The sequence below is a fragment of the Niallia sp. Marseille-Q9988 genome, assembly GCF_976954375.1.
The window spans coordinates 1-57,671 of sequence record NZ_CDRJSZ010000018.1; the positions used below are offsets into that span (position 1 = coordinate 1).

51 protein-coding genes and 2 riboswitches (1 of these 53 running past the window's edge) are annotated in these 57,671 nt (G+C 37.0%); of the genes, 40 read left to right on the forward strand and 11 right to left on the reverse strand.

Annotation, left to right across the window (positions count from 1 at the left end; all coding sequences use genetic code 11):
- Nucleotides 1-362 precede the first annotated feature (362 nt).
- Nucleotides 363-1,313 (reverse strand): L-lactate dehydrogenase, encoded by a 951-nt coding sequence (locus ACWNMZ_RS22990; RefSeq protein ID WP_251628993.1) that lies wholly within the window; start codon nt 1,311-1,313, stop codon nt 363-365.
- A gap of 376 nt (nt 1,314-1,689) precedes the next feature.
- A riboswitch (TPP riboswitch) is annotated at nt 1,690-1,789 on the forward strand.
- A 141-nt stretch (nt 1,790-1,930) separates the two neighbouring features.
- Between ACWNMZ_RS22990 and tenA the strand changes: the two genes are divergently transcribed.
- The 11 genes from tenA (at nt 1,931) to pgmB (ending at nt 15,529) form a co-directional block, all read left to right on the forward strand.
- A complete protein-coding gene (tenA, locus tag ACWNMZ_RS22995) occupies nt 1,931-2,617 on the forward strand; it encodes a thiaminase II (protein WP_031540179.1) in 687 nt (228 codons plus the stop codon).
- Entirely contained in the window at nt 2,614-3,210 is a 597-nt protein-coding gene (locus ACWNMZ_RS23000; protein WP_031540180.1) for an ECF transporter S component, read from the forward strand. Before tenA ends, ACWNMZ_RS23000 begins: the two co-directional genes overlap by 4 nt.
- Nucleotides 3,188-4,804: an ABC transporter ATP-binding protein gene (locus tag ACWNMZ_RS23005; RefSeq protein ID WP_035416772.1), complete on the forward strand. Its 1,617-nt coding sequence runs from the start codon at nt 3,188-3,190 to the stop codon at nt 4,802-4,804. The genes ACWNMZ_RS23000 and ACWNMZ_RS23005 overlap by 23 nt, the downstream gene beginning before the upstream one ends.
- On the forward strand, nt 4,770-5,504 hold the full coding sequence (locus tag ACWNMZ_RS23010; protein WP_031540182.1) for an energy-coupling factor transporter transmembrane component T family protein: 735 nt from the start codon (nt 4,770-4,772) through the stop codon (nt 5,502-5,504). Before ACWNMZ_RS23005 ends, ACWNMZ_RS23010 begins: the two co-directional genes overlap by 35 nt.
- 274 nt (nt 5,505-5,778) lie before the next feature.
- Nucleotides 5,779-7,212, forward strand: coding sequence for a PTS system trehalose-specific EIIBC component (gene treP, locus ACWNMZ_RS23015; protein ID WP_031540183.1), 1,434 nt, complete (start codon nt 5,779-5,781; stop codon nt 7,210-7,212).
- A 649-nt stretch (nt 7,213-7,861) separates the two neighbouring features.
- On the forward strand, nt 7,862-9,121 hold the full coding sequence (locus ACWNMZ_RS23020) for an extracellular solute-binding protein (RefSeq protein WP_449598909.1): 1,260 nt from the start codon (nt 7,862-7,864) through the stop codon (nt 9,119-9,121).
- Between the two features lie 227 nt (nt 9,122-9,348).
- On the forward strand, nt 9,349-10,650 hold the full coding sequence (locus ACWNMZ_RS23025; protein ID WP_349205191.1) for a sugar ABC transporter permease: 1,302 nt from the start codon (nt 9,349-9,351) through the stop codon (nt 10,648-10,650).
- A 1-nt stretch (nt 10,651) separates the two neighbouring features.
- Entirely contained in the window at nt 10,652-11,488 is an 837-nt protein-coding gene (locus ACWNMZ_RS23030; RefSeq protein ID WP_449598910.1) for a sugar ABC transporter permease, read from the forward strand.
- 111 nt (nt 11,489-11,599) lie between these two features.
- Nucleotides 11,600-12,472, forward strand: coding sequence for a DUF1189 family protein (locus tag ACWNMZ_RS23035; RefSeq protein WP_449598911.1), 873 nt, complete (start codon nt 11,600-11,602; stop codon nt 12,470-12,472).
- Nucleotides 12,473-12,484: 12 nt separating this feature from the next.
- Entirely contained in the window at nt 12,485-14,761 is a 2,277-nt protein-coding gene (locus ACWNMZ_RS23040; RefSeq protein WP_449598912.1) for a glycoside hydrolase family 65 protein, read from the forward strand.
- A gap of 108 nt (nt 14,762-14,869) precedes the next feature.
- A complete protein-coding gene (pgmB, locus tag ACWNMZ_RS23045) occupies nt 14,870-15,529 on the forward strand; it encodes a beta-phosphoglucomutase (protein ID WP_449598913.1) in 660 nt (219 codons plus the stop codon).
- A gap of 470 nt (nt 15,530-15,999) precedes the next feature.
- On the opposite strand, the gene ACWNMZ_RS23050 is transcribed toward pgmB, so the two are convergent.
- Nucleotides 16,000-17,769, reverse strand: a complete 1,770-nt coding sequence (locus ACWNMZ_RS23050) for a glycoside hydrolase family 13 protein (RefSeq protein WP_449598914.1) — start codon at nt 17,767-17,769, stop codon at nt 16,000-16,002.
- A 413-nt stretch (nt 17,770-18,182) separates the two neighbouring features.
- Between ACWNMZ_RS23050 and ACWNMZ_RS23055 the strand changes: the two genes are divergently transcribed.
- Nucleotides 18,183-19,139 carry a LacI family DNA-binding transcriptional regulator gene (locus tag ACWNMZ_RS23055; protein ID WP_031537663.1) on the forward strand — a complete coding sequence of 319 codons (957 nt, stop codon included), beginning with the start codon at nt 18,183-18,185 and terminating at the stop codon, nt 19,137-19,139.
- A 60-nt stretch (nt 19,140-19,199) separates the two neighbouring features.
- Here the strand turns inward: ACWNMZ_RS23055 and hxlB are convergent, their stop codons facing one another.
- The 7 genes from hxlB to ACWNMZ_RS23090 form a co-directional block, all read right to left on the reverse strand.
- Entirely contained in the window at nt 19,200-19,748 is a 549-nt protein-coding gene (gene hxlB, locus ACWNMZ_RS23060) for a 6-phospho-3-hexuloisomerase (protein ID WP_031537664.1), read from the reverse strand.
- Nucleotides 19,741-20,388 carry a 3-hexulose-6-phosphate synthase gene (gene hxlA / locus ACWNMZ_RS23065; RefSeq protein ID WP_031537665.1) on the reverse strand — a complete coding sequence of 216 codons (648 nt, stop codon included), beginning with the start codon at nt 20,386-20,388 and terminating at the stop codon, nt 19,741-19,743. Before hxlA ends, hxlB begins: the two co-directional genes overlap by 8 nt.
- Before the next feature lie 143 nt (nt 20,389-20,531).
- Nucleotides 20,532-21,536, reverse strand: coding sequence for a LacI family DNA-binding transcriptional regulator (locus ACWNMZ_RS23070; protein WP_031537667.1), 1,005 nt, complete (start codon nt 21,534-21,536; stop codon nt 20,532-20,534).
- Nucleotides 21,537-21,629: 93 nt separating this feature from the next.
- Nucleotides 21,630-22,919, reverse strand: coding sequence for an MFS transporter (locus ACWNMZ_RS23075; RefSeq protein ID WP_031537668.1), 1,290 nt, complete (start codon nt 22,917-22,919; stop codon nt 21,630-21,632).
- Nucleotides 22,916-23,881, reverse strand: a complete 966-nt coding sequence (locus ACWNMZ_RS23080; protein ID WP_031537670.1) for a sugar kinase — start codon at nt 23,879-23,881, stop codon at nt 22,916-22,918. Before ACWNMZ_RS23080 ends, ACWNMZ_RS23075 begins: the two co-directional genes overlap by 4 nt.
- The gene (locus ACWNMZ_RS23085; protein ID WP_449598915.1) at nt 23,868-24,653 is read right to left on the reverse strand and encodes a hypothetical protein; all 786 of its coding nucleotides are present in this window, start codon (nt 24,651-24,653) and stop codon (nt 23,868-23,870) included. Before ACWNMZ_RS23085 ends, ACWNMZ_RS23080 begins: the two co-directional genes overlap by 14 nt.
- A gap of 208 nt (nt 24,654-24,861) precedes the next feature.
- Nucleotides 24,862-26,226, reverse strand: coding sequence for an MATE family efflux transporter (locus ACWNMZ_RS23090; RefSeq protein WP_031537672.1), 1,365 nt, complete (start codon nt 26,224-26,226; stop codon nt 24,862-24,864).
- A 347-nt stretch (nt 26,227-26,573) separates the two neighbouring features.
- Here ACWNMZ_RS23090 and ACWNMZ_RS23095 point away from each other — a divergent pair, with 347 nt between their 5' ends.
- The 15 genes from ACWNMZ_RS23095 (at nt 26,574) to ACWNMZ_RS23165 (ending at nt 42,526) form a co-directional block, all read left to right on the forward strand.
- On the forward strand, nt 26,574-27,773 hold the full coding sequence (locus tag ACWNMZ_RS23095) for an MFS transporter (protein ID WP_449598916.1): 1,200 nt from the start codon (nt 26,574-26,576) through the stop codon (nt 27,771-27,773).
- Between the two features lie 590 nt (nt 27,774-28,363).
- Nucleotides 28,364-29,383, forward strand: coding sequence for a PTS transporter subunit IIC (locus ACWNMZ_RS23100; RefSeq protein WP_449598917.1), 1,020 nt, complete (start codon nt 28,364-28,366; stop codon nt 29,381-29,383).
- Nucleotides 29,384-29,486: 103 nt separating this feature from the next.
- Nucleotides 29,487-31,010: a PucR family transcriptional regulator gene (locus tag ACWNMZ_RS23105; protein ID WP_449598918.1), complete on the forward strand. Its 1,524-nt coding sequence runs from the start codon at nt 29,487-29,489 to the stop codon at nt 31,008-31,010.
- Between the two features lie 131 nt (nt 31,011-31,141).
- On the forward strand, nt 31,142-31,792 hold the full coding sequence (locus ACWNMZ_RS23110; RefSeq protein ID WP_449598919.1) for an aspartate/glutamate racemase family protein: 651 nt from the start codon (nt 31,142-31,144) through the stop codon (nt 31,790-31,792).
- A gap of 54 nt (nt 31,793-31,846) precedes the next feature.
- Entirely contained in the window at nt 31,847-32,749 is a 903-nt protein-coding gene (locus ACWNMZ_RS23115) for a DMT family transporter (RefSeq protein ID WP_449598920.1), read from the forward strand.
- Between the two features lie 62 nt (nt 32,750-32,811).
- Nucleotides 32,812-34,437, forward strand: a complete 1,626-nt coding sequence (locus ACWNMZ_RS23120) for an OPT/YSL family transporter (RefSeq protein ID WP_449598921.1) — start codon at nt 32,812-32,814, stop codon at nt 34,435-34,437.
- Between the two features lie 17 nt (nt 34,438-34,454).
- Nucleotides 34,455-35,504 carry a DUF917 domain-containing protein gene (locus ACWNMZ_RS23125; RefSeq protein ID WP_449598933.1) on the forward strand — a complete coding sequence of 350 codons (1,050 nt, stop codon included), beginning with the start codon at nt 34,455-34,457 and terminating at the stop codon, nt 35,502-35,504.
- 18 nt (nt 35,505-35,522) lie between these two features.
- Complete coding sequence (locus ACWNMZ_RS23130; protein ID WP_449598922.1) at nt 35,523-36,473, forward strand: DUF1177 domain-containing protein; 951 nt, start codon at nt 35,523-35,525, stop codon at nt 36,471-36,473.
- Between the two features lie 128 nt (nt 36,474-36,601).
- Entirely contained in the window at nt 36,602-37,270 is a 669-nt protein-coding gene (locus tag ACWNMZ_RS23135; RefSeq protein WP_449598923.1) for an AroM family protein, read from the forward strand.
- A gap of 15 nt (nt 37,271-37,285) precedes the next feature.
- Entirely contained in the window at nt 37,286-38,233 is a 948-nt protein-coding gene (locus ACWNMZ_RS23140; protein WP_449598924.1) for an aminopeptidase, read from the forward strand.
- Between the two features lie 21 nt (nt 38,234-38,254).
- A complete protein-coding gene (locus ACWNMZ_RS23145; protein WP_449598925.1) occupies nt 38,255-39,112 on the forward strand; it encodes an NADPH-dependent oxidoreductase in 858 nt (285 codons plus the stop codon).
- A gap of 20 nt (nt 39,113-39,132) precedes the next feature.
- The gene (locus tag ACWNMZ_RS23150) at nt 39,133-39,660 is read left to right on the forward strand and encodes a nitroreductase family protein (protein ID WP_449598934.1); all 528 of its coding nucleotides are present in this window, start codon (nt 39,133-39,135) and stop codon (nt 39,658-39,660) included.
- Nucleotides 39,632-39,946 (forward strand): DUF6092 family protein, encoded by a 315-nt coding sequence (locus ACWNMZ_RS23155; protein ID WP_449598926.1) that lies wholly within the window; start codon nt 39,632-39,634, stop codon nt 39,944-39,946. The genes ACWNMZ_RS23150 and ACWNMZ_RS23155 overlap by 29 nt, the downstream gene beginning before the upstream one ends.
- Nucleotides 39,947-40,458: 512 nt before the next feature.
- Complete coding sequence (locus ACWNMZ_RS23160; protein ID WP_449598927.1) at nt 40,459-41,817, forward strand: FAD-dependent oxidoreductase; 1,359 nt, start codon at nt 40,459-40,461, stop codon at nt 41,815-41,817.
- Nucleotides 41,818-41,923: 106 nt separating this feature from the next.
- Nucleotides 41,924-42,526, forward strand: a complete 603-nt coding sequence (locus tag ACWNMZ_RS23165) for a DNA-3-methyladenine glycosylase (protein WP_449598935.1) — start codon at nt 41,924-41,926, stop codon at nt 42,524-42,526.
- Nucleotides 42,527-42,582: 56 nt separating this feature from the next.
- Here ACWNMZ_RS23165 and ACWNMZ_RS23170 read toward each other — a convergent pair whose 3' ends face one another.
- Complete coding sequence (locus ACWNMZ_RS23170; protein WP_449598928.1) at nt 42,583-43,554, reverse strand: bile acid:sodium symporter family protein; 972 nt, start codon at nt 43,552-43,554, stop codon at nt 42,583-42,585.
- A gap of 272 nt (nt 43,555-43,826) precedes the next feature.
- Here ACWNMZ_RS23170 and ACWNMZ_RS23175 point away from each other — a divergent pair, with 272 nt between their 5' ends.
- The 4 genes from ACWNMZ_RS23175 (at nt 43,827) to thiW (ending at nt 47,492) form a co-directional block, all read left to right on the forward strand.
- Nucleotides 43,827-44,594, forward strand: a complete 768-nt coding sequence (locus ACWNMZ_RS23175) for an ABC transporter ATP-binding protein (RefSeq protein WP_349205098.1) — start codon at nt 43,827-43,829, stop codon at nt 44,592-44,594.
- A gap of 16 nt (nt 44,595-44,610) precedes the next feature.
- A complete protein-coding gene (locus tag ACWNMZ_RS23180) occupies nt 44,611-45,420 on the forward strand; it encodes an ABC transporter permease (protein ID WP_031537682.1) in 810 nt (269 codons plus the stop codon).
- Between the two features lie 163 nt (nt 45,421-45,583).
- A complete protein-coding gene (locus ACWNMZ_RS23185; RefSeq protein WP_109768776.1) occupies nt 45,584-46,606 on the forward strand; it encodes an ABC transporter substrate-binding protein in 1,023 nt (340 codons plus the stop codon).
- Nucleotides 46,607-46,725: 119 nt separating this feature from the next.
- Nucleotides 46,726-46,835: riboswitch (TPP riboswitch) on the forward strand.
- A 159-nt stretch (nt 46,836-46,994) separates the two neighbouring features.
- The gene (gene thiW, locus ACWNMZ_RS23190; protein WP_048717435.1) at nt 46,995-47,492 is read left to right on the forward strand and encodes an energy coupling factor transporter S component ThiW; all 498 of its coding nucleotides are present in this window, start codon (nt 46,995-46,997) and stop codon (nt 47,490-47,492) included.
- A gap of 477 nt (nt 47,493-47,969) precedes the next feature.
- Here thiW and ACWNMZ_RS23195 read toward each other — a convergent pair whose 3' ends face one another.
- Nucleotides 47,970-48,695: a GntR family transcriptional regulator gene (locus ACWNMZ_RS23195; RefSeq protein ID WP_048717433.1), complete on the reverse strand. Its 726-nt coding sequence runs from the start codon at nt 48,693-48,695 to the stop codon at nt 47,970-47,972.
- A gap of 269 nt (nt 48,696-48,964) precedes the next feature.
- On the opposite strand from ACWNMZ_RS23195, the gene ACWNMZ_RS23200 reads away from it, so the two are divergent.
- The 9 genes from ACWNMZ_RS23200 to ACWNMZ_RS23240 all read left to right on the forward strand — a co-directional run.
- Nucleotides 48,965-49,273 (forward strand): PTS sugar transporter subunit IIB, encoded by a 309-nt coding sequence (locus ACWNMZ_RS23200; protein WP_048717431.1) that lies wholly within the window; start codon nt 48,965-48,967, stop codon nt 49,271-49,273.
- 4 nt (nt 49,274-49,277) lie between these two features.
- Nucleotides 49,278-50,636 carry a PTS sugar transporter subunit IIC gene (locus tag ACWNMZ_RS23205; protein ID WP_048717429.1) on the forward strand — a complete coding sequence of 453 codons (1,359 nt, stop codon included), beginning with the start codon at nt 49,278-49,280 and terminating at the stop codon, nt 50,634-50,636.
- Nucleotides 50,637-50,655: 19 nt separating this feature from the next.
- Complete coding sequence (locus ACWNMZ_RS23210) at nt 50,656-51,000, forward strand: PTS lactose/cellobiose transporter subunit IIA (protein WP_048717427.1); 345 nt, start codon at nt 50,656-50,658, stop codon at nt 50,998-51,000.
- Nucleotides 50,997-52,328 (forward strand): 6-phospho-beta-glucosidase, encoded by a 1,332-nt coding sequence (locus ACWNMZ_RS23215; RefSeq protein ID WP_048717424.1) that lies wholly within the window; start codon nt 50,997-50,999, stop codon nt 52,326-52,328. Before ACWNMZ_RS23210 ends, ACWNMZ_RS23215 begins: the two co-directional genes overlap by 4 nt.
- Before the next feature lie 60 nt (nt 52,329-52,388).
- Nucleotides 52,389-53,090, forward strand: coding sequence for a chitin disaccharide deacetylase (chbG, locus tag ACWNMZ_RS23220; RefSeq protein ID WP_031537685.1), 702 nt, complete (start codon nt 52,389-52,391; stop codon nt 53,088-53,090).
- 315 nt (nt 53,091-53,405) lie between these two features.
- Nucleotides 53,406-54,647: a PucR family transcriptional regulator gene (locus tag ACWNMZ_RS23225; protein WP_449598929.1), complete on the forward strand. Its 1,242-nt coding sequence runs from the start codon at nt 53,406-53,408 to the stop codon at nt 54,645-54,647.
- Nucleotides 54,648-54,810: 163 nt separating this feature from the next.
- Nucleotides 54,811-55,947, forward strand: coding sequence for an alanine dehydrogenase (ald, locus tag ACWNMZ_RS23230; protein WP_031537689.1), 1,137 nt, complete (start codon nt 54,811-54,813; stop codon nt 55,945-55,947).
- A 255-nt stretch (nt 55,948-56,202) separates the two neighbouring features.
- Complete coding sequence (locus ACWNMZ_RS23235; RefSeq protein ID WP_031537690.1) at nt 56,203-57,144, forward strand: ABC transporter ATP-binding protein; 942 nt, start codon at nt 56,203-56,205, stop codon at nt 57,142-57,144.
- Nucleotides 57,141-57,671, forward strand: the 5' portion of a protein-coding gene (locus ACWNMZ_RS23240) for an ABC transporter permease (RefSeq protein ID WP_048717420.1). It continues 456 nt past the right edge of the window; 531 of the gene's 987 nt are visible here — the first part of the coding sequence; it begins with the start codon at nt 57,141-57,143; its stop codon lies beyond the right edge, outside the window. Before ACWNMZ_RS23235 ends, ACWNMZ_RS23240 begins: the two co-directional genes overlap by 4 nt.

Here is a 57,671-nt window from a genome sequence, read left to right on the forward strand (position 1 = left end):
GAGGCTGGGACAAATCTAAATAACTAATCTTTAAAGACGAACAATCTCTAATTTAGCTCTTAAATAAAGCTACTTTTTCATATTAGTTATTTATGGTTTCAAATATATTCAAGTGTAAAAACTAAGTAGTTCCATTGCGCTACAGACTGTCGCTTTCCGCGGGGAGGAAGCTGAGCCTCCTCGCTGCGCTGCGGGGTCTCAGCCTTTCCTCTATTTCCCGCAGGAGTCGATCGTCCTCCGCTCCATTTCACTTCATTTTTAAACCTTTTTCTAAAATATAAATACGAACGTTCATGTAAACTTGCCGCATAATCGTTCGTATTTATTGTTAGCTGAAATGTTTATGTCCCAGCCTCTCTAACTTAATTTAAAGCAGAGTTCATTGTTTGTTTAAGTACTTCCACAGAGTGGTTAAATTGTTCTGCTTCTTTTTCATTTAGTTTTAGTTCAAGAACCTCACGGATTCCTTGACGATTAATAATAGCAGGAACACCAATATAGATATCTTTATGGCCATACTCACCATCTAGGTATGCAGATACTGGTAAAATAGAATTTTCATTTCCAAGAATCGCTTTGGTAATACGGACAAGGGACATTCCGATTCCATAATAAGTTGCACCTTTACGCTCAATAATATGATAAGCAGCATCTCGAACATTTATGAAAAGTTCATCTAGATCTTTTTGAGAGTATTTATCATTTTTAGCTAGTTTTGTTTCAATGCTTTCTAATCCAATAGTTGTACTGCTCCATACTGGCAACTCCGTATCTCCGTGCTCACCGATAATAGCAGCATGAATGTTGCGTGTATCTACATCGAAATACTCCCCTAGCATATAACGGAAACGGGCAGAATCTAATGTAGTCCCAGAACCGATTACTCGCTCTTTAGGAAGACCAGACTCTTTCCAAACGACATAAGTAAGAATATCAACTGGGTTTGTGGCAATTAAATAAATGCCATCAAATCCGCTAGCAGTAATTTCTTTCACAATGCTTTTGAAGATGCTTGTGTTTTTGGCAACTAAATCTAAACGAGTTTCTCCTGGCTTTTGAGGTAGACCTGCAGTGATAACAATTAAATCAGCATCTCCACAGTCAGAATAGTCGCCTGCCCATACTTTCGTTGGAGCTGGAGCAAATGGGATCCCATGATTTAAATCCATTGCTTCCCCTTCAGCTCTTTTTTTATTTACATCAATTAAAACAAGTTCTTCTGTGACACCTTGGTTAATTAATGAATAAGCATAGCTACATCCTACAGCACCTGTACCAATTAAAACGACACGATTTATATTTTGTTGTTTCATCTTTTGCAACTCCCTTTTTCAAATTTAATAGATTAATAGTATTTAAAGCTATTTCATTACAAATGGAGAACAAGATTCGTTAAACAATTACTTTGTAGCTACTTTTCTCCATAGTATCTTATAAATCTTTCTTTTGTAAAATGTTATTACTGTTTATATAGTGATTATATACTTAAATTATGTGAAAAACATCACATGAATATGTCTATTTTGTGAAAGTTCTTCAATAATAGGAAATCCCAGCCACATATTAGAAGTTACTTTAAAAATATACCCTTTTAACAAATGAGGTAAGCAGAATAATTAAAAAAGAATGAAGGGAAAATGATTGACAAAAATTAGAGGTTTTAGGTAATGTATTAAGTAATTGAATAGGAAAATCCACTGGGGGAGCCTTTTTGGCTGAGACAAGAATACTTGGACCCTTTGAACCTGATCTAGTTCATACTAGCGTAGGAAAGTGGAGTCGGCAAAAGAATAGTACGGTTATTTTATTCATGATAAAGCCACTCCATTTTTTGGAGTGGCTTTTTTGCATTGCAAAGTTGCTCCATGTTTTCCTTTTCATTAAAAATCTTAATGTAGGTCTTCTAGGACCAAAAGAAGGAGGAAATCAAGTGAGTTTTTCACAAGAATTACGCAAGCAAGCTGAACCAATCTTTCAGGCAATTTTTGAACATCCATTTGTTCAAGGGATTGGCAAGGGGGATTTAAAGAAAGAACAGCTCATTCATTATGTGAAACAAGACTTTGAATATTTAAATGCCTTTATGAAGATTTACGGATTGGCGATTTCAAAAAGCACGAACAGAAAGGATATAGAGCTATTTAATAACCAAATTTCCTTTGTGCTACATAGTGAAACACATCCGCATAATAATTTTTGTGAAGTAGCAGGTGTTAAATACGAGGACCTACAAGGGTTTCCGGTAGCTCCTTCTGCTCACCATTATATCCGACATATGCTAACGGTTGCCCATCAAGGCGGCATAGCGGATATTATAGCAGCTCTTTTGCCTTGTCCATGGACTTATGTAGAAATCGGGAAAAGGCTTTTAGAAAAGGTAAATCCAGATAGTACCCATCCTTTTTATGACTGGATCCATTTCTATGGTGATGGTCCTATGACTGTCACAACACCTCTTTGTCAGCGATTAGATGAACTTGCTGAAACGCTTAATGAAGAACAGAAAGGCAAGCTAATGGAGTATTTTCTATTAAGCTGTCAACTAGAATATAAGTTTTGGGATATGGCTTATCATCTAGAAGAGTGGCCAGTGAAAACCTTTGAGGTGATTGTATGAACTGGAAAATTAAAGAGGTAGTCTTATTAGTTGTAATTGCCGTAGCATGTGGGGTTCTTTATATGGGATGGTCCACTTTATGGCTCCCAATTTCCGCACTTGTCGGGCCAGTTGGAGCTAACTTTATGTTCGGAATATGGGTTATTGCGAGTCCAATCGTTGCCTATATTATACAGAAACCAGGTGCGGCCTTAATAGCAGAAGTAGTTGCAGCATCAGTAGAGCTTTTAATTGGCAGCCATTTTGGTTTATCCGCATTATTAATAGGCGTATTTCAAGGAATTGGAGCGGAAATAGCTTTTGCAGTCTTCCGCTATAAAAAATACCATGTTTCAGTCTTAATGCTGTCAGGGGCACTCGCAGCTTGTGGAAGCATGTTATATAGCATTATTGCGAATGGTTTTTCCTATTATACGACGACGACACTCATTCTAACCTTTATTATACAGGTAATTAGTGGTCTTCTTTTAGGAGGATTATTAGCCAAAGCAATTGTGGAGGGGCTTGGTAAAACAGGTGTCCTGAATGGATATGCTATTTGTAGATCGAATCGGAAGAAGGAGAATAATGATGAGTTCATTGTTAGGATGTAATCATCTATCTGTGCGCTTTTTTGAGGACAAGGAGCCTGTCCTCAAAAAAGTTACACTGCATATTAATCAAGGAGAAAAGGTATTAATTCTCGGTCCGAGTGGCAGTGGGAAATCTACTATTATATCTGTTTTAGCTGGCATTATTCCGGAACATATAGAAGCATATGTGTCAGGAGAAGTAATTAGAAGGAAAAGGGCAGGTGTCCTTTTCCAAAATCCTGATACACAGTTTTGTATGCAGCATGTAGATGAAGAAATTGCCTTTAGTTTGGAAAATAGAAAAGTGCCTAGGGAACAAATGGATGGGATAATCTTTGAGGTGCTTGAAACAGTAGGATTAATGATAGAGCCACATACCCCTATTGCAAACCTTTCAGGAGGAATGAAGCAACGGTTAGCGCTAGCTTGTCTATTAGCATTAGAGCCAGAAGTACTCTTTTTGGATGAACCCACTGCGCAGCTTGATCCTTCTGGCAGAAAAGAAGTTTTTGAAGTGATAAAAAATACAGCAGCTAGAACTGGTCAAACGATGGTGATGGTCGAACATGTTTTAGATGGATGTATAGAATGGATGGATCGTGTTATTCTCTTGAATAAAAATGGGCAGATAATTGCTGATGGGAAACCTGAAATGGTCCTTAGACAGTACAAAGAGGAGATGCGAGAAGCTGGAATTTGGATTCCCCAAGTCTACCCTTGTAAGTGGGAGGAATTCATTCAAAATGAAAGTCATCCAAGGAGATTAGAACTAATCAATAAGTATGAAAGCCAAAATGGCATAGAAAAGTCTGGAGGGCTTGACGATCCGCTTCTTGAAGTGAAGCATTTAGAAGCTGCTTATAATAAAGAAACCATTCTAGAAAACATAGATTTAACCGTGAATAAAGGAGAATGGATTGCGGTAATTGGGAACAATGGGGCAGGTAAAAGTACTTTCTTAAAGATCCTTGCTCATTTGAAAAAGAGCAAAAAGGGAGATATTCACTTTCATGGAAAGGCCTTGAAAAAGTGGAGAGAAAGAGACTTATATCAGCACTTAGGCTTTGTATTCCAAAATCCGGAGCTTCAATTTATTAATCAAACGGTCTTTGATGAAATTTCGTTTTCTGGTATGCAGTATCAATGGAAGGAAGCGGATATTAATCAGCGAACTATAGAGCTTTTGAAGGAATTTGGTTTAGAGCCATTTCAAAATCAGCATCCTTTTAGCCTTAGCTTTGGACAGAAAAGAAGATTGAGTGTAGCGACCATGCTGTTATTAGATCAAGATATTCTTTTATTAGATGAACCTACCTTTGGGCAAGATGCGAAATCTTCTCATGATTTATTACAGGTTCTTGAAAAAAGAAAGAAGGAAGGAACTTCTATTATAATGGTTACACATGATATGGATATTGTCGATCAATATGCAGATAAGGTTGTAGTCCTACATCAGAAGAATATTGCTTTTTCTGACCATCCATATCTTCTTTTTTCCAATCAAGAGCTTTGTAAAGAGCTAGCTGTTGTACCTCCTCTTCATTATCAATTAATCGCAGATTTAAAGGAGGCTGGAGACAATCAAAAGCAACGAGTCTTACCTATCACATCTTAATCCAGCGATAAAATTAATGACACATATTTTGTTAATGGTTATCTTAATGACGATTCAAAGCGCATTTTCTACATTAGCAATCTGGATATATGTGATGTTACTTGGTTTAATGCTAGGAGGATGGAAGGGGAAATTTCTTGTTAAAGTGCTTCTTCCTTATTCCGTCTTTTTTGTACTTACATTTTGGATGTTGGCAGCATTTGGAAAAGGAGAAACAGTTGTTTGGAAGTGGGCATGGTTTCAAGTAACAGAAGAAAGTATAAGAAGTGGCTTCCTTATTTCTATGCGCATGCTTGCCTTCGTTACAATTGGCCTGCTTTTTACTACAACGACTAATTTATATGAATTAATGATGAGTCTTATCCATCAATGGAAATTGTCTCCGAAATGGGCATATGGAATGCTGGCAGGATTTCGCTGTATTCCCATGTTTCAATCTGATTTAGCACAATTGAAAGAAGCACATCGGGTTCGAGGGTATAAACATAGCGGAACATGGAAAGCCTTCTTCCGTTATGCGGTTCCTTTGTTGACACAAGCTATACGTCGTTCAGAGCAAATGGCAATGGCGATGGAGGTAAGAGGATTTACAGGGGAAAGGGATCGAACGTATTTTCAAAAAACGTTTATCACTTTATATGATTATCTTTATATTAGTGTGATGTTAATTGTGGGAATTTCTCTGGCACTATTACTGTGAGTTATAAATAAGCAGATCTATACATTTATTTATTACAATAGCATTTTATCTTTTTGTAGGGAATAAATTGTAGAGGTCTGTTTTTTTTTGCGCACTAGTTTCCTATCTTTTTCTGTTTCAAAATATTTATTTTTTATTATATTGACACCTCCTGTATATACAACTATAATGAAAACGTAATCAAAAACTTGTATATACAGGTTTTAGGTATGCAATAGGAATTATAAATGATTGATAAATACATGGGAGAAAAGGAAAAAAGGAGGAAAGAATGATGGGGAAATACACAGAACAGGCAAAAGAACTTCTTGAACACGTTGGTGGAAGCGAAAACATTTCTGTTGTGACACATTGTGCAACAAGAATGCGCTTTGTTTTAAACGATTCATCTAAGGCTGATATAGACAGCATTGAAAAAATAAAGCTTGTAAAGGGAACATTTACGCAAGCAGGGCAGTTTCAGGTCATTATCGGAAATGAAGTCTCATCTTTTTACAATGAATTTATTGCTATTGCAGGAGTGAGTGATACATCAAAGGATGAGGCAAAAGTAGCGGCAAAACAAAACATGAACTTTCTGCAAAGAATGATAGCCCATTTAGCGGATATTTTTACCCCTCTAATCCCAGCTATCGTAGTTGGGGGATTAATTCTTGGTTTCCGAAACGTAATTGGAGAAATCAAATTAGTAGAAGACGGAACAAAAACTTTAGTAGAGGTTTCACAATTTTGGGCGGGAACAAATAGTTTCTTATGGTTAATAGGGGAAGCAATATTTCACTTCCTGCCTGTAGGGATTACGTGGGCAGTGGCAAGAAAAATGGGAGCTACTCCAATTCTTGGGATTGTATTAGGGATTACATTAGTATCCCCGCAATTATTAAATGCTTATTCGGTAGCTTCTGCAGAAGAAATTCCATTTTGGGATTTTGGTTTTGCTCAAGTTGACATGATTGGTTATCAAGCGCAAGTGATTCCAGCTATTTTAGCGGGTTTATTACTTTCCTTCCTAGAGTTACGTTTGCGTAAAATAGTGCCAAATGCCATTTCGATGATTGTTGTACCATTCTTTGCATTAGTGCCTACTGTTTTAATTGCCCATACCGTACTAGGTCCAATCGGATGGAAGATAGGTTCAGTCATTTCAGATGTTGTATACTCTGGATTAACCTCTACTTTAGGCTGGTTATTTGCAGCAGTATTTGGTTTTGCTTATGCACCACTTGTCATTACAGGATTACATCATATGACGAATGCAATTGATTTACAATTAATGAGTGAATTTGGTGGAACAAATCTATGGCCAATGATTGCATTATCCAATATTGCACAAGGATCAGCGGTACTTGCGATGATTTATTTAAATAGAAAAGACGAAGAAGAAAAACAAGTATCCATTCCAGCAACAATCTCTTGTTACTTAGGAGTAACAGAGCCTGCCATGTTTGGTATTAATTTAAAATATGGATTCCCATTCCTTGCCGCTATGATCGGCTCCCTATTTGCTGCAATTATTTCTGTTGGATCAGGAGTAATGGCAAACTCAATAGGTGTAGGTGGAATACCAGGAATTCTGTCCATTCAACCAAAATATATGGTTACCTTCGCAATCGCGATGGTTGTTGCAATTGTAATACCAATTATTCTAACAATCATTTTCTCTAAACTTAATATGGGGAAAGTTTCGTTAAAAAGAGTAAAAGGATAAACCTTTGTTAATAAGAGCCAAAATTATTCGCTTAAAGAGGAATAGTTTTGGTTTTTTGTTTTCAAGTGAAAGTGGATGCTCTCTGCGCCTGTTAGTAGGAAAAGAAAGATGGAAAGGTAACAGAGAGCCCGTCTCTGAGCCCGAAAACAGGAAAAGAAAGGCGGAAAGGTAACAGAGAGCCCGTCTCTGAGCCCGAAAACAGGAAAAGAAAGGCGGAAAGGTAACAGAGAGCCCGTCTCTGAGCCCGAAAACAGGAAAAGAAAGGCGAAAAGGTAACAGAGAGCCCGTCTCTGAGCCCGAAAACAGGAAAAGAAAGGCGGAAAGGTAACAGAGAGCCCGTCTCTGAGCCCGAAAACAGGAAAAGAAAGGCGAAAAGGTAACAGAGATCCCCCCTCTGAGCCCGAAAGCAAAAAAACAAAGTCAAAGAAGTAACTGAGGAAGGAACCCCATCCATTCACCACTAATCCCAAATTACGGTTAAACTATAGAAAACACGCAAATTAACGTATATTTACCCAACATTAGGTAATCTATGCATTGATGTGTGTGGATGTTACATTCTGTTATCGGTAACACAGAGAAAGCGATTGCATTAAAACGGTTTCAAATTTACAATGAGAATGTGAGATAAACAAGGAGGGAAAATTTCATGAAAAGCTATAAAAAACTATTAATGTCAGGAGTAGCATTACTTACTGCATTCTCTTTAACCGCTTGCGGCGGCAATGATACGAAAGAAAGTTCAAAAGGCGGATCTACTGACGGGAAACAAACATTAACCGTGTCAGTTGATGGCGATGGGTATAAAAAATATATTGAAAGCATTAAAGGCGATTTTGAGTCTGAAAATAATGCAGAAGTAAAAGTAGTAGTAATGGCAATGACAGACCAAGCAGATGCTTTAGCATTAGATGGTCCTGCTGGAACTGGTCCAGATGTATTTATCGTTCCTTATGACCGCGTTGGTTCAATGGGTAGCCAAGGTCATTTAGCGGAAGTAACAACACAGCCAGAAGGAATTACAGATACAGAATCAAAGTTAGTAACGTTTGAAGGAAAACAATATGGTACACCATTTGTTATCGAAACGTTAGTAGGTTTTTATAACAAAGATTTAATTAGTGAAATGCCAAAAGATTTCTCAGAGGTAGAAGCATTAACAAAAGACAGCAAATATGCATTCACATCTGAATCAGGCAAGAACACTGCATTCTTAGCAAAATGGACAGACTTCTACTTTAGCTATGGATTAGTTGCAGGATATGGTGGATATGCATTCGGAAGCGAAGGAACAGATCCAACTGATATTGGTTTAAACAACGAAGGTACAATCGATGCAATTAAATATGCGAAAACTTGGTATGATCAATGGCCAAAAGGTATGCAAGACGTAACTGGTTCTGGTGACTTTATCACGGAAATGTTTACAACTGGCAAAACTGCTGTAATTATTGATGGTCCTTGGATGGCAGCTACTTTTAAAGATGCTGGCGTTAACTATGGTGTTGGTGCAATTCCTACATTACCAAACGGTGAAAAATTCGCTGCATTTGGTGGAGGAAAAGCTTGGGTAGCTTCTTCTTATGCTCAAAACCCAGAATTAGCTGCTAAATGGTTAGAGTATGTTGGTAATGCTGATAATTCAACAAAATTCTTTGAAGCAACAAACGAAATTCCTGCAAACACTATCGCACGTGAAGCAGTTCCTGCTGATAATGAATTAGCACAAGCTGTTATTGCAAACTTTGAAAACGCTTCTCCAATGCCTAATATTCAACAAATGGCTGAAGTATGGGATGGCGGACAATATCTAATGTTTGATGCTGTTTCTGGTGCAAAAACACCTGAACAATCCGCAGAAGATACAGTGAAGAATATTAAAGAATCAATTGAACAAAAGTATAAATAAGTAATAAAAAGGAAGGGAGTATTTAACTCCCTTCAGTCGAAATTTCTAATTATCAGCAGTGATAATTAGAAATTTCTTCTTTCATTACGCAATCGTTTGCATTGAAAATGCTTTCGAAACGAATTGGTTTATCAAAAAAAGTTGGTTGAGTGATGATTTCTTTTGGTAAATCAATAAATTACCATTTATGCAACAATATGCAATTTATAGAAAGGGGATAGCCCATAATGAGTCAAAATGAAACATACCATAAGCAGAAAGCATCCCTGTTATCCATTATTCCTGGATTAGGACAGTTTTATAATAAACAAGCATTTAAAGGAATAATCTTCTTTGCTCTCTTTTTAGTTTTTGTAATAGAGATGGCACTTACTGGATTTCAGGCTTTAGAGGGTTTAATAACATTAGGAAGTGTACCTCGTGATGATCACTCGTTATTCCTAATGATTAAAGGAACACTGCAATTAATCTTATCTGTTATCTTTTTATTCTTCTATATCTTGAATATCATTGATGCTCGCAAAATTGGAGCTTTAAGAGATAGAGGAGAAAAAATTAATACAAAAACAATGGATATTTTGAAAAACCTTTGGGAGCAAGGATTCCCATATATCTTTACATTCCCATCTTATATATTAATGGCTTTCATCATTATTTTTCCGGTATTAGTAACATTATTCATTGCTTTTACAAACTATGATTTTCAGCACATTCCACCATTTAAGCTAATTGATTGGATTGGATTTGAGAACTTTACAAATATTTTCTTCTTAAGTTCTTATCGTGCAACATTTATGAAAATTCTTGTATGGACATTGATTTGGACTTTTGGTGCAACCACTTTACAAATTGTTCTTGGAGTCGTTGCAGCGGTTGTATTACATCAGAAGCATGTAAAAGGAAAATCATTTTTCCGAATTCTATTCTTATTACCATGGGCAGTACCAGCATTTATTTCTATCATGGGATTCTCTAATATGTTCAATGACAGTATTGGTGCCATCAACGCCCAAGTAATTCCGTTGATTAATCACCTTCCGCTCATTGATATACCGGCAATCTCTTGGAAGACAGATGCGACTTGGACAAAAACCGCGCTAATTATGATTCAAGGATGGCTTGGCTTCCCGTATATTTTTGTCATGGTAACTGGAGTACTGCAATCTATCTCAGATGATCTATATGAAGCGGCAAACCTTGACGGAGCAACTGCTTTGCAGCAATTCCGCAACATTACATTACCGATGATTTTATTCGCTACAGCGCCAGTTATGATTACGCAATATACATTTAACTTTAACAACTTCTCTATCATCTATTTATTCAATGAAGGTGGGCCGGGAAGCATCGGCTGGAATGCAGGATCAACAGATATTCTCATTTCATGGATTTATAAATTAACAACAGGTCAAGCACCACAATATGCAGTTGCAGCAGCGGTAACACTGATCATTTCTGCAATCGTAATTGCGGTATCACTCATAACGTTTAAGAAAACAAATGCTTTTGGCAATGAGGAGATGATGTAGGATGAGCATGAGAGCATCGCGACTAATAAATAGAATATTGACGTATGGTTTTCTCGGAATCCTATCAATAGTAATCATTTACCCATTATTGGTAACAGCATCAAGTGCATTTCAAGCAACCAATATGGCGGCGTTTACGTTGAAATTGGACGCAAACTGGGGACTAGATAATTTCCAAAGACTTTTCAGCGAAACAAACTATTTAAGCTGGTATAAAAATACAATTATTATCGCTATCGCAGTAATGATTGTGCAAGTAACATTGGTAACTCTTTCTGGATATGTATTCAGTCGTTATCGCTTTGTCGGAAGAAAATATAGCTTAATTTTCTTCCTAGTTATTCAAATGGTTCCAACAATGGCAGCATTAACTGCTTATTACGTACTAGCAACAGTACTTGGAGCAATCGATTCCTATTGGCTACTATCATTAATCTATATCGGCGGTGGAATACCGATGAACGTATGGCTAATGAAAGGCTACTTTGATACAATTCCGCGTGAATTCGATGAAAGTGCACGTATTGATGGAGCAGGGCATTTAAGAATCTTTGTACAAATTAATTTACCATTAGTAAGACCAATGCTTGCAGTTCAAGCTTTATGGGCATTTATGACACCATTTAATGATTTCTTATTATCTAAGTTCTTATTACGCTCAAACGAATTATTAACATTAGCAGTTGGGCTACAAACATTAATCTCTAACCCACGTGAACAAAAGGTAGCATTATTCGCAGCGGGGGCAGTACTAGCAGCATTACCAATTGTTGTCTTGTTCTTCTTCCTGCAAAAGAACTTCGTATCTGGTTTAACTAGCGGCGGTTCAAAAGGATAAAAATAAGAAAATATTAGTTTAGAGGGGTGTCCGTTAAAACGGAGTGTGTGGTGCGGATGCCTCTAAAATAAGAAATACCGCAGAATTTTAAAGTAAGAGAGTGGGAGTACAATGAAGAAATCGGAACCATTTTTGATGCAATATTTTAAGTCTATTATTACACCGACAAATGTATTTAAGGGTAAGAATCTATTAACATGGCCAAAAATGATCTTCCTTTTTATTTTCTTAATTGCATGCATGATGATGCCAACCTCTATTCAAATGGCTAAATTAACTACCTTCCCATTTGAGTTTTTATTTCCTCGGACAGCTGAACTAATAACAGACGATTTTGTAGAAGCGTTGTCCTCTAAGCAAGTGAAAGACGGGAAATTAATGGGAGTAGAGAATCAATATGCAGAAGAAACAGATGGAAATGTTATTGCAATTGACAAAGATAATAAATATGAGATGACTGGGGAAGATCAGACATTTGGTATAAAAGGATATGCCAATGCCGTTGTTTTTAAAGAAGACTATGCAGTAATTGCAGAAGATAATGGATTCGGATTTCAATTGTATTATCCAACAAATGAGGAAAAATATCCTTTTAAAATAGAAAGCAAGGAAGATGTCCTGCAATATATCGGAACTTTATGGTATGTGCAGAACAAAGCATTTCTTCTGCCAATCCTGTTACTATTACTAGCTGGGGCATATACAGCAATGAATGTATTGCAATTTCTATTTATGTCACTTGTGTTGTGGCTGACAAAGAAATCTAATATTACCGATATACGAACCTTTAAAGAGGCAGCAACCATTGTCCTTAATGCAGCAGGACTACCAACCATTTTAGCTGTAATCTATGGATTTATTCAATTTGATGTTGCTACATTGATCATGATACAAGGACTCGGAATGGTATTAATGATTGCATTTGCATTCTTTAGAACAGGCTTTAAAGAAAAAGGATTAAAAGTAGATTCAGATAAAGCATAGGGAGAGAAGATTATGTCGAATAAGCGTCTTTTCGAAATAAACAGCTGGAAGCTAATATCAAATAAGTTGGAAAAAAAAGAAAAGCGATTGCAGGAAAGTCTAACCTCCATTGGAAACGGATATATGGGGATGCGCGGAAACTTTGAAGAAGGCTATTCAGGAGATTTCCATCAAGGTACGTACATTGCAGGTGTATGGTTCCCTGATAAAACAAGAGTTGGCTGGTGGAAAAATGGTTATCCTCAATATTTTGGTAAAGTGATTAATGCACTAAATTTCATTGGTGTAGATATTTATGTAGACGGTACCAAAGTAGATTTGTATAAAGAAAATCTGATTGATTTTCACCTAGAGCTAGATATGAAGGAAGGGATTTTAAAACGAAGCTTTATCCTTCAAAAAGGAGAAAATCAAATCCAATTTGAGTTTGAGCGTTTTTTAAGCATCGTTGCAAAAGAGGTTTGTGCAATAGATATAAAGGTAACTGCACTAAAAGGAGCACCTAAGATTGAATTGGTTCCCTATCTAGATGGAGACGTAACAAATGAAGACTCCAACTATGATGAGAAATTTTGGGGAGAAATCGGAAGAAAGGTTGAAGTCAATTCAGGTAACCTAATAATGAGAACGGTTGATAATCCTTTTGGAACGCCAAGATTCACTGTTTCAGCTTCGATGGTTAATACGATTAGTCATCTAGAAGTAACCTCTTATAATGAAAAGACAATGTATGTTGCCAATGCTTATAACAATAAGCTTAAGCAAGGGGATTCCGTCCATCTACAGAAATATGTCGCTATATCCACCTCTCGTGATTGGGAAGAGGAACAATTAGCAACTGTCTCTGACATGTTAGTAAAAAAAGCGAAAGAAAAAGGATATGCTGCTTTAAAAGAAGAACATATTGCCGCATGGGCAGCACGTTGGGAAAAGGCAGATGTTCAAATTGATGGAGACGAAGAAGCACAGCAAGGCATCCGCTTTAATATTTTTCAATTATTCTCTACTTATTATGGAGAAGATGCTCGTCTAAATGTAGGGCCAAAAGGTTTTACAGGAGAGAAATATGGTGGGGCAACCTATTGGGATACAGAAGCATATATTGTACCAATGTATTTAGCTGTTGCAGAGCCTAAAGTAACAGAACAGCTACTACGGTATCGTCACCAACAGCTTCCAGGCGCTGAACATAATGCGAAACAGCAGGGACTTAAAGGTGCATTATATCCAATGGTTACTTTTACTGGGGTTGAATGTCACAATGAATGGGAAATAACCTTTGAAGAAATTCACCGTAATGGTGCCATTGCACATGCAATTTTTAATTATACAACGTATACAGGCAATGAAACATATGCGTTAAATGAAGGGCTGGATGTGTTAGTAGGAATCAGCCGTTTCTGGGCAGACCGAGTACATTATTCGAAAAAAACAGGTCAATATATGATGCATGGTGTAACAGGACCAAATGAATATGAGAATAACGTAAATAACAATTGGTACACAAATAAAATTGCAACTTGGACATTAAGATATACATTAGAATTGCTGACAAAAGCGGCTCCACAAAGAAAGACGGATTTAAACATTGGAAAAAGGGAACTAGCAAAATGGCAGGAGATTATCGATAAGATGTATTTCCCGAAGGATGATGATTTAGGAGTCTTTGTTCAGCATGATACATTCCTAGATAAGGATCTTCGTCCAGTAGATACACTATTAAAAGAAGAAAGACCACTTAATCAGCATTGGTCTTGGGATAAAATTTTGCGTTCTTGCTTCATTAAACAAGCAGATGTATTACAAGGCATGTACTTCTTAAATCATGAATTTAGCTTAGAAGAGAAAAAGCGTAATTTTGATTTTTATGAACCGATGACGGTTCATGAATCAAGTCTATCACCTTGTGTACATTCCATCTTAGCTGCGGAAATTGGCTTAGAGGAAAAGGCATATGAAATGTATCAAAGAACGGCTAGATTAGACCTTGATAATTATAATAATGATACAGAAGATGGCCTGCATATCACAAGTATGTCTGGAAGTTGGTTAGCTATCGTCCACGGATTTGCTGGGATGCGTACAGCTACTGGAACGCTTTCCTTTGCACCATTTGTACCTAAGGGCTGGAATAGTTATACCTTTACAATCAATTATCGTAATCGATTAATTAAAGTAACAACCACTTCTGAGGATGTGAAATTAGAGCTTTTATCTGGTAAAGCATTAGAAATTCAATTATTTGGAAAAAATGTTTTGTTAGAAAAAGAGTATGTTGGGAAGAAATAAATAGTTAGAAGAAAGGGGCACTGATAAATGATTATGCTAATGCTATTTTTAAGATAGGCGTTAGTTCATAATGGATCAGGGCTCCTTTTTAAATAGGGAGGGTTTATTATGTTAAAAGGAATTATTTTTGATTTAGACGGGGTTATTACAGATACGGCAGAATACCACTATTTAGCATGGAAGAAAACAGCTGAGGCAATAGGTGTCCCTTTTGATCGGGAGTTTAATGAAGAGTTAAAGGGCGTTAGTCGAATGGACTCTTTATATAAGATATTGGAGCATGGCGGAATTCGCGGGCGATTTTCAGAAAAGCAAGTGGAAGAGCTAGCGTATGATAAAAATATTTATTATCAAGAGCTAATAAAAGAAATTACACCTAATGATTTGCTCCCAGGGATTGAAGCGTTTTTGGTAGAATGTAAGGATGCGGGTATGAAAATTGGTCTTGCATCGGCAAGCAAAAATGGGCCGGTAATCTTAGATAGATTAGGAGTCACATCCTTCTTTGATACGATAGTAGATCCTGGAAAGTTGAAGAAAGGGAAACCAGATCCTGAAATCTTTGTAAAAGCAGCAGGGCAACTGCAGTTACAAGTGAATGAATGTGTTGGAGTGGAAGATGCAGAAGCTGGTATTCTAGCAATAAAAGGTGCGAATATGTTTGCGATTGGTGTTGGTACCCCTGAACGGATGAAATTAGCAGATTGGCAAGTAGGCAGTACTGCAGAAATTACTCTTGCACGATTAAAGGAAAAGTTAGCTGAATAATAGGGGACAGGAGAATGGAGCGTATGATGCGCTCTGTTCCTTTTTTGTTTTTGGTGTGATAGTGGTTCATAAAGGGGACGGATGAAAGCCAAAAGTGGTGGAGGCATCGGGGAAAAGTGGCGTTCATAAGATGGATGAAAGCCACAGGCGGTGGGGGCATCGGGAAAAGTGGGGTTCATAAAGGGAGTGAAAACCAAAAATAGCGGAAGCAGTAGGAAAAGTGGCGTTCATAAAGGGGATGAAAACCAAAAATAGTGGAATCGGCAGGAAAAATGGTGTTCATAAAGAGGATGAAAACCAACAGCAGAGGGATCGGCAGGAAAAGTGGGGTTCATAAAGGGATTGAAAACCAAAAATAGCAGCCAAAAGCAGAAAAACCGCAATTCCATAGGAGAAAAATAAAAAACGAGACTTCCAATAGTACTCCAAAGTCTCGCTTTACGATATCTGCCTCCTAGTAAACTTATAAATTAATTAGAAGTCTTAAACTGCAAAATGGAAAACTCACCTGGAGAAAGAGTTAGTTCTTTTCCGTAACTCCAGATAATCTCTTTATCATGATAAAGATTGTGAACATTTTTATTATCGATATCTTGTACAGGAATCGTAAAAGTTTGCTCTTGATCTGTATTATTAATAGAGAAAATAATCTGCTCTTCATTATATGTTTTTTGGTACATCACAATCTTATTATTAGCTGATTCCAAAAAGACAAATGACCCTTTGTTACCGAATGCAGGATGGTTTTTACGAAGGCTAATTAATTTTTGTATATGGGCAAACATATCTAGATCCTGCTTCTCTTTTTCCCATACCATACATTTTCTACATCCTGGATCCTGTGTACCATCCATTCCTATTTCATCGCCATAGTAGATACAAGGTGTTCCCGTGAAAGACAATAGGAATAAATAGAGTAACTTTACTCTATCCTTTCGATCATTGGCAAGTGTTAATATACGAGGTGTATCATGACTATCTAATAGATTAAAGGACACTTCGTTTACACTGTTTGGGTACATATGGAGCACATTGGTAATCGTATGTTTAAACGCTGTGGAAGTAATGGAATCCTTCGCAAAGAAATTAACAGCACCTGTTGTAAAAGGATAGTTCATTACAGCATCAAACTGGTCTCCTTGTAGCCAAGGTATAGAGTCGTGCCAAATTTCGCCTAGGATATAAACATCTGGATCCAGTGCTTTTACTTCTGTTCGGAAATCTCTCCAGAATTGATGGTCTACCTCATTTGCCACATCTAGTCTCCATCCATCAATGCCAAATTCTCTTACCCAATAACGGCCAACTTCTAGTAAATATTCCTTTACTTCTGGATGGCTTGTGTTTAGCTTCGGCATAAATGGGGTAAAGGCAAATGTATCATAGTTTGGAATTGGTGCTGTTTGAATTGGAAATTCACGAATATGGAACCAATCCTTATAAGCAGACTCTTCTCCTTTTTCCATGACATCCTGCCACTGAGGGAAGAAATAGCCACTATGATTAAAGACAGCATCTAACATAATCCGAATGCCATTTTCATGCAGAACATCTACCATCTTTTGAAACGTTTGTTTATCTCCAAATTGTGGGTCGATTTCCATATAGTCGATCGTATCATATTTGTGATTGGAATATGCCTTAAAGATTGGTGTAAAATAAACCCCGTTAACTCCTAAATCAACAAGATAATCTACATGATCAATAACACCTTGGAAGTCACCACCAAAGAAATTAGTTGGCGTTGGTTCTGTGCTTCCCCACTCTAACGTATCGGCGGGATTAAGAGCCGGGTCGCCGTTAGCAAAGCGTTCTGGAAAAATTTGATACCAAACTGTATCTTGTACCCAGTCTGGAGCGTTAAAGGAATCTTCTTTATGCACAAAAGGAATACAAAAATAATAGGCAGTATCGTCCGTTGGAACTTCTTCATAAAATCCCTTTTCGGTATAAATCAGTGTTTCCCCATTAGATAAAAGTTCAAATCCGTAACGTAAGCGTCGGTATTCAGGTTTTATTTCAATAAACCAATAATCATAAAGCTCCGTGCTTCCGCTTTTTTTCATTGCTGCCTTTTCATATTGCCATGCTTGATTAACAAAAATGTAAGGGTCTCCAAAAATGAGCTGAACAGAATCTATATCCGCTTTTTTTGTTTGCAAGCGGATGTGTACGGTGTCGTCATTATAAATATAAGAAAAATTATTGCCTGGTCGATGATAAATAGCTTCTTTTAACATAAAATCTCCCTTTCTACGCGAGCGTTTGCATATTTTGAAGTTGAGTATCGAGCAAAAAACAATTATAATATAAATAGATAAAAGGAAAACGTTTGCACTCCTCTATTATCAACCCAATCGCTGTTTTTATCAAGCATATTTGTAGAAAAGTTTAGATATTTACCCAATCGTTATTTCTCCTCACTCAAAGTTAAGTGCAAGCTTTGAAGATTTCGTAGAGGATAGATGATGACTGGCCGTAAAGTGTTCGAATGGTTGAACGAATTTCTGTAGGGATGGAAGAACGAGATACTGATGGAAGTATTACTTTATGGGTAGAATTTTTGTTATAGAATAATTATGATAATAGGCAGAGTGATTAACCGCTTACAATTTGTGTGTGAATAAATTATATAAATACTGGGGGAGTTCCTTTGGCAACACTTTCAGATGTGGCAAAGAAAGCAAATGTCTCGAAAATGACTGTATCAAGAGTATTAAACCATCCAGAGCAAGTGACAGATGAATTAAAGCAGCTAGTATATCAAGCAATGCAGGAGTTAAATTATGTCCCTAATTATGCAGCAAGGGCTTTGGTTAATAATCGAACACAAGTGATAAAATTATTAATTTTAGAGGAAATGGACACGGTTGAACCTTATTATATGAATTTATTAACAGGTATGAGCCGAGAACTGGATAAGAATCATTATTCCTTGCAGCTTGTAACAAGGACGTCACTTAATATAGGAAGATGTGATGGTATTATTGTTACAGGGATGAGGGAGCCCGATTATCCTTTTATCGGAAAATTAGCAATTCCAGTCGTCTTATTTGGCGAGAATTTGCATGGATACGACTTTGTTGATGTGGATAATAAAAAAGGTACCTATGTTACGACAAAACATATTTTAGAATTAGGATATGAACAGCTTGTTTTTATTGGAATTGACGAGGAAGAGCCCTTTGAACAGCTTCGTGAGGCCGGATTTATGGAAGCACTCGCCGAAATACATGCAGAAGGGGTAATTTTAAGAGTGAAAAACAGCTCAAGAGAGGCAGAGGCAAAAGTATCCGATTTCTTAACAAAGAAAAAGGGGCAAGTTGGATTTGTTTGCGCTTCTGATCGTATTGCTACAGGTGTGATTCGTGCAATACAGAAGACTGGAAAAAGTGTGCCAGAAGATTATGTTGTAACCGGATTTGACGGTGTATTTTTAGATAGAATTTCTTCTCCTACAATCACAACAATCAAACAGCCGTTAATGGAAATGGGCGAAGCTTGTGCCCGTATGCTTCTAAAGAAAATAAATGAACGAAATAAAAATCAAGGGAAACATATTTTTGAACCGAAGCTTATTGTTCGAGGATCGACTGTTCTTGATGCCTAGAGAAAAAAAGGAAGACTGCAGAATGGATGTAGTCTTCCTTCTTTCAAAAGAGAAAATTTATTATTCCATATTACTATGGCGCTTAAAGGCTTCCTCAAATCCAATCGCATTTATCTCAGCAAAGTTTAGACAAATAGCATCAAAAACAATATGGGCACATTGATCGAACAAAGAACCAAGAGGCTGTATAGATTTCGCCTCTGTTGCCTTTCGATATTTTGTGCTTGCGGGAATACAGATTGTATCCGTCGCTTCTTCCACAAGTGGGGAGCTAGGATCAGTAGTTAAGACTAAAACGCTACAACCTAGTTTATGGGCTGTTTCAGCCGTCCATATGACCGATTTTGTTTTACCAGAACCAGAGATAGCAATTAACATATCTTCATTGGAGATAGAAGGGGTAATGGTCTCTCCCACTACGTACACAGTTGCACCTAAATGCATTAATCGCATGGCAAAGGATTTGGCCATTAAACCAGATCTACCTTCTCCGACAACAAAAATCCTCTTTTTTCCTCTGATTAAAGCAGCTGCCTCTATTAATAATTTTTCATCAACCTGTGATAGAACGAGTTGGATTTCCTGTTGAATAGCAGTAAGCTTACTCATTAATATAAACGCCTCCTCTTGCTAGTTGTTTAAATTGTCTTGCTGCTTCTGATGGGTTGACCGCTTTTGTAATAGCAGAGCCAATGATAGCTATATCGATACCATCTGCAAGAAGCTGTGGTAAAGAATCTATTGTTATTCCTCCTGCCGCTGCGATTGTGTGTGAAGAAGTTGGATATGCGGCTAGAATCTGGCTATTTTTCCATTCATTTTTCCCACTTAATTCTTGTTCATCCTTACTGATATGTAAGCAAAAAATAGCATCTTCAATCGTGAGAAGTGACTTTAGCTGTTCACTGGACGTGTTTAATAAATCAATCATCACTCTTTTTTGATAAATTTTAGCGATCTCTATGCAGGTTTCAATGGTTACTTTTGGGGCAGTTCCCATAACAGTGATAATATCTGCTCCAGCAGTGAAGCTAATCTCCGCTTCATATTTAGCATTGTCCATTGTTTTCGTGTCAGCAAGAATGGTTTTATGTGGAAATACCTTTTTCATTTCTCGAATACTTTCCATACCAAATTCTTTGATTAGAGAGGTTCCTACTTCGATCCAATCAATATCTGGTTCTACTAAACTGGTTAAGCGAATTGCTTCTGGAATTGTTAAGCGATCTAAAGCCAATTGAATTTTCATTTGAATGAACAGTCCTTTCTTTTGTTACTAAACCGATTTATCAAAAAGAAAAAAATTTTAATGATTTAGATTGTAGGGCGGGGAAGCGTAATATTCAAACAATCATGAGAACTTGAAGGAACGCTCCCCATTCCCCAATACTATTAAATCTTTTTGATCGATGATTGTCTTACAATCAACTCACATGGATAGATAATTTTTTCCTTTTGATAGGATTCCTTATTGATTTCTTTAAGAAGTACCTCGGTTGCTTTTCTTCCCATTTCAAAAGCCGGTTGTGCAATGATGGTCATGGGAGGATTGGAAAGATGGGCAAAAGGAAAATTATCAAATACAATAAGGGAAACATCTTCCGGAATACGGAAGTGATTTTCCTGTAAAAAAGCTAAAGTCTCTAAAAACACTAAATCGTTTCCGGCTAAAATTGCAGTTGGTGGATTTTCCTTCTGAAAAAGCTTAGACAATGCGGTTTTCACATTTTCTATTTCAGAGCTGATGATATAGTCCTCACAAATATCTATCGAGTATGCTTGCAAAGCTTTTTTATACCCATCCATTCTTTCCTTTCTTGTAGAAATAGTTAATGGCTGTGTCAAAATAGCGATATTTGTATGTCCATTTTCCAAAAATAGCTGGATAGCTTGAAAGCTAGAATCAACGTTTGTGGAAAGAATAAAGGGTGCTTCTATTCCCGGTATATCTCTATCCATAAATACGACTGGATAATCTTCTTCAATCATTTTTGCATAAATATCTGTGTTTTGCCCTGTTGGAAAAATAATAAGACCATCTACCTGTTTGGCACGCAATGTTTCTATATACGTTCTTTCCTTTGCAGGATTATTGTCAGCATTACAAATAATCGCCTGATAGTCATGCTCAAAGCAATAATCTTCAATGGAACGGCAGATTTCAGTTGAAAAACGATGTACAATATCCGCTACAATAATCCCGATCATGGAAGTCTTTTTTTGTTTAAGGCTACGTGCGATATAATTAGGGTGATATCCTAGTTCTTCAATTGCAAGCTTAATTTTTTCTCTTGTGTCTTCTCCCATGTACTCATAACGTTTATTGATATATTGGGAAACGGTGCTCTTGGAAACACCAGCATAACTTGCTACATCTGCCATGGTTACTTTCGCCATTTGTTTTCCTCTCTCACTACATTAATAGATTCTTGTTCTAGTATAAAACAATCTGTTCATACATGGAAAGGGAAAGAGGAAAACGCTTAAAAATTAGTCATGTAAGGCTCGCTGTGCTAATTTTGGTTTCTTTTCTAGCACATTCTTTTCCTTTTTTGTCGCAATGATTGTTAAAATAGCAGACAATAATAAGGAGATTGCCATAAAATTATAGGAAGCTCCAAAGCCGCCTGTTACATCATTTAAATAGCCAACAATATATGCTCCAGCAAAAGATCCTAGTGCACCCATACTGTTAATCAAAGCCATGGCTCCTCCAGAGACATTTCTAGGAAGTATTTCTGGAATGATGGCAAAGAACGGACCATAAGGGGCATACATTGCTCCTCCAGCGATGGAAAGGAGAATAAAGGATAGCCAGAAATTGCTTGTGCCAATTAAATAAGAGCCATAAAAGCAGATTGCTCCTATCAAGAGAAATGGATACACAAATAGCTTGCGATTTTGATATTTATCAGAGAAATAGGAAACCGCTAACATAAGAACACATGCTAACACATAAGGAATCGATGCAAGCCAACCAGTTGTTACGATACTTGCATTTGGTGCTGAATTAATAATAGTAGGAAGCCACATAACAAAGCCGTATACGCCGATGCTCCAAAGTGCATATTGAAGACTAAGAAGAATAACAGTCTTTGATTTAAATGCTTCGCGATAGTCTTTTACAGGTTTCAGTTCCTTTTGTTCTTCTGACAAGGCGTGATTAATGGCAGCCTTTTCGTCTTCGTTAAGCCATTTTGCATCTTTTGGATGATCATTTACTAGTTTCCACCATAGAAATGCCCAAATAACAGCAGGTAAGCCTTCTAAAATAAACATCCATCTCCAACCGAGGGATTCAAGAATATAGCCAGATACGATGCTCATCCATAATACAGTTGCTGGATTTCCTAGAATTAAAAAGGTATTTGCTCGAGAACGTTCTGCTTTTGTAAACCAATGACTTAAAAATACTAACATAGCAGGCATAACGGCACTTTCCACTACGCCTAAGCTAAAGCGGATAACGAATAATATTTTGACATTTGAAATAAGACCAGTTGCAGTTGCTAAGAAGCCCCAAAGAATTAGCGCCCAAAATACGAGCTTTTTCGCACTCTTATTCTCTGCGTAATGAGCCCCTGGAATTTGAAAGAAGAAATAGCCTAAAAAGAATAATGCACCAAGGAGGGAAGAGGTAGCTGCTGTAATATTTAGATCCTCAGCCAGGCCACCAGCAGCTCCAAAGCTATAATTCGCTCTGTCCAAATAAGCTAAGCTATAGGTAATAAAAACAATCGGGATAAGGCGAATCCATCTTTTTTTAGAAAGGGTATTCATATTCTTACACTCCTTTGAGATTGATTGTTTATAAAATGCACGAGTTCTTGCTTATCTGGATATCCAGTATTATCACCAAGCGATTGAACGGCTAATGCTCCAATGGCATTTCCTCGTTGAACAGACTCTTCTACAGGAAGGTTTTCTAATATACCGCTTATTACTCCAACAGCAAAACCGTCACCTGCTCCAACGGTATCGACTATTTTTTCTACCGGGTAGCCATTGATTATGGCTTCTTCTTTTGCTGATTTATAGTAGGCACCCTTTTCACCTAGTTTGATAATCACTAATTCCACTCCAGCATCTAAGTAGTAGGAGGCGATATCGCTAGGTTTTTCAAAGCCTGTTAGTTTGATGCCTTCTTCTAATCCTGGTAAAACATAGTTGGCTTGTTTAGCAAAGAAGTTAATGGTATCTACCATTTCCTTTTCGGTCTTCCAGAGCTTTGGTCTTAGGTTTGGATCAAAAGAGACCTTTTTAGCGTTGTTTTTAAAAAAGCTTAACGCATGTTTGGCAAAATTTCTAGTATCAGAAGAAAGTGCTAATGGGATGCCTGTCATATGCAAGTGTTTTGCCTTTTGGAAGTAGCGCTCATTAAAGTCTGAAATAGATAGATGGCTTGCAGCAGAACCTTTTCGAAAGTATTGTACTTCTGGATCCCCTTGTGTCACACGTGATTTTAATTGAAAGCCTGTTGGAAAAAGGGTGTCTGTTAGGATTTGATCTACTTGAACATGATGTTTCTGTAATTTCTCCATTATAAATTTTCCGAAGGCATCTGCACCTACTTTACTTACAAAGCTTGCATGGTAGCCTAATTTAGCTAAGCCTATTGCCACATTTGTTTCCGCTCCTGCAAGTTCCATTGTATAGTGATTTATCTCATGTAATGGGCCACAAGAATCAGCAATAAACATAGCCATTGCCTCACCGAAGGTAATAACATCAATTGATTGCATGTGAATTTTCCCTCCTTTGATTTGTTTGAACAATATCTATATATTTATTCATTTCCTCTAAAGATCTCTCTAAGGAAAACTCTAATGCTCTCGGAATCGAGGCTGGAATCCATTGATCGAACTGTCGCCAATAAGCGTCTTGTTCAATTGGTAAAGACACGGTAAAAAAATGATTATCCTCTTTACATACATGCTTCAAATGAAGATAGAAAATAAAGGGTTGGAAAATTTGAAAAGCTTCATAAGCATCTTCGTTTTGAAACGCCCAATTACCGATATCAAATGTCATGCTCACTGGAATATCTATTTTAGAAGCGTTTTCAAAAAAGGATGCTAGTGGCTGTATTTTTCCTCCTTCCAACGTTTGGTCATTTTCTACTAATAAAGTGCCATTTGGATGGTTCTTTAAAATCTGCCATAATGATTGGAGATCTGACTTATCCTCTATATAATGACCCAAGGGAAGCTTCACCCATTTTGCTGAAATACAGTTACTTTCTTCAAAGATAGTTTGAAGTGCCTGTTCGTTTACTGACCCTGTGCTATTCCAAACGGGAACAGGAGCGGAGTAAACGGTAGCTAAGTTAGCTTTGTGAAGAATGGGTTGTATATTTTTTAAGATAGATAGTAATTCCTTTTCCTTTAATAACTCTCTTCTAATTTCAATTCCAGATGCTTTTGATTTTCCAACAATAGAAATGGCTTGAAGTAAGTCTTTCATTGTTATTTTTTCAGCAAATAAAGAATTTAGAGGAATATATATTTCTGACATTTCCATTCCACCTCGCATAAAACGATTTAGTAAACCGGTTTAGTTGTATTATAATTGGTGTGAAAGCGCTTTTCAATAACTAATTTTAAAAATTTGAAAATTAGGGAAAAAGTCGGGGAGGTTAATTTACGAAAAAACAATTTAGCAGTCAAACAAAAAAAGCCTATGTAAAAGAACTCTTTTACATAGACCGTATGAAAATAATGCTTTATGCATGCTCCTTCATCGCACGATTAACCTTCACTCTTTCCCAAGGCTTAGATTTCCAGCGTCTAAAGGCGAATATGCCTCTGAACCATTCATCCATTCCTTGTGCAAGCCAAACTCCGAGTAACCCTAATCCTAATGTAATTCCTAAGGCATAGCTCAGTGTAACGGCGATTCCCCACATCGAAATAATGCCAATGATGACAGGGAAACGGACGTCTCCAGAAGATTTTAAGGAACTCATTAATACGATATTCATTGCTCTTCCAGGTTCTGTGAATACAACTGCCCATAAAATAGGCAAGCCGATGGCAATAATTTCATAGTTGTTTGTAAATAGCTCTAAAATTGGTTGACCGATAAATGCCATTACCAATGCTGCTACTAATGAAACCATCATTGCAAGTCTAAGGGTTTTGATTCCGCGTTGTAGGGCACGGTCAAATTGCTTTCCGCCAATATAGCGAGCAACAAGAAGCTGAGTACCTTCAGCAATAGCCAAAGTAAATAAGTAGCAGATCATAGAGATATTACTAATATATACTCTTGCCGCTAAAGAAGCATCTCCAAATGATGCAACGATTGCAGTAATCATTAACTGCGAAAATTGATAAGATAAATTTTCACCAGCGGAAGGAATGCCAATATATAGCATATCACGAATGTCTTGTTTATTAACCTTAATAAAATCTTTTATTGAAAAAGTTAAAGCAATTCTTTTATAAACAAGATAAAGCAAGACGAGAACAGCAAATGCTCTAGCAACAACAATCGTCCAGGAAACTCCGATTACACCTGTAATAGGTAAACCAAAAATGCCTAAAATACTGATAGCATAACCTAATACGCTTATCACATTCATTAAAACACTAACAATCATGGATTCTTTTGTAAAACCGTGGCTTCTTAATACAGCACTAAGTGCAAGTGAGAGAGATTCTAAGAAGAGGGACGCACCACATATACGAACAAATATTAATCCGTATTCTAATACTTCACCGCGTATATCAAAAAGTTGTAATAAATGTTCACCGAAGACAACAACGAGGGCTGCGATTATTATTCCAAACCAGAAGTTTAGACCAACTGCAGATCGGGCAAATCTTCTAGCTTTGTTAAGCTCATTAGCTCCTAGTTTTTGTCCAATTAAAATCATAGCGGCGATAGATGTTACGTTGAAGACAAGGATAAAAATTCCAAGAAGTTGATTGGCAACCCCAACCCCTGCTGCTGCGCCATCGGAATAATGGCTTAACATTAAAGTAGCGGTAACTCCCATCCCCATGTGTAAAGCAAGTTCAATAAACAATGGCCAAGATATATTAAAAAGAGACTGATTTTGTATTTTTGTTGTTGAAACGCTCAACAGTTAAGCTCCCCTTTACATTTAATAATTGCAAACATAAGAACCATTTTATGCTTATTTAGAAGAAAGTAAAGAGAAAAACAATAAATTTTTTAGGGAATTTTTCAAAAATCTTGAATAAAATAATAGTTACGCCTTTTTAACCTAAATTTATGGAATTAGCCCATTATTTACCACAAGGAAATAGCCTTCAAAGAGTAATTAATGACTGATTAATCTTTAAAAATTTTTTTCGAGAAAATAGACGAAATGTAATGATGGATGTCATGACAAGTGTTATTATAGTAGATAGTTTTCATAAATAGGATACATATAGGAAAGCCTAAGAAAAAATTGGGAGGAAAAAAATGAAAAAAGAAATATCAAATAGAAAAATCCTTGGTATTGCAGGACTTGGGTGGATGTTCGATGCGATGGACGTCGGGATGCTTTCTTTTATTATTACTGCACTCCAAGCAGATTGGGGATTAACGGTAAAAGAAATGGGCTGGATAGGCAGCGTGAATTCCATTGGAATGGCAGTCGGGGCTCTTGTTTTTGGGTTAATGGCAGATAGAGTAGGAAGAAAACATGTATTTATGATAACCTTGTTATTATTTTCGATTGGAAGTGGATTGTCAGCTTTCACTAGTTCATTAGCAATCTTTTTAATCCTACGTTTCTTTATTGGAATGGGACTTGGTGGAGAATTGCCGGTAGCATCTACACTAGTTGCGGAAAGTGTTCCAAAGGAAAAAAGAGGAAGAGTGGTAGTACTACTTGAAAGCTTTTGGGCTTTTGGCTGGTTACTTGCAGCAGTAATTTCCTATTTTGTTATTCCAAAGTATGGATGGCAAGTAGCATTATTAATTAGTGTACTTCCAGCATTTTATGCCATCTATTTACGATTGCATTTGCCAGATTCACCAAAATTTTTAAAAGTAGATAAAGAAAAGAAATTAACGATTAAAGAAAGCATGCAAGCAGTTTGGTCAAAGGAAAACCGGAAGCAAACGGCAACACTATGGATTTTATGGTTTTGTGTAGTGTTCTCTTATTACGGAATGTTTTTATGGCTCCCAAGTGTAATGGTTTCACAAGGTTTTAGTATGATTAAGAGCTTTGAATACGTTTTGATTATGACATTAGCACAATTACCAGGCTATGCAGTTGCAGCCTATCTAATTGAAAAGGCAGGAAGAAAATTTGTACTAGTATTATTTTTAGTTGGTACAGCAGGAAGTGCGTTTATGTTTGGGCTGGCTGATAGCACAGCAATGTTACTTACGTCAGGAATTCTTTTGTCCTTCTTCAATTTAGGAGCATGGGGAGCTCTTTATGCCTATACGCCGGAACAATATTCAACGAAGGTTCGGGGAACAGGTGCAGGGATGGCAGCAGCTATAGGAAGAGTTGGCGGAATCTTAGGACCTTTATTAGTGCCTTACTTAACAGCACAAAATGTATCGATTCCATCTATCTTTACCATTTTTTGTATCGCTGTTTTAATTGGTGCTGCAGTTGTACTTTTCTTCGGAAAAGAAACAAAGAATACAGAAATTATCTAAGAGTGGCTAGCCACTCTTTTTTTATGTTAAATATTCTGACAAAACTTCATTTTATTAAATAATGTCCATTCTATCCTTCAAATCGATCATGTTTATCTGAAATACTAATCATTTTATCCACAAATAAAAAAACAATTTTACATTCTGATTTTAATGATAACGCTTTAATATATTCTGAAATAAAATAATTATTTACAATTTCAGAATATTGGTGATATTATAACTACACACTAATTAAACGGTTTAGGAGGAGCATATCATGAAGATCAAAGCAAATACATTACCGATTATTATACTCATAATATGCTCTTAGGATTAAATGATCCCTCTTTATTATACCGGGAATTGTTTAGTCCAGTTTTTGTTATTAAAAAACAAGGCGCTAAACAGTTTGAAAGACTTGAACGTGCCTATCCAATATTGGACAGGTTTTTTTGTTTTTATTGACTGTTTATAAAGATTGTTGCTTCTATAATTATTTGAAATTGCGAGTATGGTGTAAACCCACTTTTATCAAAAAACAAGATAGGTGAAAACAGTCTTTTAAATTTATTTTATAGAATTATTTTCTAATAGAGGAGAAGAGAACGATGAAAAACAAAGAGTATTTTATGGAACGAATGTATAAAGCTTCAGCAGGAATGTCTAATGCAGTTCTTGTAACATTGGGAATGGGATTGCTGTTGGAGTCGATTGGTAAAGCAGTTGGCTGGGATGTATTAATCCACATTGGCGGTGTAGCAAAAGTATTGCTAGCACCTGCATTTGGAGCAGGAATTGCTTATCAATTAGGCGGAAACACATTAGTAATTTTTAGTGCAATGGTCTGTAGCACCATTGGCGGAAATGCCTTACATGCAACAGATGCTGGAATGGTACTGGTTCCAGGACAGCCAATTAGTGCAGTGTTAGCTGCAGTTGTAGCAACATATGTTGGTAAAAGGGTGAACGGAAAAACTATCTTAGATATGGTAGCAATTCCAGCTGTAGCAATCTTAGTTGGAGGTATGGCTGGAGTTGGGTTAGCAGCAGTAACAACACCATTGTTGGAATGGATTAGTGCCCAGATTACGACTTCCGTTCAAGGTTCTCCATTAGTAGCACCAATGGTTATCTCGTTAGTATGGAGCATCTTACTAATGACTCCTGCATCTTCTGCAGCACTAGCAATTGCGTTACAAATGGATCCCGTTTCAAGTGCAGCAGCATTAATTGGTTGTACCGTACAATTTGTCGGATTTACAGCAATGTCTCTGCGCCAAAATGATTTAGGAGGATTTCTTGCTCAATCGATCATCACACCGAAAGTGCAATTTCCGAATTTGGTGAAAAATCCGCTATTAATCATTCCACCTTTTGTAGCAGCTGTTATTTGTGCCCCTATTGCTACATTAGGATTTGGGTTCACGACAACGTATGAATTGGCTGGATTAGGATTAAATTCTTTAATTGCCCCAATCAGTATTTTAGCCACACAAGGATTACAGGGATTCTTAATCTATGTGGCAGTAGGGATGGTCCTTCCAATCGTGATTACACTACCTCTGTATTTCGTCATTCTTCGTATAGGTTGGGCGAAAACAGGAGATTTGGCGATGAGAGTGCAGTAAAGATTATGGAATAAAGGATAGAGGCTTCCAATTAAAATAGGAGGCCTCTTTTCATGGATAGACATAATGAAGCAAGAGAAATTAAATAAGTAGGTGGTAAAGAATGAACCAATCGGGGATTACTGTTAATGATTTATTGCGACTGCCTGTTTTAAAGGACGCTAAAGTTATAAGTGGAAGGGAAGGATTAGACAGAAGCGTCCAAAATATTGATATTATGGAGGTACCAGATGTCGAAGGTTGGCTAAGAGAAGGAGAGCTATTACTGACGACCGCCTATTCAATAAGACATGATTTGTCCTTACTGACTAAACTAGTGGAGAAATTATCTCATGCAAATGCTGCCGCATTAGCAATAAAGCCAGAAAGGTATTTGCATGAAATGCCACAGGAAATGATAGAGGTTAGCAATAAATATAAGCTTCCTATTATTCAGCTTCCAGTCGGTGTTCCATATATTGATATTACCAATGCTGTCATGGAGCAAATTGTGAATAAGCATGCGGCTTTACTTAGAAGGTCGGAAGAGATATATAAGAAATTAACGACATTAGTTCTTGAAAACAGTGGAATCCAAACGGTTGCGGATAATGTATCAGAAATGATAGAAGCGCCTATTATTCTTTTGGATAAACAAGGAAAGGAAATCGTTTCCTCACCAAAGGGTGCAAAGCTGGAGAATTTTACTCACGGAAAGCATTGGGATATTACGGTGGACAGGGAGAGGGTTGGGAAATTTTTCATTGAAAAAGAATACTTGGATGATATGGATAAAATATGTGTGGAACAAGCACGTTTAGTTTTTTCATTAGAATTAATGAGGAGAAAAACAGCTGCGGATACGGAGAATCAGCTAAGAGGGAATTTTATTGAAGAACTACTTGCAGGTATATTTCTCCCGCAGGAGGAAGTGGTTAATAAAGGAAGGCAGCTGGGATTAGATCCGGAAATAATGTGGGAGATAATAGTGCTGGAGAGTACGAATATAATAGAGGATGATTCCCCATTTTTAAAAGATATAAGTAGGTTAGTAGAATCAATAAATCTGCCAAATGCTAATAAGATTTATACACAGAAACAAGGCAATCGGCTAATCATCCTATCAGCTCTTTCTTATCAACCAGTTTTGACGAAAGATACTAATGAATTATGGCTGGAGAAATTAGTTCCCTTTATGAATATATATACTGATTTTCGGGTGGGGTTTGGTGGAAGATCTCTGTTATGGGAAATTCATCTAAGCTATTTAGAAGCTAGAAATTCCATTTTGATTGGATCTAATTTGAATAAAGGAAAGCGAATTCATTTTTATGAAGAAATAGAAATATTTAAGCTACTACTAGACAGTACGGACTATATTAACCTAGATGGAATCATTGAGAGGAAAATAGGTAAGTTAATTCAATATGATAAAGAAAATGATAGTGACCTTGTCAAAACACTTTTTTATTACTTATCTTCAAATGGAAGCTTAAAAGAAACAGCTAAACAATTATATATCCATCGAAATTCTGTGAAATATCGAATTGATCGAATAAAGGAAATTGCAGATATAACATTAGATTCCTTCCAAGAGAAGCTTTTATATTATTTTTGCATCTTCTTTCATAATTTTAAGGGATCCTAAACAAAAGAATCTATTGTACCCAGAGCACAATAGATTCTTTTGTTTTTTGTTTTTTCGGGACATTGTGACAAGAAGGTGTTGAAGTTAAAATATAAATATTCAGAAAATTTAATTTAGGAGGGTGTGCTGAAATGATTGGGGTAATTCGTGTTTTTACAACGGAGAATAAAACAGTATTGAACCAACATGGAAAAATAATTTCAGAAGTATATGGTTTGCCAACGGATAATCAATGTATTCCAGAACAAGCACTTGGTATTTATGATAAATCTTCAGAAGCTGAAGCTGTACCAAAAATTGTAGAGCTAGGAAAAAAGATGGAGAAAAAGGGAGCAAAGATACTCACTATTAGCTGTGCTGCAGATCCTGGAATAGAAGAATTAAGAAAAGCAGTTTCCATACCAGTAATTGGGGCAGGAAGTGCTGCTGCATTAACAGCTCTTTCCTTTGGAAAACCTGTCGGGATTTTAGGAATAACACAAGATGTACCAGAAGTTATGAAACAGCTTTTAGGGGAACTTTTGGTTGCTTCCGCTGTCCCAGAGGATGTAAAAAATACGACAGATTTAATGAAAGCAGAAGGAAAAGAAAAAGGTTTAAAAGCTGCTAAGTCTTTATTAAATCAGGGTGCCGAAGTAATTGTATTTGCGTGTACAGGTTTTTCTACAATTGGACTCGCAGAACAATTACGCCAAGAATTGAAAGTGCCAATTATTGATGCAGTAGAAGCAGAAGGGCAGTTTGCCGCACAATTATATCGTTCCTTTACACAAGTAGTATAAGCATGATTTGACAAAAATTTATCGTTGCTATGCTGAAAGAAGGTTTTTTTCTTTGTGAAACATTATTTTATTCTTATATTTTGTGTAGTAATATGGGCAGCCAATTATTTAGCTCGCCAGTTATTATTAACTAATTTTTCATCATTGTTCCTATCAGCCTTCAGTTTAACAGTGGTCTCACTCTTCTTTATAATCATTGTGTTTTTTACTAACTCCTTTGTAAAAGTAACAAAGAAAGAACTGATTCTTTTCTTCTTAGCAGGCTTGATTGGACTTGTCTTTAATCAAATCTTTTTATTTACTGGATTGCAATATTCAACAGCTTCAAATGCGTCACTTATATTTAGTATGGCTCCACTTATCACAGCACTTCTTGCCAGAGTTATATTAAAAGAAAAAATCACTAGAAAATTAATTATAAGTAGTATTATTGCACTTTTAGGCGTTTATTTTGTGTTATCAGCAAATGGAAGATTTCAATATAATATTGGAGACATTTTGTTATTCGGAGCTACAGTGACTTTTTCTTGTAATCTAATTTTTGTAAGAATGCTTTCTAAGGGGATTTCACCTTTAATCATTACCACTTATAGCTTTTTAATAGCAAGCCTAATGTTTGATCCCTTTATATTGGTAAGTGTGGATATCAATTGGAATCAACCGTTGATTATGTGGTTAATTGCTTTTTTATCCGTTCTGATAGGTCAGGGAATAACAACCTTAATGTGGAACAACACAATGAAATCAGTGGGAGCAGCAAAATCTGCTATTGTCCTTAATTTACAGCCAATTATTACATTACTGTTGGATTATTGGCTATATGACACGAAGGTATCCAGTTTACAGTTAGTAGGGACTTCTCTGGTAATCTATGGAGTACTGTTAAGTGTCATTCATCAAGAGTTGTTTAGCAGGAAGCTTTTTCCCATTCTTTTTTTGAAAAAATCGAAACACTAGATTTTGTTTGTAATAGAGTATTCATGTTGTTCTATAAAATGAAAAAATTTGGAGGCAAGTATATGAAACAAGTAGAATCAGAAAAAAAACACCCTCGTCTATTTGAACCTGTTTCTCTTATTTTAACAATTGTTACGGCGGTATTTGGGGCAATTATTGGGATGCAGATCATTGTATCCTTAGGAGTTACACCAAATACATCTATCATAGGTGCACTTATTGCTATGCTGATTGCTAGAATTCCAGTCACTATGTTTAAAAGATATAAGTCTATCCATAGACAAAATTTAGTTCAAACATCTATATCTGCAGCGACATTCGGGGCTGCAAATAGCTTATTAATTCCAATAGGAATTCCTTTTTTAATAGGTGCTCCAGATTTAATTATTCCGATGCTAATAGGTGCTACATTGGCTATGTTTGCAGATGCAGCAATTTTATATAAATTATTTGATTCAAAACTATTTCCTGCATCTGGTACATGGGCACCAGGAGTAGCAACGGCACAAGCTCTAGTAGCAGGAGATAAAGGCGGAAAACGGGCAGGGCTTCTTGGTATAGGAACACTTATTGGAATCATTGGTTCTATTCTACATATCCCTATGTCTGCCTTTGGAGTTGCATTTATCGGTAATATTTGGGCTTTAACTATGTTTGGAATTGGCTTACTATTCCGTCAATATTCTATTCCTGTTTTTGGTGTAGATGTAAATGCACTTTATATTCCCCATGGCATTATGATTGGTGCTGGAATCGTGGCATTAGTCCAAGTGGCGCTATTGATTTTCGGCAAAGATAAAAGAAAACAAAAGGGAAAAAATCAAGAGGTTGCCGCTTCTTTAGAAAATATACAAGATGATTCCAATTTTACAACACCTATTGGAGTAGCTAAAAAGACTTTAGGAATTGGATTTATTGTTTATATGATTATTGCTTTAATTATTGCCTTAACAGGTGGTCTTATTACAGATATGTCAGTTGGCATGTTAATTGGATTTTTATTTTTTGCTGCGTTTGCTGCTTTTGTTCATGAATTAATTGTTGGTATTGCAGCCATGCATTCAGGCTGGTTTCCAGCGTTTGCTGTTGCGTTTATTACGCTCCTTATCGGAATGATGATCGGTTTCCCACCGTTAGCGCTTGCTTTACTTGCTGGTTTCAGTGCAGCAACAGGTCCAGCCTTTGCAGATATGGGTTATGACTTTAAAACTGGACATATTCTTAGAGGTAATGGTTCTGATAAAAAATATGAAATAGATGGAAGAAGGCAACAATATATGACGTCTTTGGTTGCCTTTGGAGTAGCGCTACTAACTGTGCTTGTTACATATAAAGGATATTTTGCAAATAATCTAGTTCCTCCAATTGATGCTGTATATGTCTCCACTATTGAGGCAGGTACATCAATGGAAGTAGCTCGTCAATTGCTAATATGGGCAATTCCTGGTGCAATTCTGCAAATACTTGGTGGTTCAAGTCGTCAGTTAGGCGTTATGTTTGCAACAGGATTATTAATTTTAACTCCATATGCAGGAATTGCTGTATTGGTAGGTATTACCATTCGTTTAATTTGGGTGAAGAAAAAAGGGAAAGAAGCAGAAACGCCAATGAGTATACTGGCTGCAGGGTTTATTGCTGGAGATGCACTATATAGTTTCTTTAACTCTGTATTTAAATTAGGGAAATGAGGAATTGAAAAGTGACAATGAAATTAGATGAACAAATCGTAGAGTTTGCCGTATATGGTGGTGCCGTTCTCGGTGGTGGAGGCGGCGGGAAAATTGAAGATGGTCTCCAAATCGGCCGTCTTGCGTTAGAGGTTGGCCAGCCTATTTTAAAAACGGCAGAGGAAATGGCAGAGGAAGATTTACTAGTAACTGTTTCGCTAGTTGGTGCTCCAGCAGCAAAGGAGCAATATGTAAAACCCATTCATTATGTCAAAGCAATTGAACTATTAGCCAGTAAGCTGGACCGGCCCTTACAAGGAATCATTACCAATGAAAATGGGGCTGGAACAACAGTAAATGGCTGGTTTCAATCAGCTATGACTGGATTACCAGTAGTGGACCTTCCTTGTAATGGAAGAGCCCATCCAACTGGAACAATGGGGTCATTAAATTTATCAGAAATTCCGACCTATCTTTCTCATCAAGCAGCGATAGGTGGAAAGGGAGATAAGTATGTAGAAATGCTTCTCTCCGGTTCACTCGATACTACAGCAAAAACAGTTCGTCAATTGTCTGTTGAAGCTGGAGGCCTAGTGGCGGTTGCGAGAAATCCGATTACAGTGGGGTATGCCAAGAAAAATGGGGCAGAAGGGGCGATTTCACAGGCGATTCAACTAGGCAGAGCTTTGTTGTCTGAAAAAGGAGAATCTGCCATTGAAGCAGTTGTTTCTGAACTAGGAGGTTCTGTTGTAACAGAAGGAGAAGTGTCTGCTTTTGCATTAGAGACCGTTGGTGGTTTCGATGTAGGAAATGTAACAATTAATGACTGCTATGAGATGACCTTCTGGAATGAGTATATGACTATTGAAAAAGAGGGAGAGAGATTTGGTACCTTCCCGGATCTTATTATGACATTGGATGCTAAAACCGCAAGACCAATTGTAACAGCAGAAATAGAAAAGAGTCAGCAAGTGGTTGTGATTACTGTTCCAAAGGAGAAATTGCTCTTAAGTAGTACGATGAGCAATCAAAAGCTGATCAAACCTATTGAAAAAATAATAAATAAAGAGATTATTTCTTATCTATAAATAAGGAGAGATTAACATATGGTTTTAAAACAAACTTTAGTAGCGTTAGAAACATTAGATAATGCATTTGTAACAGGAGAGATGGTTGCGGATTTATTTAAAGAATATCCAAATGTACAAACAGATGTTGTAAAAGTAACGGGGGAAAAAGGAAGTACAGACTTCATTAAAATTACAATTCCCGGATCAGAAGGTAAATCAAGTGGCGGCACCGCTCCGACAGTAGGGATTATCGGCAGACTGGGAGGGATTGGAGCACGTCCGAGCAGAATTGGATTAGTTTCAGATGCAGATGGAGCAGTAGCTGCTGTTGCTTCTGCATTAAAGCTAGCAGATATGCAGGATAAAGGGGATGTATTGCCGGGAGATGTTATCGTCTCCACACATATTTGTCCAGATGCGCCAACAAGACCACATGAACCTGTAGACTTTATGGATTCTCCAGTTGATATATTAACAATGAATAAACATGAAGTAATACCAGAGATGGACAGTATTATTTCGATTGATACAACAAAGGGAAATAGAGTAGTTAATCATAAAGGTATAGCCCTTTCTCCAACTGTAAAAGAAGGTTACATCCTTCGAGTAAGTGAGGACTTGTTAAGAATTATGGAAATGACAACAGGGAAATTTCCGATTACATTCCCTATTACTTCACAAGATATAACACCATATGGTAATGATTTGTATCATATTAATTCTATTTTACAGCCATCTGTGGCAACAAATGCTCCTGTTATTGGATTGGCAATAACAGCTCAATCGATTGTGCCAGGATGTGGAACAGGTGCAAGCCATGAAACAGATATTGCGGATGCAGTTCGTTTTTCAGTAGAGGTTGCAAAAGAAACAACTGGTGGTACTTGCCAATTTTATGATCAAGATGAATTTAATAGAATGACAACATTATATGGTTCAATGAAGGTACTACAAACGATGGGGAAAGCTGCTTCTTCACAGTCCTAAGTTAGTATTATGGGGAGGGAGCATTGCTTCCTCCTTTTAACTATTAGCATGAAAGAGCGTATAGCTCAATTGGTATAACTTGTACGAAGTGAATGATGATAGTTACTTTATAAAAAGGAGTTGTTTCTATGAAGAAACTTGGAATGATTACAATAGGTCAAGCTCCAAGATCAGATGTTGCACCTATTTTAGAGAAGTATGTAGACAAAGCAGAAATTATTCAGGTTGGAGTATTAGATGGAATGTCTAAAGAGTATATTGAAAAGAATTTATTTCCTGAAGAAGGTGATTATGTATTAACATCCCGGTTAGTAACAAGTGAATCGGTGATTATGTCTCGAGAAAAAATAAAGCCAATTTTACAGGAGAAAATCTACTATTTAGAAGAATTGGGAATAACGCAAATATTGTTGTTATGCACAGGTGTCTTTCCAGGATTAAAGACAAAGAAATCCTATTTAATTGAACCAGATCATATTATCCCCCCAACAATCAATGCGTTAGTAGGCAATAGAAAGCTTGGAGTAATTGTGCCGCTTGAGAACCAAATAAAAACATCTTTCCCTAAATATGCACCATTTGGTTTGAACCCTGTTTTTAAAGTTGCTTCACCATACAAGATGGATGTGGAAAACTTTAAAAGTGCAGCCTTAGAGCTTAAGAAGGAAGTAGATATAATTTTGTTAGATTGTATGGGATATACAGAGTATGCCAGAGAGATGGTCGCTGAAATAGCCGATAAACCAGTAATTCTTTCAAATGCAATAATGGCCAAATTAGTGTCAGAAATGATATAAGAGGAGGGATTGAAAATGAATGGGAAAATGGTAGAAATAAGCAAAAATGTGTTAGCAAATTGTTTAGCTATTAAAGAGGGGGAGTTATTTCTTATTGTAGCAGATGAAGCAAAGAAGGAAATAGCGGAATCATTATATGAAGCTGGTAAAGCGTTACAGGCAGAAACAATGCTAATGGTTATGCAACAAAGAGAAAAGTCGGGACAAGAACCACCAGCTACCGTTGCAGGAGCAATGAAAGCTGCAGATGTGGTGGTATGTGTAACCGAACACTCGTTAACACATACACAAGCAAGAAAAAAGGCGGCTGAAGCAGGAACTAGGCTTGCGACTATGCCAGGAATAACGAAGGATATGTTCTTAGAAGGAGCCATTTCCGCAGATTACGAACAAGTGAAAATACTTACAGAACAAGTAACAGACTTACTTACAAAAGGAAAGCATGTAAGAATCGAAAAAGATGGTTATTCATTAGAGTTTGATGTAACAGAAAGACAAGGAATCCCAAGTACTGGAATGTATTTAAATCCAGGAGAATCAGGTAACCTCCCATCTGGTGAAGCCTATATAGCACCAGTTGAAGGCTCCGCATCTGGCACTATTGTAGTGGATGGATCAGTAGCTGGAATAGGAAAGCTAAGCAGCCCGCTTACTCTTACTATTGAGGAAGGACGGTTAGTGAAGGCGGATGGAGAAGAGGCGGATTCTTTATTAAATATATTAGGTAAAGAGGAAGGCAGATTGCTAGGGGAATTTGGCATAGGAACAAACGATAAGGCAAGGATTACAGGTGTGGTATTGGAGGATGAAAAAGTATATGGAACGATTCATGTAGCATTTGGAAGCAATGCCACATTTGGAGGCACTATTTCCGCTGGTGTTCACATAGATGGCGTTGTCACGAAACCAACTGTTTATTTGGATGAGACATTGATTATGGAGAATGGAGTTCTAATAAAATAGAAAAAGTGGTGAGGGCAAGTAGTGAAATGGGAAAAACGGGGTACACGAGTAGAGTTAGAAGGATTATCACGAGAAGAACATTTATTTAATGAGACAATCGAGATCTTGACTGCACATGAATCGGTAAGGGCCTTTCAATCGAAAGATCTTCCAGCTAATATGCTTCAAGCGATTACAGTTGCAGCGAGAAGTGCTCCTACCTCTTCCAACTTGCAAGCATATAGCATGATAGTGGTAGAAGATGAACAAAGAAAAGCACGGTTAGCTTCATTGTCTGGAAATCAGGCATTTATCAAGGAAGCACCAGTGTTTCTTGTCTTCTGTGCAGATATTTACCGGTTAAAATATGTTACCGAAGCCCAGGGGTATACTTTTTTATCTAATACGCTTGAAATGTTTCTCCTTTCCTCTATGGATGCAACGCTTGCTTTGCAAAATGCACTTGTTGCTGCTGAATCATTAGGTTTAGGCTGTGTACCAGTAGGTTCTATTCGAAACAATCCTGATGCTGTTGCAGAGGAGCTTGGTCTTCCAGAAGGTGTTTTTGCTGTTTCAGGATTATCGATAGGGTATGAAAAAGCAAGCGTGAGACGAGGCATAAAGCCGAGATTGCCAGAACAAGTTACTGTCCATAAGGAAAAATATACAACTGAAAATCTAGATGAACTGCTAGAACAATATGATGAGACAATGATTTCCCGTAAAACCTATGATGGACGCAGAGTTTCCTTAGCAGGAGAGCCTGAGAAGCATGGTGTTGACTATGGATGGAGAGAACATACGGCAAGAAGATGCACAAGACCAGAAACGATAGCTGCTTCTGCTAGTTTAAGAGAAAATTTAAAAAGTATTTTAGAAAATAGAGGATTTTCTTTTTAAAGGAGGAATGAATATTGGATGTGCTAGACGCAATTGAAACAAGGAGAAGTTCTCGCTCCTTTCAAGAAAACAAGGAACTGTCTTCAGAAATAATAGAAGCCATTGAACAAAGTATCCTCCATAGTCCATCGGGAAGTAATGCCCAAGAATCTCACTTCATTATTGTTCAGGACAAAGAGCAGCTTAAGAGAATAAAAAGGTTTTCTCCAGGTTTATCAGGAAATCCATCCGCTGTTATTGTTTTGTGTTCTAACCCAACAGAAGCCCTAAATAAAGGGGGAAAAGATTCAGAGGAAGTCCTGCGCTTTGTGAATCTGGGAATAGTAGCTGCGTATATTCTTTTATCTACCCATACATTAGGTATCGGAAATTGCCCGGTCAGATCTTTTCACAAAGAAGCCATTAAGACATTATTGGAGCTACCAAACGAGATGGAACCAGAGCTTCTAATCAGCTTAGGCTACTCCAAAGAGGCTCCAAGAAAAAAGAACAGCAGATTAAAAGAGGAGGTAATTTCCTTTGACAAGTACGGAGTCAATCAAGAGTGAGAAGGTACTAGAGCTTGCTAGAGATTATGCAGGATATGTTCTTACAAGTGCAAAAGGGTTGTATTGCGAGCCTGCACATTATGGGCCGCTAAGAATGGTTGGTGCATTGGAAAGAACCCTTCTTTTATTAAAAGAACTTGGCATAGAGGATAAAGAAATAGAAGAGGCTCTCTCTATTGTACGGAAAGAAGGCTGGCGTGCCTTATCCGATCCTTCGGGCTATGAAAAAGCATTGGACCAATCTATTCATGAGTTAGTAGATATTACGGTGAAAAATAAGGAGTAGAAGGAATTTAAATAGCACTTGAATAATGGCTTTCAGATTGTAGATAAAAGGGGTTGGAACATAAGTATTCTAGCTAAATAAAGTCCCAAACAATCAGTATGAATTCCGTATGATTGTTCGGGGTTTTATTGAATTTTATAAAAATTATTTGTTGTTATAACCCGCAAACTGAATACACTTCGCTTTCTGTGGAGCTCGCGATGAGCCGCGGTCTTCTTCCGCTGAAGTGACCCCCTGTAGCAGAAATTAATATCCTCATTAGAATTGTAAGAGCTTAGAAAAATAATTATTCAATTATTCAAAAATCCTGTATGAATACCAAATTTATATTTTGGAATAAATTTCTATGTTTTTTCTTGTGAATTACATCACAAAATAGTTGCATTAACAAATATTCGATGTATAATAAAGGTGTGAACAAAATGTGAATCTTATCACAATATATGTGATTTTTTTCACTCGTTAAGTGAAGTATTTCACATTTAATTTATCACAAAAGGAGTTTTTAAACGATGAAAGTAGTTGTAATTGGATGTACACATGCTGGAACAGCAGCAGTAAAAACATTAGCTAATTTAAATAAAAATATAGATATAACAGTATATGAAAAAAATAATAATGTTTCCTTTTTATCTTGTGGAATTGCTTTATACGTTGGTGGGGTCGCAAAGGATGCTAGCCAATTATTTTATTCCTCACCAGAGGAACTGAAATCCCTTGGTGCAACCATGCATATGGAGCATGAGGTATTAGAGGTTGATACAGCAAACAAGGAAGTGCGGGTGAAAGACTTAAATACAGGGGAAGAAAAGATTGATCACTACGATAAATTAGTGATGACAACAGGCTCTTGGCCAATTATTCCGCCAATCGATGGCATTAACTTGGATAATATTTTGCTCTCCAAAAACTATAATCAAGCAAATGAAATTATTGAGCGATCCAAGAATGTAAAGAACGTGACAGTAATCGGAGCTGGATATATTGGTGTAGAGTTAGTAGAAGCATTTGCATTAAATGGAAAAAACGTAACATTAATTGATAGTGAAGATCGAATCTTAAATAAGTACTTAGATAAGGAATTTACAGATGTAGTAGAGGCTGAATTTGCAGAGCGCAATATTCACTTAGCATTACAACAAACGGTAACAAAATTCGTAGGAAATGAACAAGGAAAAGTAACAAAGGTTTATACAACAAAAGGCGAATATGAAACAGACTTAGTTATCCTATGTGTCGGCTTTAGACCAAACACCAATCTGTTAAAGGGAAAAGTAGACCTGCTTCCTAATGGTGCAATTAAGATTAATGAATATATGCAGTCAAGTAACCAAGATATTTATGCAGCAGGGGATAGCTGTGCGGTTAATTACAATCCAACAGGAGAAAAAGTATATATCCCTCTTGCGACCAATGCTGTTCGAATGGGAACATTGGTAGGACACAATATTGCGGGGCATCCATTGAAGTATATGGGGACACAAGGGACTTCAGGATTGCATATTTTTGGATTGAATATGGCATCGACTGGTTTAACGGAAGTAACTGCAAAGCTTAATAATATTCCTTATGAAGTAGTAGAAGTTATTGATAATGATCGCCCTGAATTTATGCCAACATTCCATGAAATTCGCTTAAAAGTTCTTTTCCATAAAGAGACGAGACAAATTTTAGGTGCCCAGTTGATTTCAAAAGCAGATGTTACACAAATGATGAACACATTATCTGTATGTATTCAAACGAAAATGACGATCGAAGAATTAGGATTTATCGATTTCTTCTTCCAACCACATTTTAATAAACCGTGGAACACATTGAATCAGGCGGGATTAGCTGCTTTAGCGAAAGAGAAAGAACTTATTGAGCAATAGGTAGTCAGAAGAAATGGAATCATCTCTATAATCAAAGGGATGGTTCTTTCTTTTTGGGGGAAAAGAAAAGTAAACTAGTAAGAAATAAATGAGGAGAAGGACAATGATTGATTACATAAACCAGCCAACAGAAGACATTGCAAGACAACTGTTAGGAAAGATTCTTATTCACCAGACGCCGACTCATTCGTATAGTGGTTATATTGTGGAGACAGAGGCTTATATTGGGGTGGAGGATATGGCTTGTCATAGCTATGCTGGAAGACGAACCCCTAGGTTAGAATCCATGTATAAAATAGGGGGGACAATTTATATTTACACAATGCATACCCATCAGATGCTAAATATTGTAACAAAAAAAGTGGGTGATCCGCAGGCTGTCCTGATTCGAGCAATCGAACCCCTTGGCGGAATAGAATGGATGGAACGTAATCGAAAAACAACAGGTGTAACAATCTGTAATGGCCCTGGGAAATTAACGAAAGCAATAGAAATCACAAAATCCTTAAATGGAGATGTAATAAATAGAAGTTCATTATTTATAACGGATGGAAAAACACCATCACAAATAGAGGAATCAGCAAGAATCGGTATTCCCAATAAAGAAGAGTGGACTTCAAAACCGTTACGATACTATGTAAAAGGGCATCCTTTTGTTTCTGGGATGAAAAAAGGAGAGATGGATTTAAAAGGAGAATTATGGAAATGAAAAAGTAGGGTAACTTTCTCTATAGAAAGAGTTACCCATTTTTCTTTTGAATGAATTCACAACATTTTCCCTTCCTTGACTTTTCCAATGAAAGGTTTCTCATACACTATTTTGATGAAGTAGCCATATAACGCTGCTAAAATTTGTTGGAATAGCATGCCGATAACAACGGGAACGGCCACTGCAGGTGGGAAGAAGCTTACAGCTAGCACTGCCCCCGCACTAATATTTCTCATGCCCCCAGAATAAATCATGGCAATGATCTCCTCTTTGCTTCGTTTCGTTAAAATTCCTAATATCCAAGCAAAAAGGTAACCAGATAATGCAATGATAAAAACAGTAAGTGCCACTTGAAAAAACTTTTTATCAATATTCCGCAAGTAAGGGGCCACGACAGAACTATTAATACTAACAACAAGCGCTAAGCCAATTTTGGAAAAGGGAGAAAGTGTCTGATTCCATACTTTTGCTTTTTCCTTTGAAAATTGATTAAAAGCCATACCAGCAATCGAGGGCAAAACAATCATTCCAAGTAGCCCCTTCATCATTCCCCAAACCTCTAGCTGTACAGCCTCTCCAACGAATAGACTCATACTCAAAGGCACAAGAAATGGAGAAAGCAGGGTGTCGAGCAAGATAATAGCTAGCGTTAGTGCAATATTTCCTTTATATAGGCTAACCCAAATAACACTTGTAATCCCAGTTGGAATAACAACCGCTAAAGTAAGACCGGTAATGGTATAGGCATCCCCTTGGAAAAATAGATGTCCGATCATAAAAGCCCATAAAGGAGTGATGATATGAAGAATTGCCAGTGTTAACAGTAAAGATAGCGGGTGAGTAATTGTATATTTCACCGATTTAAAGTTAGATGTCAGGCTACCTACAAAAGTCATAACCGCAAAAATCCATGGTACTAAGAAAGCAACATGATTCAATACACCAGCTAGCAATACACCAATGACTACACTCACAGGGGTTAAAATCGGCATCCACTTTCCAAGAAAAGCATTCATTTTTTGTAACATGTACAGGACTCCAGTTCTTGAAAAAAAATATACGTTCATTTTAACACATAATTTATCTGTGTTTGTTATAATTTTCAGATTATTAAAAAAGCAGAAGAAAGGTTTTTTTAACTAGATAGCTTTTTTCTATAATAATTATCCCATTCGCCTATTTTTACATATAGTATAGCAAGAGCAAGTTTAGAAATGTGGAACGTTCATTGAAAATCTAGAATTTCTATGTAAATAATACGCAAATACAATGAATATTTCAGAATGGGGAGGGATGCAGGTTGTACAAATTAGAGGTAATAAAAAGTAGTAAGGTTTTTCGGAAAAATGGAAAAGAATTTTTCGCATTAAAGGATGCGAATTTGCAGATTCCAGAGGGGAAATTTGTCAGTATCATTGGTCCTAGTGGTTGTGGAAAATCAACGTTATTTAATATTATTGCTGGATTAATAAAACCATCTACTGGTCATGTCTTTTTAGACGGAAAAGATATTGTTGGTAAAAGTGGGCATGTCGGCTATATGCTCCAAAAAGATTTGCTCCTGCCGTGGAGAAATATTCTCCATAATGTGATTTTAGGATTAGAAGTAAAAGGTGTTCCGAAAAAAGAGGCAATCCAAAGAGCCTTGCCTTTGTTAGAAAGATACGGATTAGAAGGATTTGAGAAACATTTCCCAGAGGAATTATCTGGAGGGATGAGACAACGAGCAGCTTTGTTAAGGACTTTGCTTTATGATCAAGATGTTATTTTATTGGATGAACCTTTTGGAGCATTGGATGCACAAACGCGATTGCTTATGCAGGAATGGCTTTTACAAATATGGGGAGATTTTAAGAAAACGATTCTCTTTATCACACATGATATTGATGAAGCCATTTTTTTATCTGATGAAATATATATTCTCACACCAAGACCGGGAACGATTAAGGAAAAGGTATCCATTCATTTACCGAGACCACGAACTGAACAAACCCTTCTGGACCCTGCGTTTATTCAATTAAAGGAATATGTTCTACAAGCGCTGAAGTCGAATGAAGAAACAGAATAAGGAAGGAGGGCTATGTATGGAAACAAAAAGAGAATTTTATATCGAGGATGAAGAAGCCATTGCGAAAAGGAGAAAGAATTTTACCCGGATAGGACAATGGAGCTTTGGAATTCTTTTTCTTCTAGCATGGGAACTGCTGTCCAAATGGAAGGTTATTGATTCCTATTATTGGAGCAGTCCAACTACGATATGGAAAACAGGTTATATAGCTTGGACAGAGGGCTCGTTATGGAATGATTTAATATACACATCAGGGGCAACCATCTTTGGTTTTGGATTAGGAACCTTTTTTGGCGCCTTATTAGGGCTTTCCTTCTGGTGGTCCTACTATTATTCTCGTATTTCAGAACCGTATTTAATTGCATTTAATGCCGTCCCGAAGCTAGCTTTGGCACCGGTCCTTGTTATTTTATTTGGAATAGGCTTTGGCTCCAAAGTAGTTCTCGCTTTTATGATGACCATTATTACTACAGCTCTTGCGGCATATAGTGGTGTGAAGGCAGTAGATAAGGATTTGGAAAAATTAATGTATTCTCTCGGTGCCAAGAGATGGCATGTCTTCACAAAAGTTGTCATACCAACTACGATGCCATGGATTGTAAGTAGTTTGAAAATAAATATTGCTTTAGCTTTGGCAGGTACCATCGTTGGCGAATTTATAAGCTCCAGACAAGGCATTGGCAGAATGATTCTATATGCAGGCCAAATTATGAACATTAATCTCGTCTGGGTCGGAGTAGCAGTATTGTCCATCTTATCGATTGTTATGTACTTTGCTACTGTATGGATAGAAAAGCTTCTGTTAAAAGGGAGAAATGTTGAATAAGATATTTTCCTTTTGGAAAGCACATAATGAGAAAAAATGCTCCATATATATGAAATAGAATAGTTAGTTCCATCATCCACATTATACTTCTTATTCATCTTCCTTTTTCAATCCACTAATCATTTTTCCCATTCTATTTATATATAAAAAGGGGGCATTACCTTTGAAAAAGTGCAGGATTTTTTTACTTGCATGTCTTAGTATTGTGTTGATCCTTTCTGGATGTAGTTCACATGAGGGGGCAAATGAAACGAAGGATGGTTTGCGAAAGCTTGTTATCTCTGAGCCCGTTCACTTGATTGGCTATCTTCCACTATATGTTGCGATAGAGGAAGGTTATTTTGAAGAAGAGGGACTGGAGGTAGAAGTTATAACAGCAACAGGAGGTGCTCATGTTACTTCTGTTGTGAGCGGAGATGCTTGGGGAGTAATTGGCGGACCAGATTCCAATCAAATGGCGAATCTGGGAAGCTCTGATCCTATTCAGTCAGTAGTCAATGTTGTCAATCGAGCAAATGTCTATTTGATGGGAAATTCAGATGAACCAGTTGATAGTGAGAATGAGGAAGAGCTGGCAAATTATTTAAAAGGAAAAACGATTGCTGCGGGTCGATATGGAGGAAGCCCCAACCTGTTGACAAGATGGCTGTTAATGGAGTTAGGATTGGATCCTGAAAAAGATGTAACACTAGAAGAACCAGCTGATGCAAGTGCAGTTGTGTCCCTAGTGGAATCTGGGAATGCTGATATTGCAAACGGAGGAGAACCACAAATTACAGAAGGAATGAACAAAGGCGTCTGGAAAGAACCGTTTTATAGCTTCGCTAGTTTAGGAGATTATCCGTATTCAGTTGTCAGTGTCAAAAAATCCACAATAGAAAAAGAGCCAGAAGTAGTGGAGAGCTTTGTCAGAGCAGTATTAAAGGGATTAGAAACAGTGGAGGATAATCCGGAACTATCCATGCAAGTGCTAAAAGCGGAATTCCCTTCCACATCAGTGGAAAGTCTGCAGGCTTCGCTAGATCGAGCTTATGCAGATGAATTATGGAGTAAAGATGGCTATATTTCCGAAGAATCTGTAGCAAAACCAATGGATGTCGTAGAAAAGACGGGTGTATACACAGAAGGCTATAACTACGATGAATTAATCGACATGCAGTTTGTGGATAAATTGTCAGAAGAGTAAAGTAGTCTAGAAGTGTTCTATACTAGTTAGTTGAAAGGATACTCCAATACCTTTAATTAAAGAAAAATAGTGCTTTTTGTTAGAAAGGAAATAAGTTACAATAAAGAGCATAAGCATATATTGACTACTAGGGGTGCCAGGTGATGGCTGAGAGAAAAACCTGTTCGTTTTTTAACCCTAAAGACCTGATCTGGATTATGCCAGCGTAGGGAAGTAGCAGATTAACTCTATTTCTTTTTGACTTTATCAGTCAGGTCTGTTTAGATCTGGCTTTTTTGTTGTTTATCAATGGTCAGTATGTAAATAGACGATATTCATGTATTCATTCCTACGTATCAGTCGGTGCCGTTACTTTTATGCTTAAAATGATTAAGAGGAGGAAATGAATTTGAAAAGAACGAAACTTCTAGTGTTAATGGCTATGTTTACTGCTATTGGCACATATGGTTCCACCCTTCTTTGGTTTCCAGCAGGTATTGCCAAAGCATACCCAGTTCAACATGCGTTAAATGTAATAGCTGGAGTCATACTCGGTCCAATTCCGGCAGTGATCATTGCCTTTGCAACTTCACTGTTAAGAAATTTATTAGGAACTGGATCTTTATTAGCCTTCCCAGGAAGTATGATTGGTGCACTTTTGGCAGGTTATCTATTTCATAAAACCTCGAAGCCGATTTTTGCTGCATTAGGAGAATTTGTTGGAACAGGAATCATTGCTTCTTTAGTTGCAGTGCCTTATGCTTCCGTTTTGTTAGGCACAAAGACAGGGGCATTATTTTACCTGCCATCCTTTGCTGTTAGTAGTTTTGCAGGGGCTATCATCGGTTTAGTGCTAGTCAGTCGTTTGGTAAAAATAAAGTCGTTTCAAATGTTAAACCAAAATTAATAGAATAGATATTAGGACCGGTTAGGAAAGTCATGTGACTTGTGCTAATCGGTTTTTTTGTGAGTAAATCGACTGCTTTTGTGGATAAAATGTGGATAATATAGTAAATTTGGTGCTTCTGTGGAAAAATAAGTGGTAATGAGAAAGAAATATTCGGTCGGAAAACTGGCATTAGGAATTTATTGTGGAAAAAAACTGTTTGGTGAAGAGCTGAAAGGGTGTAATGTGGATTATTTGTGGAAAAAAGAGTTTTCATAAAGAGGATGAAAGCCATATTTAATAGGTTGGTTGAGAAAAAGGGTGTTCATAAAGAGCAAGCAAGCTTTTACTAGATTCGTATAGAAAAGAAGAGTTTATAAAGAAAAATAACTTTAGCCAAATCCCGGAGTAAAAGTCACCAGAAGTTACTTCATTAGAAAACCATCTTTTAATCCAGGCGGATATTTGTAGTAACAAATACCCACCTATTCTTACTAATTAATAATTCCGTTCAATGACAAAGTGCGCTCTGTCACCTCTATAAATCGTCTTTGAATATTCAATAGCTGTTTCATCCTCTGCATAAGCAAAAGTTTCCAATAAAAAACAAGGGGAGCCAGCTGGTATCTTTAACATCTTAGAAATCGTGTCATCTGCCAAAATCAATTCAAGATGCTCTACTGTTTTGCTTATCTTAATATTGTATTTTGTTTCAAGCATTTTATATAAGGATTTTTCACATGCCGAACTATCTAATCCAGGTACTTTATACCAGGGTAGATAAGAGATTTCATATTGAAGAGGAGCATCGTTTACATAACGCATCCGTTCTAGGCAGTTAACTGGTTCTCCTATGTTTTGGTTAAATTGTTTGGCAAGGAAGTCTGTGGCTTCTATGACTTTAAGCTGTAGTACTTTTATAGATGGATCTTTCCCCTGCATCATAATTTGTTCAGAGAACTGTTCCACTGTACTAGTTAAAGATTGTTTTACTTTATTTTCCGCAACAAAGGTACCTTTCCCTTGCACTCGGTACACATATCCTTCCACCGTTAGCTGTTGCAGTGCAGTGCGGATGGTTGTTCTACTAACTCCAAACGTTTTGCAAAATTCTGCCTCAGTTGGCAATTTAGTATCCGGTTGATATTCGCCACTTTTAATCATGTTGATAATAGACTCTTTTACAATGGAGTGCAGTGCAGCTTCTTTGTTTATTTCTTCCACAATCGTTTCCCTCCGTAATATCTATATGTATAGAATATCTTTTCTAATCTTAATAAGCAAACAATTAATAAATTTGTAATAACAAATAAAAATATATTGAAATATAAACAATTTGTTATTACAATATAGACAAGGGTTTTCCCTATTTCTTTATCTCACTTAAGAAAGCAGACTAGCCGAGGAATTCGCAAGTAAAATAATCAGAAGGGATATCCGTTTTTTTAAAATCAAAAGTCAGAATAATCTATCAATTAAAAGGGGATGAATTATTGAATATTCTATTATGTTGTTCAGCTGGAATGTCTACAAGTTTATTAGTTTCGAAGATGGAACAAAGTGCAAAAAAACAAGGGATAGACTGCAAGATTTGGGCGATAGCAACCTCTGAAGTGAATGACGAGATAGAGAACGCTGATGTCGTTTTGTTAGGCCCTCAAGTACGATTTCTATTGCCTCAAGTAAAAAAAGCAGGCGATCAAAAAGGGATTCCTGTTGCAACCATTAACCCGCAAGACTACGGACTATGCGATGGTGAAAAAGTGTTGGAACAAGCCACTACTTTAATTAAGGGGGAATAAAGAAATGATGGGATTTATTGAGAAATTTATTATGCCATTTGCATTAAAGCTCGGTAATCAAAGACATCTGCTTGCGATTAGGGATACATTAATTGGTATGATTGCTATTACTATTGTAGGTTCCTTTGCAGTACTTTTTAATAATCTTGGGCAAATTATTCCGCCATATGGAAGAATGATGGAAGCAATATTTGGTCCAAACTGGTCAACGCTAGGTGGGGATATATGGTTTGGAACATTTGCTTTTCTTTCTGTGTTTGCAGTGTTTGGTATCTCCTATAAATTAGCTAAATCTTATGGAGATGAGGGCTTTGAAGCAATGCTTATATCCGCAGCCTGTTTTTTCTTATTATTGCCCCAAACAGCAAATGTCACATTACCAATAGATGAAGCTGCGACTGAAACAGTTGCAGGTGGAGTCTGGGGGTTAGTCTCTGTTAATTATTTCAACGCCACTGCTCTATTTACAGCCATTATCGTAGCATTGATTACAACAGAAATTTTCTTACGTTTATCTAAAATTAAAGCATTGGTTATAAAAATGCCAGATGGGGTACCGCCAGCTGTTTCTAAGTCATTCGCAAAATTAGTGCCAGGTATGGGAACTATTTTTTTAGCAGGACTATTTGGGGTAGTTTTCAGAATGGTTACAGATGGAAAGGTACTAAATGATTGGTTAAATACAGTGATTGTATCCCCATTAACAAATGCTGTTGATTCTCTTCCTTTTGCCATATTAAGTGTATTGTTAATACACTTATTCTGGATGTTAGGCTTACACGGGACAAATGTATTAGGTGGAATTACGACGCCTTTGTTTGAAAAAACAGGAGCTGAAAACATCGATTTAGCTCAAGCGGGAGTAAAAGCATTAGGAGAATATCATATCCTTGCAGGTTCATTTCTCGATGCGTTTGTGTTTTTAGGTGGAGCCGGTGCAACCTTAGGATTAATTATTGCCATGATTATTGCAGGAAGAAAACGATATAAGCAGATGATTGGGCTTGGTGGGGCTCCGGGTGTTTTCCAAATTAATGAGCCAATTCTATTTGGTCTACCAATTGTTTTAAATCCAATTTGGTTTATTCCGTTTGTACTTGGACCTGTTATTACAACTATTATCTCGTATCTTGCAGTTGAATACGGAATTGTCCCACCAGTAACTGCAAAAATTCCGTGGGTAACACCACCGATAGTCGGCGGCTACTTAGCGACTGGGGGAAGCTTTCTGGGGGCTGGCTTGGCTGCTTTAAATTTACTTATATCAACGGTTGTTTATTTACCATTTGTTTATGCGCAGGTCAAAATTGATTCAAAAAATAAAACAGAGCTTGCAAAAGATTCCGATTCTGTAAGTGTCTGAAAGAAAGTAGGGAAATAAGGTGAATACGGAAGAATTATACCAACTCTCCTTTCAGCTGATTTTACATAGCGGAAATGCGAGAAGCTTTGCGATGGAAGCCATACAGGATGCGAAAAAAAAGGATTTTCATGCTGCCAAAAAGAAGTTAACAGAGTCAGATACGGAACTATCAGAGGCTCATAAAATCCAGACAAAATTACTCCATCTGGAGGCTGGTGGGGACCAATTTATGATTCCGATTATCCTTATCCATGCACAAGATCACCTAATGACAGCAATGACATTGAAAGACCTTGCTCTTGAGATTATTGAATTGCGAGAAGAAGTTTTGCAACAGACAACGAGAAAGGGGATGGCAGAATGAGCCAAGGCTTAAAAATAGTTACTATAGGTGGAGGCTCAAGCTATACGCCTGAACTAATCGAGGGCTTTATTAAGTACCATGAAGAATTACCTGTAAAAGAAATATGGCTTGTTGATATTGAAGAAGGTAAAGAAAAGTTGGAAATTGTCGGCGAATTAGCGCGTAGAATGGTAGCAAAGGCGGGTGTTTCGATTGATATTTTTCTCACATTAGATCGGAGAAAGGCGCTTAGCGGGGCTGATTTTGTTACAACCCAATTGCGGGTGGGGCAGCTTGCAGCAAGAGCGCTTGATGAGAAAATTCCGTTGAAGCATGGCGTCATTGGTCAAGAAACAAACGGACCTGGCGGATTATTTAAAGCGTTTCGGACTATTCCAGTTATGTTGGAAATAGCGAAAGAGATGGAAGAACTCTGTCCCGATGCTTGGTTAATTAACTTTACAAACCCTGCTGGAATGGTAACAGAAGCAGTTTTGCGCTACAGTGGGATTTCAAAAGTTGTTGGTTTATGCAATGTACCGATTGGAATGGAACGAGGGGTTGCGGATTTATTGAATGTCGATCCTGCAAGAGTAAGAATAGATTTCGCAGGTCTGAATCATATGGTTTACGGAATTGATGTGTTTGTTGACGGCAAAAGTGTGAAGAGTGAGATAATCGAATTAATAACAGACCCTGACAAAGCAATTACGATGAAAAATATTCATGCGATGGGCTGGGAGCCTTCATTTTTAAGAGGATTAAATTTATTCCCTTGTCCATATCACAATTATTATTACAAAACAGGAGATGTACTTGCACAGGAGTTAAAGGATGCGGAAAAAGGGGAAACTCGTGCGGAAGTGGTGCAAAAATTAGAAGCGGGATTATTTGAATTATATAAAGACCCAGAACTTGCTATAAAACCTCCCCAGTTAGAAAAACGTGGAGGCGCATACTATAGCGATGCTGCTGTTCGTCTAATTCGTTCTATGTATATGGATAAATGTGATATCCAAGCAGTCAATACAGTGAACCATGGTGCAATTACGGGAATTCCATATGAATCAGCAGTGGAAGTCAGTTGTATTATTACGAAAGACGGACCGAAGCCGATCACGGTTGGAGAGCTTCCAATAGCGGTTCAAGGATTAGTTATGCAAATCAAATCCTTTGAAAGAGTAGCTATTGAAGCAGCTATTTCTGGCGATTATGAGAAAGCGCTGCTTGCCATGACCATTAATCCACTCGTGCCAAGTGACCGAGTTGCTAAGCTAATTCTTGATGAAATGCTAGAAGCACATAGAGCGTATTTACCACAGTTTTTCCGGAAAAAAGTGTTTGTATAAAAAAAGCTGAGCTGTGTATATAAATTGATGGCTCCATAGGCTTTAAAAGGAGACGAATCCATGACAAAAGTGATTATTAATGCAGATGATTTCGGTCTTAGTCGAGGAGTTAACTATGGAATCATTGATGCCCATCTCAAGGGACTTGTTACGTCTGCAACGATGATGATGAATGCAAAGGCAACAAAGCATGCCATTTCCTTAGCTAAAGATACACCATCTTTAAAGGTAGGTGTCCATCTTGTGTTAACATGGGGAAGGCCGCTTTTAGAGGATGTTCCAAGCCTTATAGATGAAGCGGGGAATTTTAAAAAGCAAATCTTTGTTTACAAAAATCCGGTTTCAATAAGCTTGGATGATCTAGAAAGAGAATGGACAGCGCAAATTGAAAAATGCTTTGATGCCGATCTTACTCCATCACATTTAGATAGTCATCATCATGTGCATGGAATAAAAGAATTTTATCCAGTAATAAAAAAGCTTTCAGAAAAATACGGGTTACCTGTAAGAAATGCAGGCACTCATTTTACGGATATTCAAACATTAACAGATGTCTTTTTAGATGATTTTTATGGTGATGGAGTTACGGATAGCTATTTTGAAAATTTACATGAGCAAGTAGAAGGTGGAAAAAGCATCGAAATAATGACCCATCCTGCTTATTTGGATGAAACATTAATGAAGGAATCTTCTTACAATATGCAGCGGCTAAAGGAAACAAGGATTTTAATGGATGCAAAGTCTATAAAACAGAAAATATAGCAATAACAAGGACCTTTTGAAGGAGGAGCACTCTTTTGAAAGGTCTTTTTTGGTTTGTAATTTGATAAGAACGCCCTATTTAATGACAACAAGCCAATCTTTTAAAGGAGCTAATAGAAGATTATTAATGGAAAATAACCGATCCTTCGACTACACAACTTTGTTAGCTTTTATAAAAGTGGCAGAGGGAGCGAAGGTAAAATTAGTTTATGTATTTTTCTAAAGATTCTTATTGTTGAATGCCCTCCAAACAAGATAAAATATAGATAACGTTATGAACGATTTCAGATTGTTTATTTGGAAAGGGGTAGATGAATGACAAGTGAGCCGCGAAATCCGTTTAGAAGGGATATGTATGATTCCCTCGAAAGCTTTGCAGATCATGTTAGTGAGCTATTAGGATGTCCTATCACGTTGGAGGATCCCCATCATCGTGTGTTAGTATACAGCAGTCATGACGAAGAAACGGATATGGTCAGAATTTCTACCATTATTAGTCGCAGAGTTCCAGAGAAAGTAATCAATCGCTTTTGGAAGGATGGAGTGATTCCACAGCTTCTTCAAAGTAAAAAGCCAATTCGGATTAAGGGGAAAGAGGATATTGGTCTTGGAAACCGGGTTGCTGTTTCCATTTGGAGAGGGGATGAGGTAATCGGATATATTTGGGCCATCGAAATGGGAACCCCCTTAACGGAGGAAAAGATGGGGTTTTTAGAGAACGCGGCATCGGTAGCACGGCATCTTTTGTCCCGTTTTACAACAAGCAAAACCCCTACTTTACAGGATAATCAAGAATTCTTTTGGAGGATGTTAACGGGATATGTGAAAGAGACGGACGTTAACGAAAAATTAAAGGAAATGGGGGTGCCTTCCTTAGCTTGTTTTACGGTGATGATTTTCCCGTTTTCTAAAATGATTACAAAGGAAATAGAAAAGCATATACTTTATCTACTGAAAGTATCCCAGGATGTGAAAATTTCCTTCTCAACTATTGAAGATAATGAATTAGTTATTTTGGCAACACCTCTTGAGGATAACGGGAATTCAATTGCTTGTTTTACAAAATTCATCTGTAGTTTTCAGCAAAACTTAGAAGACAGATTTTCTATTAAAGAAGTGAAGGGTACCTTTGGGGGAGTTTACAAACAGTATCGAGATGTACCAAAAAGTTTCAGAGAGGCGAGAACTGTTTTAGAGGTGCGAGAGAAATTTCCTCAGGAGGCAGGTGCGTTTTACCATTATCAAGAACTAGGTATCTATCAGTTTTTAGATATCCTTTTAGAAAAGAGAAGGCAGGATGGATCGGAAAATATCGCTATTCGAAATCTAAAAGAATATGATAAAGCGCATAATACAGAATTATTAGCAACACTAGAAGCATATTTAGATGAAAGTGAAAATATACAAAAGACTGCCGCTCGTCTGCATATTCATCCCAATACGCTTGCATATCGTTTAAAGCGGATGGTAGAAATTATGGAAGTTGATTTATCAATGCCTAATCAAAAGTTTATGATCTATTTAGATTTAAAATTAATGCATTGGCAGAAAGAATAGCGATTGGGCACGACAACCAGTCCTCTTTTCTCTTTGTGTTTTTTCACAAAGGAGTAGTTTTTGATTCATTAATTTTAACAAAGATAATTTTCAGAATTCGTCCTATTATATTAATAAGATATCTAACAAAATATGTTAGATTTTATAACAAGGAGGAATTCTGATGATTATTGGTATCCCAAAGGAAATTAAAAACAATGAAAATAGGGTCGCAATTACTCCTTCCGGTGTGTCTTATTTAAAAAATGGTGGCCACGAAATTTTAGTAGAACAAAATGCAGGATTCGGAAGTGGCTTTACAAATGAAGAATATGCTGCAGCAGGTGCGAAAATAATCGATTCAGCAGCTCAAGTATGGAATACAGCAGAAATGATTATAAAAGTAAAGGAACCATTAGCATCCGAGTACCAGTATTTCCGTAAAGGACTTATTTTGTTTACGTACTTACATTTAGCAGCAGAACCGGAATTAGCTAAAGCTTTAACGGATAACGGTGTAATTGGAATAGCTTATGAAACGATAGAAGCAAATGGTAAATTACCATTATTAACACCGATGAGTGAGGTTGCTGGAAGAATGGCTGTCCAAATTGGTGCTCAGTTCTTAGAAAAGCCGCATGGAGGAAAAGGAATCTTATTAGCGGGCGTTCCTGGTGTGAAAAAGGGAAATGTAACAATCATTGGTGGCGGTATTGTTGGGATGAACGCTGCAAAGATAGCGATTGGATTAGGAGCAAATGTAACGTTATTAGACTTAAATCCTGAAAGATTAAGAGAATTAGATAATCAATTTGGTGCAAGCTTAAGCACTGTAATTTCTAACCCTGCGAATATTGAAGACGCAGTTGTGAATGCAGACTTAGTAATTGGTGCTGTATTAATTCCAGGTGCAAAAGCACCGAAACTAGTAACGGAAGAAATGGTCAAGAAAATGATGCCAGGTTCTGTTATTGTGGATGTGGCAATTGACCAAGGAGGAATTTTCGAAACAGTAGATCATATTACAACACATGATAATCCTACCTATGTGAAGCATGGAGTTGTGCATTATGCTGTTGCTAATATGCCTGGTGCGGTTCCAAGAACATCTACAATTGCTTTGACGAACGTAACAATGCCATACGCACTTCAAATTGCAAATCTGGGAGCAGTAGCAGCAATTGAGGGTAATTATGCTATTAAACAAGGTGTAAATACATTTGCCGGAAAAATCACCTATGCTCCTGTAGCAACAGATCTTGGCTATGACTATACACCTGTCCAAGAAGTTATTAATAATTTATCAACAGCAACTGTCTGAACAAAATAAATGGAAGCTTATCCACAACCGTTCTCCTTTAAAAAACAAGGGAGAGCGGTTTTTTTAGATGGTTTCAGGAAAATTACAATGAGAGTGGGAGAAAGGCAATACTTTTTGCGGGTTAATATTTTCCAAAAAAGTTCAATTAATTGAAACTTTTTCTAGTAAAAATCGTATTAGTAAAAGAAAAGTGTAGTAATACATTTTATGGGGAGCGAAAGAGGTTTATAGTGATGATATAGAAGGGAGAAAAAGATGAGCTTAAATGCATTGGAAGTCAAAAATCTTACAAAAAGAATCAAAGGTAGGAATATTGTTGATGATGTGAGTTTTTCTGTTGAAAAAGGAGAAATATTTGGGTTGTTAGGACCTAATGGAGCGGGGAAGACAACCATTATCCGAATGATTGTTAGTCTGATTAATAGAACAAATGGTAGTGTTGTTATTGATAATTATAATCTTGATAATAACTTTTCAGAAGCAATGAGCAGCTTAGGGGCAATTGTAGAGAACCCAGAGTTCTATAAATATATGAGTGGATATAAGAATCTAAAGCATTATGCCAGGATGGCGAAGGAATCAATAACCGAAGATCGCTTCAATGAAGTTATTAAATTAGTAGGATTAGAAAATGCCATCCATCAAAAAGTAAAAACCTATTCGCTGGGCATGAGACAGCGTCTTGGAGTAGCACAGGCATTATTACATAAACCAGCTCTTCTGATTTTAGATGAACCAACAAATGGGTTAGACCCACAAGGGATTCGGGAGTTTCGAGATTATTTGCATTTATTAGCAAGGGAAGGAATTTCTGTTTTAGTGTCTTCCCACCTTTTATCGGAAATGCAGTTAATGTGTCATCGGTTTGCAATTATTGAAAAAGGGAAGTTAATTCATATTTCAAATATGGACGAAACAGTTTCGGAGGAAGAAGTAAGTGTAAGAGAAGTAACGTTTGAAATCGAGGAACTAGAAAAAGCTGTTGATTTGCTTGCAAATAGTGGGATGGAAGTGGATGTCATATCTCGAAAAGATAGTGCGTTGGTCGTGAAGGTAGCTAAAGAAGCGATTCCGCTAGTAAATAAGCTGTTTGTTGAAAATCAAATTGCTGTATACGGAATTTATGTAGTAAAAGCAACGTTGGAAGACCGCTTCTTAGAAATTACCAATCAGAAGCGAGAGGAGGAGATAAAATGATTGGGTTAGTACAAAATGAATTAATCAAGATTTGGGAAAAGAAAAACAGTTGGATTTTCCCTATTATACTAATAATTGCCCTTATTGGTGGAAGTGTTCTAGAGATGAAAATGACTCCGCAATATAAAGGGGATGACTGGCGTGCAGCAGTCCAGTCAGAAATCACAAAGCTTGAAAAGAAATTGCCTACAGCGAAGACGGAAGAAGAATTAATGAACAGCGAAGGGATTTTTGATTGGGAAGATACAAAAGAATCAATTGAAATGAACATTCAAGATTATAAAACTAATTTAGAGAAGGATGTTAGTCCCTATACAACCGCTTGGTCAAATATGAACGGAATGGTTATTGGAATGAAATCTTTAATTACCTTATTTGTGGTAATTATTTGCGCTGGAAGTGTATCCTCTGAATTCTCTGATGGAACAATTAAGCAATTACTTATTAGACCACATAAACGATGGAGAATTCTCTTGTCCAAATATATTGCTGTATTAATTTATACCGCCAGTTTAATTGTCTTTTTA

Bases quoted from the DNA above. Each gene is read 5' to 3' on its own strand.
- ACWNMZ_RS23140 (WP_449598924.1), top strand. From the start codon at position 37,286: ATGAATGGGAAAATGGTAGAAATAAGCAAAAATGTGTTAGCAAATTGT.
- ACWNMZ_RS23050 (WP_449598914.1), bottom strand. From the start codon at position 17,769: ATGTTAAAAGAAGCTATTTATCATCGACCAGGCAATAATTTTTCTTAT.
- ACWNMZ_RS23095 (WP_449598916.1), top strand. From the start codon at position 26,574: ATGAAAAAAGAAATATCAAATAGAAAAATCCTTGGTATTGCAGGACTT.
- hxlB (WP_031537664.1), bottom strand. From the start codon at position 19,748: ATGAGTAAGCTTACTGCTATTCAACAGGAAATCCAACTCGTTCTATCA.
- ACWNMZ_RS23005 (WP_035416772.1), top strand. From the start codon at position 3,188: ATGAGTTCATTGTTAGGATGTAATCATCTATCTGTGCGCTTTTTTGAG.
- ACWNMZ_RS23025 (WP_349205191.1), top strand. From the start codon at position 9,349: ATGAGTCAAAATGAAACATACCATAAGCAGAAAGCATCCCTGTTATCC.
- treP (WP_031540183.1), top strand. From the start codon at position 5,779: ATGGGGAAATACACAGAACAGGCAAAAGAACTTCTTGAACACGTTGGT.
- ACWNMZ_RS23100 (WP_449598917.1), top strand. From the start codon at position 28,364: ATGAAAAACAAAGAGTATTTTATGGAACGAATGTATAAAGCTTCAGCA.
- hxlA (WP_031537665.1), bottom strand. From the start codon at position 20,388: ATGAAAATTCAATTGGCTTTAGATCGCTTAACAATTCCAGAAGCAATT.
- ACWNMZ_RS23080 (WP_031537670.1), bottom strand. From the start codon at position 23,881: ATGCAATCAATTGATGTTATTACCTTCGGTGAGGCAATGGCTATGTTT.
- ACWNMZ_RS23215 (WP_048717424.1), top strand. From the start codon at position 50,997: ATGAGCCAAGGCTTAAAAATAGTTACTATAGGTGGAGGCTCAAGCTAT.
- ACWNMZ_RS23235 (WP_031537690.1), top strand. From the start codon at position 56,203: ATGAGCTTAAATGCATTGGAAGTCAAAAATCTTACAAAAAGAATCAAA.
- ACWNMZ_RS23180 (WP_031537682.1), top strand. From the start codon at position 44,611: ATGGAAACAAAAAGAGAATTTTATATCGAGGATGAAGAAGCCATTGCG.
- ACWNMZ_RS23225 (WP_449598929.1), top strand. From the start codon at position 53,406: ATGACAAGTGAGCCGCGAAATCCGTTTAGAAGGGATATGTATGATTCC.
- ACWNMZ_RS23020 (WP_449598909.1), top strand. From the start codon at position 7,862: ATGAAAAGCTATAAAAAACTATTAATGTCAGGAGTAGCATTACTTACT.
- ACWNMZ_RS23130 (WP_449598922.1), top strand. From the start codon at position 35,523: ATGGTTTTAAAACAAACTTTAGTAGCGTTAGAAACATTAGATAATGCA.
- ACWNMZ_RS23105 (WP_449598918.1), top strand. From the start codon at position 29,487: ATGAACCAATCGGGGATTACTGTTAATGATTTATTGCGACTGCCTGTT.
- pgmB (WP_449598913.1), top strand. From the start codon at position 14,870: ATGTTAAAAGGAATTATTTTTGATTTAGACGGGGTTATTACAGATACG.
- ACWNMZ_RS23135 (WP_449598923.1), top strand. From the start codon at position 36,602: ATGAAGAAACTTGGAATGATTACAATAGGTCAAGCTCCAAGATCAGAT.
- ACWNMZ_RS23035 (WP_449598911.1), top strand. From the start codon at position 11,600: ATGAAGAAATCGGAACCATTTTTGATGCAATATTTTAAGTCTATTATT.
- ACWNMZ_RS22990 (WP_251628993.1), bottom strand. From the start codon at position 1,313: ATGAAACAACAAAATATAAATCGTGTCGTTTTAATTGGTACAGGTGCT.
- ACWNMZ_RS23085 (WP_449598915.1), bottom strand. From the start codon at position 24,653: ATGTCAGAAATATATATTCCTCTAAATTCTTTATTTGCTGAAAAAATA.
- ACWNMZ_RS23160 (WP_449598927.1), top strand. From the start codon at position 40,459: ATGAAAGTAGTTGTAATTGGATGTACACATGCTGGAACAGCAGCAGTA.
- ACWNMZ_RS23040 (WP_449598912.1), top strand. From the start codon at position 12,485: ATGTCGAATAAGCGTCTTTTCGAAATAAACAGCTGGAAGCTAATATCA.
- ACWNMZ_RS23125 (WP_449598933.1), top strand. From the start codon at position 34,455: ATGAAATTAGATGAACAAATCGTAGAGTTTGCCGTATATGGTGGTGCC.
- chbG (WP_031537685.1), top strand. From the start codon at position 52,389: ATGACAAAAGTGATTATTAATGCAGATGATTTCGGTCTTAGTCGAGGA.
- ACWNMZ_RS23030 (WP_449598910.1), top strand. From the start codon at position 10,652: ATGAGCATGAGAGCATCGCGACTAATAAATAGAATATTGACGTATGGT.
- ACWNMZ_RS23000 (WP_031540180.1), top strand. From the start codon at position 2,614: ATGAACTGGAAAATTAAAGAGGTAGTCTTATTAGTTGTAATTGCCGTA.
- ACWNMZ_RS23110 (WP_449598919.1), top strand. From the start codon at position 31,142: ATGATTGGGGTAATTCGTGTTTTTACAACGGAGAATAAAACAGTATTG.
- ACWNMZ_RS23120 (WP_449598921.1), top strand. From the start codon at position 32,812: ATGAAACAAGTAGAATCAGAAAAAAAACACCCTCGTCTATTTGAACCT.
- ald (WP_031537689.1), top strand. From the start codon at position 54,811: ATGATTATTGGTATCCCAAAGGAAATTAAAAACAATGAAAATAGGGTC.
- ACWNMZ_RS23170 (WP_449598928.1), bottom strand. From the start codon at position 43,554: ATGTTACAAAAAATGAATGCTTTTCTTGGAAAGTGGATGCCGATTTTA.
- ACWNMZ_RS23075 (WP_031537668.1), bottom strand. From the start codon at position 22,919: ATGAATACCCTTTCTAAAAAAAGATGGATTCGCCTTATCCCGATTGTT.
- ACWNMZ_RS23070 (WP_031537667.1), bottom strand. From the start codon at position 21,536: ATGGCGAAAGTAACCATGGCAGATGTAGCAAGTTATGCTGGTGTTTCC.
- ACWNMZ_RS23205 (WP_048717429.1), top strand. From the start codon at position 49,278: ATGATGGGATTTATTGAGAAATTTATTATGCCATTTGCATTAAAGCTC.